Origin of the sequence: Mesorhizobium loti CJ3sym, from assembly GCF_000472785.1 — a bacterium.
GTDB classification, from domain to species: Bacteria; Pseudomonadota; Alphaproteobacteria; order Rhizobiales; family Rhizobiaceae; genus Mesorhizobium; species Mesorhizobium loti_E.
In genome coordinates, this window is sequence record NZ_AXAL01000020.1 from 115,108 (window position 1) to 158,115 (window position 43,008).

General features: G+C 60.1%; 35 protein-coding genes, 3 pseudogenes and 1 riboswitch (1 of these 39 only partly in view). Of the genes and pseudogenes, 30 read left to right on the top strand and 8 right to left on the bottom strand.

Annotated features, from left to right (window positions below; all coding sequences use genetic code 11):
- From A3A9_RS0125500 to A3A9_RS0125590, 17 genes are all read left to right on the top strand, one after another.
- A protein-coding gene (locus A3A9_RS0125500; protein WP_027033161.1) for a dicarboxylate/amino acid:cation symporter crosses the window boundary here: on the top strand, nt 1-813 show its 3' portion. 621 nt of this gene lie to the left of the window's left edge; 813 of the gene's 1,434 nt are visible here — the last part of the coding sequence; its start codon lies off the left edge, out of view; it ends in the stop codon at nt 811-813.
- Nucleotides 814-1,128: 315 nt separating this feature from the next.
- Complete coding sequence (locus A3A9_RS0125505) at nt 1,129-2,160, top strand: LacI family DNA-binding transcriptional regulator (RefSeq protein WP_010913552.1); 1,032 nt, start codon at nt 1,129-1,131, stop codon at nt 2,158-2,160.
- A gap of 654 nt (nt 2,161-2,814) precedes the next feature.
- The gene (gene nifA / locus A3A9_RS0125510; RefSeq protein WP_161634539.1) at nt 2,815-4,530 is read left to right on the top strand and encodes a nif-specific transcriptional activator NifA; all 1,716 of its coding nucleotides are present in this window, start codon (nt 2,815-2,817) and stop codon (nt 4,528-4,530) included.
- 573 nt (nt 4,531-5,103) lie between these two features.
- The gene (locus tag A3A9_RS0125515; RefSeq protein ID WP_027033159.1) at nt 5,104-6,063 is read left to right on the top strand and encodes an NUDIX hydrolase; all 960 of its coding nucleotides are present in this window, start codon (nt 5,104-5,106) and stop codon (nt 6,061-6,063) included.
- A gap of 64 nt (nt 6,064-6,127) precedes the next feature.
- Nucleotides 6,128-7,102, top strand: coding sequence for a quinolinate synthase NadA (nadA, locus tag A3A9_RS0125520; RefSeq protein WP_027033158.1), 975 nt, complete (start codon nt 6,128-6,130; stop codon nt 7,100-7,102).
- Nucleotides 7,099-8,640: an L-aspartate oxidase gene (locus tag A3A9_RS0125525; protein ID WP_027033157.1), complete on the top strand. Its 1,542-nt coding sequence runs from the start codon at nt 7,099-7,101 to the stop codon at nt 8,638-8,640. Before nadA ends, A3A9_RS0125525 begins: the two co-directional genes overlap by 4 nt.
- 1 nt (nt 8,641) lies before the next feature.
- The gene (gene nadC, locus A3A9_RS0125530; RefSeq protein WP_027033156.1) at nt 8,642-9,523 is read left to right on the top strand and encodes a carboxylating nicotinate-nucleotide diphosphorylase; all 882 of its coding nucleotides are present in this window, start codon (nt 8,642-8,644) and stop codon (nt 9,521-9,523) included.
- A 10-nt stretch (nt 9,524-9,533) separates the two neighbouring features.
- Nucleotides 9,534-9,881 carry a hypothetical protein gene (locus tag A3A9_RS0125535; RefSeq protein WP_027033155.1) on the top strand — a complete coding sequence of 116 codons (348 nt, stop codon included), beginning with the start codon at nt 9,534-9,536 and terminating at the stop codon, nt 9,879-9,881.
- 146 nt (nt 9,882-10,027) lie between these two features.
- Nucleotides 10,028-11,023: a biotin synthase BioB gene (gene bioB / locus A3A9_RS0125540; RefSeq protein ID WP_027033154.1), complete on the top strand. Its 996-nt coding sequence runs from the start codon at nt 10,028-10,030 to the stop codon at nt 11,021-11,023.
- Nucleotides 11,020-12,159 (top strand): 8-amino-7-oxononanoate synthase, encoded by a 1,140-nt coding sequence (locus tag A3A9_RS0125545; RefSeq protein WP_027033153.1) that lies wholly within the window; start codon nt 11,020-11,022, stop codon nt 12,157-12,159. The genes bioB and A3A9_RS0125545 overlap by 4 nt, the downstream gene beginning before the upstream one ends.
- The gene (bioD, locus tag A3A9_RS0125550) at nt 12,156-12,791 is read left to right on the top strand and encodes a dethiobiotin synthase (protein WP_027033152.1); all 636 of its coding nucleotides are present in this window, start codon (nt 12,156-12,158) and stop codon (nt 12,789-12,791) included. The genes A3A9_RS0125545 and bioD overlap by 4 nt, the downstream gene beginning before the upstream one ends.
- Nucleotides 12,791-14,056, top strand: a complete 1,266-nt coding sequence (locus A3A9_RS0125555; RefSeq protein ID WP_027033151.1) for an adenosylmethionine--8-amino-7-oxononanoate transaminase — start codon at nt 12,791-12,793, stop codon at nt 14,054-14,056. Before bioD ends, A3A9_RS0125555 begins: the two co-directional genes overlap by 1 nt.
- On the top strand, nt 14,053-15,036 hold the full coding sequence (locus A3A9_RS0125560; protein ID WP_027033150.1) for a beta-ketoacyl-ACP synthase III: 984 nt from the start codon (nt 14,053-14,055) through the stop codon (nt 15,034-15,036). Before A3A9_RS0125555 ends, A3A9_RS0125560 begins: the two co-directional genes overlap by 4 nt.
- Before the next feature lie 58 nt (nt 15,037-15,094).
- Nucleotides 15,095-15,547 (top strand): aspartate 1-decarboxylase, encoded by a 453-nt coding sequence (panD, locus tag A3A9_RS0125565; protein WP_006333949.1) that lies wholly within the window; start codon nt 15,095-15,097, stop codon nt 15,545-15,547.
- Nucleotides 15,548-17,000: 1,453 nt separating this feature from the next.
- Complete coding sequence (gene groES, locus A3A9_RS0125580; protein ID WP_006203049.1) at nt 17,001-17,297, top strand: co-chaperone GroES; 297 nt, start codon at nt 17,001-17,003, stop codon at nt 17,295-17,297.
- Between the two features lie 62 nt (nt 17,298-17,359).
- Nucleotides 17,360-19,018: a chaperonin GroEL gene (gene groL / locus A3A9_RS0125585; protein WP_027061209.1), complete on the top strand. Its 1,659-nt coding sequence runs from the start codon at nt 17,360-17,362 to the stop codon at nt 19,016-19,018.
- Nucleotides 19,019-19,568: 550 nt separating this feature from the next.
- Entirely contained in the window at nt 19,569-21,062 is a 1,494-nt protein-coding gene (locus A3A9_RS0125590; RefSeq protein WP_051371157.1) for an NAD-dependent succinate-semialdehyde dehydrogenase, read from the top strand.
- 307 nt (nt 21,063-21,369) lie between these two features.
- Here the strand turns inward: A3A9_RS0125590 and A3A9_RS0125595 are convergent, their stop codons facing one another.
- Both A3A9_RS0125595 and A3A9_RS0125610 read right to left on the bottom strand, forming a co-directional pair.
- Nucleotides 21,370-22,053, bottom strand: coding sequence for a transposase (locus tag A3A9_RS0125595; RefSeq protein ID WP_080680386.1), 684 nt, complete (start codon nt 22,051-22,053; stop codon nt 21,370-21,372).
- 326 nt (nt 22,054-22,379) lie between these two features.
- A complete protein-coding gene (locus A3A9_RS0125610) occupies nt 22,380-23,465 on the bottom strand; it encodes a cytochrome-c peroxidase (RefSeq protein ID WP_032925888.1) in 1,086 nt (361 codons plus the stop codon).
- A 787-nt stretch (nt 23,466-24,252) separates the two neighbouring features.
- Here A3A9_RS0125610 and A3A9_RS39475 point away from each other — a divergent pair.
- The gene (locus A3A9_RS39475; RefSeq protein ID WP_027033144.1) at nt 24,253-24,513 is read left to right on the top strand and encodes an XRE family transcriptional regulator; all 261 of its coding nucleotides are present in this window, start codon (nt 24,253-24,255) and stop codon (nt 24,511-24,513) included.
- Nucleotides 24,514-25,532: 1,019 nt separating this feature from the next.
- On the opposite strand, the gene A3A9_RS0125625 is transcribed toward A3A9_RS39475, so the two are convergent.
- Both A3A9_RS0125625 and A3A9_RS0125630 read right to left on the bottom strand, forming a co-directional pair.
- Nucleotides 25,533-26,948 carry a mannose-1-phosphate guanylyltransferase/mannose-6-phosphate isomerase gene (locus A3A9_RS0125625; RefSeq protein ID WP_006334012.1) on the bottom strand — a complete coding sequence of 472 codons (1,416 nt, stop codon included), beginning with the start codon at nt 26,946-26,948 and terminating at the stop codon, nt 25,533-25,535.
- Nucleotides 26,948-28,381, bottom strand: a complete 1,434-nt coding sequence (locus A3A9_RS0125630; RefSeq protein WP_027033142.1) for a phosphomannomutase — start codon at nt 28,379-28,381, stop codon at nt 26,948-26,950. The genes A3A9_RS0125625 and A3A9_RS0125630 overlap by 1 nt, the downstream gene beginning before the upstream one ends.
- 507 nt (nt 28,382-28,888) lie before the next feature.
- Between A3A9_RS0125630 and A3A9_RS42980 the strand changes: the two genes are divergently transcribed.
- The 10 genes from A3A9_RS42980 (at nt 28,889) to A3A9_RS0125690 (ending at nt 37,290) form a co-directional block, all read left to right on the top strand.
- A complete protein-coding gene (locus A3A9_RS42980; protein WP_224713127.1) occupies nt 28,889-29,302 on the top strand; it encodes a Fic family protein in 414 nt (137 codons plus the stop codon).
- A 560-nt stretch (nt 29,303-29,862) separates the two neighbouring features.
- Nucleotides 29,863-30,561, top strand: coding sequence for a 7-cyano-7-deazaguanine synthase QueC (queC, locus tag A3A9_RS0125645; protein ID WP_027033139.1), 699 nt, complete (start codon nt 29,863-29,865; stop codon nt 30,559-30,561).
- Complete coding sequence (queD, locus tag A3A9_RS0125650; protein ID WP_027033138.1) at nt 30,561-30,917, top strand: 6-carboxytetrahydropterin synthase QueD; 357 nt, start codon at nt 30,561-30,563, stop codon at nt 30,915-30,917. The genes queC and queD overlap by 1 nt, the downstream gene beginning before the upstream one ends.
- Complete coding sequence (gene queE / locus A3A9_RS0125655) at nt 30,914-31,651, top strand: 7-carboxy-7-deazaguanine synthase QueE (RefSeq protein ID WP_027033137.1); 738 nt, start codon at nt 30,914-30,916, stop codon at nt 31,649-31,651. The genes queD and queE overlap by 4 nt, the downstream gene beginning before the upstream one ends.
- A 280-nt stretch (nt 31,652-31,931) precedes the next feature.
- A riboswitch (TPP riboswitch) is annotated at nt 31,932-32,048 on the top strand.
- Nucleotides 32,049-32,152: 104 nt separating this feature from the next.
- On the top strand, nt 32,153-33,988 hold the full coding sequence (gene thiC / locus A3A9_RS0125665; RefSeq protein WP_032925884.1) for a phosphomethylpyrimidine synthase ThiC: 1,836 nt from the start codon (nt 32,153-32,155) through the stop codon (nt 33,986-33,988).
- A complete protein-coding gene (gene thiO / locus A3A9_RS0125670) occupies nt 33,985-34,986 on the top strand; it encodes a glycine oxidase ThiO (protein ID WP_027033135.1) in 1,002 nt (333 codons plus the stop codon). The genes thiC and thiO overlap by 4 nt, the downstream gene beginning before the upstream one ends.
- Entirely contained in the window at nt 34,955-35,152 is a 198-nt protein-coding gene (gene thiS / locus A3A9_RS0125675; RefSeq protein WP_027033134.1) for a sulfur carrier protein ThiS, read from the top strand. The genes thiO and thiS overlap by 32 nt, the downstream gene beginning before the upstream one ends.
- Before the next feature lies 1 nt (nt 35,153).
- Nucleotides 35,154-35,927 (top strand): thiazole synthase, encoded by a 774-nt coding sequence (locus tag A3A9_RS0125680; RefSeq protein ID WP_006334021.1) that lies wholly within the window; start codon nt 35,154-35,156, stop codon nt 35,925-35,927.
- Nucleotides 35,924-36,529, top strand: coding sequence for a thiamine phosphate synthase (locus A3A9_RS0125685; protein WP_027033133.1), 606 nt, complete (start codon nt 35,924-35,926; stop codon nt 36,527-36,529). The genes A3A9_RS0125680 and A3A9_RS0125685 overlap by 4 nt, the downstream gene beginning before the upstream one ends.
- A complete protein-coding gene (locus tag A3A9_RS0125690; protein WP_027033132.1) occupies nt 36,520-37,290 on the top strand; it encodes a hydroxymethylpyrimidine/phosphomethylpyrimidine kinase in 771 nt (256 codons plus the stop codon). Before A3A9_RS0125685 ends, A3A9_RS0125690 begins: the two co-directional genes overlap by 10 nt.
- Before the next feature lie 261 nt (nt 37,291-37,551).
- Here A3A9_RS0125690 and A3A9_RS0125695 read toward each other — a convergent pair whose 3' ends face one another.
- The 4 genes and pseudogenes from A3A9_RS0125695 to A3A9_RS41320 all read right to left on the bottom strand — a co-directional run.
- Complete coding sequence (locus tag A3A9_RS0125695; RefSeq protein WP_027033131.1) at nt 37,552-38,580, bottom strand: LLM class flavin-dependent oxidoreductase; 1,029 nt, start codon at nt 38,578-38,580, stop codon at nt 37,552-37,554.
- Between the two features lie 126 nt (nt 38,581-38,706).
- Nucleotides 38,707-39,816 (bottom strand): histidinol-phosphate transaminase, encoded by a 1,110-nt coding sequence (hisC, locus tag A3A9_RS0125700; protein ID WP_027033130.1) that lies wholly within the window; start codon nt 39,814-39,816, stop codon nt 38,707-38,709.
- A gap of 254 nt (nt 39,817-40,070) precedes the next feature.
- A pseudogene (locus tag A3A9_RS46335) lies at nt 40,071-40,191 on the bottom strand (helix-turn-helix domain-containing protein); the annotation flags it as partial.
- A 622-nt stretch (nt 40,192-40,813) separates the two neighbouring features.
- Nucleotides 40,814-41,498 (bottom strand): annotated as a pseudogene (locus A3A9_RS41320) (IS110 family transposase); the annotation flags it as partial.
- A gap of 928 nt (nt 41,499-42,426) precedes the next feature.
- Between A3A9_RS41320 and A3A9_RS0125725 the strand changes: the two are divergent.
- Nucleotides 42,427-42,785 (top strand): annotated as a pseudogene (locus tag A3A9_RS0125725) (transposase); the annotation flags it as partial.
- A gap of 66 nt (nt 42,786-42,851) precedes the next feature.
- A partial coding sequence (locus A3A9_RS0125730) for a transposase (protein ID WP_027061210.1) occupies nt 42,852-43,008 on the top strand: 157 nt, incomplete at its 3' end.

Here is a 43,008-nt window from a genome sequence, read left to right on the forward strand (position 1 = left end):
GCGCCGATCGGTGCTTTCGGAGCAATGGCCTTCACGATTGGCAAATATGGCATCGGTTCGGTAGCCAACCTTGCGATGCTGGTCGGGACCTTCTATCTCACGGCCTTCCTCTTCGTATTCGGGGTTCTCGGTGCAGTCTGTCGCTACAACGGCTTCTCGATCTTTTCTCTTATCCGCTACATAAAGGAAGAGCTGCTGCTGGTCCTCGGAACGTCCTCCTCCGAGGCTGCGCTGCCCTCTCTCATGGAGAAAATGGAAAAGGCCGGCGCCAAGCGCTCGGTCGTGGGCCTGGTTATCCCGACCGGATATTCCTTCAATCTGGATGGCACCAATATCTACATGACCCTCGCCGCCCTTTTCATCGCGCAGGCGACGAATACGGATTTGTCAGTTGGCGATCAGGTCCTGCTGCTGCTCGTCGCGATGCTTTCCTCCAAGGGTGCAGCAGGTGTCACGGGTGCCGGCTTCGTCACGTTGGCCGCGACGCTCTCCGTAGTGCCGGCAGTTCCCGTTGCTGGAATGGCGCTGATCCTTGGCGTCGATCGCTTCATGTCGGAATGCCGGGCACTGACGAATTTGGTCGGTAACGCGGTGGCATCGCTCGTCGTCGCCCGCTGGGAAGGCGAACTGGATCAGGCGCAATTGAAAGCTGCATTCTGCGGCCACCAGCCTGCCGAGACATCAACCGGCCAGCCACTGAGAACGCCCGCGCCGAGCAACTCGGCAGCATCGCTGCCGGTTGAATCGCCTGGCTGGTCCCAAACGCCGGACGATCGGGCCGCGGGTTCCAAACAAACTCTCGCGGGCCGATGAAATCAAGAATCCCGAAATGCAGTGGGTGCAAAATCATCTGCGCCTTGCGAAGGTCTTGCACCGGGCACGACACACAAGCCATCGATGATGCGCTTAATGCCTCCGAAGTTTGCGACGGTTCGTGGAACCGGGCGTGGAGCTCGATCGGAGCCGTCGGCACGGCTGAACAATTCGCCCACGCTCTACGTCTCGGCTTCTACCTCGCACCATGCCACGACAAGAATTCGGTAGCGAACAGGATCAATGCAGGAATGACAGATTTTACTGAATCGACCTTTGCCGGGACTCTTGATGTCGTTTAATCAGACTCGAACAATGGCGAAGCGACCCATAATTGCTGATATCGCCCGGGAAGCCGGGGTTAGTGTTGCCACCGTTGACCGAGTTCTGAATGCCCGTCATCCGGTGCGGAAGGAGACTGCGCAGCGGGTCTTAGCGGCGGCACAGGCCATCGGATATCACGCCGCAGGTCTTATCAAGCAGCGCCTGCAGCCGGACCTGCCGCAATATCGGCTTGGCTTCATCTTGAGAAAACCGACTCACCACTTCTACCAGGGCTTCGCGCGTGAGGTCGAAGCGGCGGTCAACGCGGCGAAGTGCTTCCATGGCACTTCGCTCATCGAATTCGCGCCGTCGCACATGCCATGCGACCTTATTCCATTGCTCAAGGAATTCGGAGCGCGCTGCCACGCGATCGCCATGGTGGCGCCGGACCATCCGGCGATCACGGCAGCCGTCCAAGAACTCAAGGCAAAAGGCATCCCCGTTTTCTCGCTGCTTTCCGATTTCGCCGAAGGTGTTCGTGAGGGTTATATCGGCCTCGACAACCGCAAGGTCGGGCGGACGACAGCGTGGATGCTTTCAAAGGTCGCAAGACGGCCGGGCAAGGTGGCGGTTTTTGTCGGCAGCCACCGTTTTCAGGGGCAGGAGCTGCGGGAGGTCGGCTTTCGCTCCTATTTCCGTGAGAATGCACCGGCATTCGAGCTGCTCGATCCGCTCGTGAACCTTGAGGCACGGCAGATCACCTACGAGGCCACGCTGGATCTCATGCAACGGGAACCCGAACTCACCGGCTTCTATGTGGCCGGCGGAGGTATGGAGGGAGCGATCTCCGCGCTCCGTGAAGAAGGCGAAAGCCGGGGTCTCGTCGCGATCGTTAACGAGATCACGCCGGAGTCACGGGCTGCACTCGCAGATGGCATGATCACGATGTCGGTCGCCACGCCCCAGCGCCTGCTTTGCCAGGAACTGATGACGCTGATGGCCCAGGCCATCAAGGTCGGCACTTCGGAGACGCTTGGGCAGACTTTTCTGCCGTTTGAGATCTATCTGCCGGAAAACATCTGAAAAACTGATAAAATACTATCATGAGAGCCTAATTTCCTTTCATTCATGAAAGAAAAGCAGCGGGAGTTTGATTGACTCACCTGCCTCATTCCGGTCTCGTTTAACAACGAATGATTGCTGCGCGGCGGAAGCCAGTCAGCCGAGAACGATGACCCGCACTTCATGAAGAGAGAGGAAAGCCATGCGTCAAGCATCGCTCCGCTTTGCGATCGACCGCATGACGCCGCCCCATCTTGCCAGGGCCGCACTTGCTCGCGGCCCGGGCCTGACTGGCATCGACATTAGCTATCATCTCGATGGCAATTTCATTGCGCGCGAAAAGCCGGCTGCAGACGTCCGTCTTGCTGACGGATCAATCGTCACGACTATCTTCATCAACGCCTTTTCGTGTTTCAATGAATCCCCGCGTGCAAGGGCGAGGCGAGCAAACTCGTCGATTGTGCAGCGGCCTGCGGAGCGAAGACGCCGACGAATGCGATTCGCCAAGGACATCCACGCGCTGGACAATAGGCGCACTTGCCTCGGGCATCGATTTCATGGCGCGAGATGGATGATCACATGCACGATACTCGCAACTGCGAGCAAAGTGCCAGGCAGATCTCGTCACGCTGCATATCGCTTCCAAAAATGAAAAGCCCTAATTCAAAGTCCGAGATGAATAACGTGGTCCCTATTGTGCCGTTGCACCAGAGGGCGCCGGACATCTTTGAAACGTCGACAGCGCTCACCGCTCCCTCTGGGCTGGAAGCCGCGTTGGCCAACGTCGTCGACCTCCTGCCATCGTTGGTGCAGGTGCGGCACGGCATCATCTCGCTCTGCGACGGTGCCGGCATACCGGACATGACCGTCGGCGCCGGCTGGAGCGAAGGCAGCGATGAGCGCTACCGCAAGCATCTGCCACGGGCGGCGATCGACCAGATCATAACGACGGGCATGGCGCTCGTCGCCGAGAACATAGCGTTGGATCCGGCTTTCAACGCCGCCGACAAGGACGTGCTCGGGGCGTCCGACAACATGAAAGTGTCGTTCATCGGCGTACCCATTCGCGTCGATGCGAACGTCGTGGGCACGCTGACCATCGACCGCATCCTGGACAACAAATCAGGCTCCCTCCTCGATTACGACCTGCGCCTCCTTACCACAATCGCTAATCTGGTTGGACAGACAGTGAAGCTGCATCGCCTGTTCGCGTCCGACCGCGAGCGACTGATGGCCGAAAAAATCCGGATGCAAAAGCAATTCGGCGAACTAAAGCAGCCTGGGCATGAGGGCAAAAGGGCTCATGTCAAGGGGATCATTGGCGACAGCCCGGCGCTGCGCGGGCTGCTTGAGAAGGTCGCGTTAGTAGCCAGGTCCAACAGCACCGTTTTGCTGCGCGGGGAATCGGGGACCGGCAAGGAGCTGGTCGCCAAGGCCGTTCACGAGATGTCGGGACGCGCCAAGCGGCCGTTAATCAAGCTCAATTGCGCAGCGCTCCCTGAGACAGTCCTGGAATCCGAACTGTTCGGTCACGAAAAGGGTGCCTTTACCAGTGCATTCAACTCGCGCAAGGGGCGCTTTGAGCTCGCCGACAAGGGAACGTTGTTTCTGGACGAGATCGGTGAGATTTCGGCCTCGTTCCAGGCAAAGCTGCTGCGCGTGCTGCAGGAGCAGGAGTTCGAGCGCGTCGGCAGCAACCAGACGATTAAGGTCGACGTTCGCGTGATTGCCGCCACGAACAGGAACCTGGAAGACGCGGTTGCAAGGAATGAGTTTCGCGCCGACCTTTATTATCGCATCAGCGTTGTTCCCTTGCTGGTGCCGCCATTGCGCGAAAGGCGCGGTGATATTCCGCTCCTTGCCGCTGAGTTTCTCAAGAATTTCAACAGCGAGAACGGCCGTACGATGGTCTTCGATGCGAGTGCGACTGAAGTGCTGATGAACTGTGCTTTTCCCGGAAATGTCCGCGAGCTTGAAAATTGCGTGCAGCGCACAGCGACCCTGGCAGCGGCAGCGTCAATCGGCAGAAACGACTTTGACTGCTGCCACGGCCGATGCCTTTCCGCGATGCTATGGAAGCACGCATCGAAGGAGACTGCGCCGAAATCGGAGCCGATCGCACCATCGTCACTGAACCCGGCCATGCAATCGTCTGGTGCTTTTGCTTCGGCCGCCTTTGGCGGCCCGCCCGTTGACAGCGAGCAGGCACTGCCAGCGCCTGTTCGGCTAGGCCTCGTAAGCGACGCGACGATGACCGATCGCGAGCGTCTCATCGCGGCCATGGAAAGATCCGGCTGGGTACAGGCAAAGGCAGCGCGCCTGCTTGGACTGACGCCGCGCCAGATTGGCTACGCGCTGAGGAAATACGGTATCGAGATCAAGAATCTCTGAACCGGCTCGCGGACCTCAAGCAGGGCCGCGAGATAGCGCGCGAGGAGAATAGCTGGGACAATGAGCGTTGATTGGTACGGCTCGGACCTCCGTCGGTGAGACGTTGCAGCCGTCCTGTTGGCGCCGGCCGCAATCCACGGCCCGCTCGACCGCACGGCGCTTGGTATCCCAATCAAGTTGGCGAGAACGCAGCGCCGTCATGGTCGGTCCGATGGCCATGTCGCTCCGCCGGCCCCGTGCCGGATGTCTCGCGATTGAAACGGAGAACAGTACGCCGTCAACCAGCCTAACCGGAGTGGTGTAGGTCGTCAGGCAGATAAGCGCCGTACTGCCTTTCGCGCACGGATATCCGGCGGCGTGATCGCCTTTCACGAACCAGCGACGCTCAATCGACGTCTCTCCTCACCCAGCGTCACCCACGGCGAGTGTCGCGTTTGGCATATTTTTGTGCAGGCGCGAAGAGGTAAAGTCGCCACAGCGCGTGGTGTTGACGCGACGATTGGTATGATACAGAACAGAACTAAATCGGTTTAGACAGTTCGCGCGGAGGCCTACCCAAGTGGGTCAGGAACCATGGATCAGGCCAAAGGACCAAGGAAAGGCAGAACCATAGGCAAGACCAACGATGTCAACGCCGACCTGATCGCAGTCGTGGTCGCCGTGAACGACGCTGGACCATGTGTTCTGACCATCGAACAGGGGGCCGCTCTTCCCTCGGGCCCGTTTGAGCTCGCTCATCGTTCGCTCCAGTCGGGGCTCAGGGCATGGGTAGAACTGCAGACCGGTCAGCCTCTCGGTTATATCGAGCAGCTCTACACCTTTGCCGATCGCGATCGGGTCGGCGCCAACCAGCGCGTGATCTCGATCAGCTATCTCGCACTCACCCGCGAAGAAGATGCGGGCGCCTCGGGCAGGCGCAGTTGGGCCAGCTGGTACGACTATTTTCCGTGGGAGGATCATCGCTCCGGCAGGCCCCCGATAGTGCTGGAAGAATTGCGGCCGCGCCTTATCGAATGGGCGGACGGCGCGGACGACGGCGCGACGCGCTTCGATCGCCGACGGCGAGCGGCGGTTGCCTTTGCCTTGGACGGCCGGGCATGGAACGAAGAGCTCGCGCTGCAGCGCTACGAGCTGCTCTACGAAGCCGCCCTGGTGGAGGAAGCAAAGCGCGGCGGAGTTTTGGCCATCCTCGCTTCGGTGCCGGGCAGATCGATGATCGCCGATCACCGCCGCATTCTGGCAACGGCTATTGCGCGACTGCGCTCCAAAATCAAATACCGGCCTGTTGTGTTCGAACTGATGCCGCCGCTCTTCACGCTTTTGCAGCTACAGCGAACTGTGGAGGCGCTCTCCGGCAGGCTCATCAACAAGCCGAACTTTCGCCGGCTCATAGAGCAGCAGGAACTGGTTGAGAAGACAGGGGCGACGACCGCCGAGACCGGCGGCCGGCCGGCGCAGCTCTACCGCTTCCACCATACTATTCTCGACGAGAGGCCTGTGGCCGGCACAAAATTGCCGATCGCACGGGCTTGACACCGCTTATAGTCACAACGATTATATACGCCTTATAATCAGGTAGACTATAACTGGAGGCTCGATGAGCGCCGTCCTGCCTTCGAGCGCCTCACTGTACGACCGCGTTCGGCGCGTTATCCCACCGATCGAGTGGCCGGTCTTCGTCGAGGATATCGATGCAATCCTGAAACTGAAGCGACAGCGCAATGCCGTCATCCTGGCGCATAACTACCAGACGCCGGAGATTTTTCACTGCGTGGCTGACATCGTTGGCGACAGCCTGGCGCTGGCCCGCAAGGCCATGACGGTCGATGCGGACGTCATCGTGCTCGCGGGCGTGCATTTTATGGCCGAGACCGTCAAGCTGCTCAATCCGGACAAGACCGTGCTCATCCCGGATCTCGGCGCCGGCTGCTCGCTGGCGGACTCGATCACGGCCGAAGACGTGCGCATGATGCGGCAGCGCTATCCGTCCGTTCCGGTCGTCACCTACGTCAACACCTCCGCCGCGGTGAAAGCCGAGTCAGACATTTGCTGTACCTCAGGCAACGCGCTTGCAGTCGTAAAGTCGCTCGGCGCGCCGCGTGTGATCATGCTGCCCGATGAATATCTGGCGAAGAACATCGCGGCGCAGACCAAGGTCGAGATCATTGCCTGGAAGGGGCGCTGCGAAGTGCATGAGCGTTTCTCGGCGGCCGACATCCGCGAGTTGCGTGAGGCCCATCCCGGCATCAGTGTACTTGCCCATCCCGAATGTCCGCCTGAAGTGGTCGCGGAAGCCGATTTCGCCGGCTCGACGGCGGCGATGTCCGACTATGTCGCTTGGCACAAGCCGGCGCGTGTGGCGCTGATGACGGAATGTTCAATGAGCGACAATGTCGCGGTCGAGCATCCGGACGTGGATTTCGTGCGTCCCTGCAATCTGTGCCCACATATGAAGCGCATCACACTTCGTAACATCCGCACCGCGATCGAGGAGAACCGCCACGTCGTCACGATCGATCCTCATGTCGCTGAACGGGCCCGCTGGGCTGTGGAACGCATGCTCTTTGTATGACGGCGGACATTCATCACATTGGCGGAGCGCCGGTCATCATCGGGGCCGGTATCGCCGGGCTCATGACGGCGCTTCACCTGGCGCCGCAACCAGTCGTTCTGCTCTCCAGAAGCCCACTCGGGACGGAGGCCTCGAGCACCCTCGCGCAGGGCGGCCTCGCAGCGAGTCTTGGGGAGGACGACAGCCCCGACCTGCACCTCGCCGATACGCTTGCTGCCGGCGATGGGCTTTGCGACGAACAAATGGCCAGGCGGGTGGTAGAGGCCGCACCTCAAGCCGTCGAGAACCTTATTCGTCTTGGTGCTCCTTTCGACCGGTCGCTGGACGGGAGGCTGCAGCTGGGCCTGGAAGCGGCGCATTCGCGTCGCCGCATCGTGCACGCCGCCGGCGACGCAACCGGCCGCGAGTTGTTTCGGGCGCTACTCGGCGTGGCGCGGCGAACCCGTTCGATCACGATCATGGAAGGCATGACAGCGCTTCGCTTGGTTGTCGCGGAAGGGAGCATTGTAGGGGTGGTGGCTGCCCTGCACGGCGGCGTGTTCGCATTGCCCACACGCCGCGTGGTGCTGGCCACCGGTGGGATGGGCGGCCTGTTTTGCGACACAACCAATCCGCTCTCCACATTCGGGCATGGCCTGGCGCTGGCCGCCTGCGCGGGCGCGGAACTAGCCGATCTCGAATTCGTGCAATTCCACCCAACGGCCCTCGACATTGCGCGCCGGCCAATGCCGCTTGTCAGCGAAGCAGTGCGTGGCGAAGGCGCGGTGCTGATCGATGAGCACGGCCATCGCTTCCTGGCAGATACGCCCGGGGCAGAACTCGCATCGCGCGATGTGGTCGCGCGCGCGATCTCGGATCAGCTCGCAGCCGGGCATGGCGTCTATCTCGATGCCCGACATTGTCTCGGGCAGAAATTCGCAAGACGCTTTCCGGCAATCGACGCTATTTGCAAGCATGCCGGCATCGATCCGGCGGTGGAACCCATTCCCGTGCGGCCCGCTGCTCACTATCACATGGGCGGCGTGGCCGTTGACGCCGATGGGCGAACTTCCGTTAGCGGCCTGTGGGCCTGTGGCGAAGTCGCATGCACGGGACTGCATGGCGCCAACCGGCTTGCCAGCAACTCGCTGACCGAAGCGGTTGCAACCGCCGCCTGGGTGGCTGAAAGCGTCGCGGCTACCGCTGCGGGTTGGCAGTGGCCTAGGCTTCCCGCAACTGTTCCCATTCGGCCCGACCCTTCACCTATTCGCCCGATTGTGTCCAATGCGCTTGGCATTGTTCGGAATGGGAAATCACTGCGCGACACGGTCGCGACACTGCTGCCGATATCTGTTTGCGAGACGGCCGCGGCCGATCCGGCCCTGGTGGCATTGTTGATGGCGATCGCCGCGCTTCGGCGCGAGGAGAGCCGCGGCTCCCACTATCGATCCGATTTCCCTGGCCGCGATGCCGCCGCCCTCCCCTCACGACTGACGCTCTGCACAGCTTTTGAGAATGCCGTCACGCTCAGATGGCAAGCATCCGAACGGAGCCTTTGACATGACTTCACTTGCACCACTTCCCCAGATCATCATGGAGCCCATCGTGCGTTGTGCCCTACTTGAAGACCTGGGCAGAGCCGGCGACATCACGAGCGATGCGATCATTCCCGCCGATTGCAAAGCGACGCTGGCGTTGAATGCCCGGCAGGGAGGCGTTGTTGCCGGGCTCGACTTGGTCATGTTTGCCTTCCTGCTGGTCGATCCCGGGATCAGCATCCAGCTGCGTTGTCCTGAGGGCGGCAAGGTTTCGGCCGGCCAGACCATCGCGATCGTAAACGGGCCGGCGCGCAGCCTGCTGACGGCGGAGCGGACGGCGCTCAATTTCTTATGCAAACTCAGCGGCATCGCGACGGCAACGGCTACGCTCGTAAACGCGGTGAGGGGCCATCACGCAAAAATCGTGTGCACGCGAAAGACGACGCCGGGCCTGCGCGTCCTGGAAAAATATGCGGTACGAGCGGGCGGCGGTGCCAATCACCGGTTCGCGCTCGACGACGCCGTGCTCATCAAGGACAACCACATCGCCATTGCCGGCGACATTCGCACTGCAATCGAGCGCGCGCGCAGCGCCATAGGTCACATGGTCAAGATCGAGGTCGAGGTGGACAGGCTGGACCAGTTGGAGATCGCGCTTACAGCGGGCGTCGACGCCGTGCTCCTCGACAACATGTCGGTCGAGGACCTTGCGCAGGCTGTGGCTATGGTCGGGGGCCGTGCGATCACCGAGGCTTCAGGCCGGGTGACGCGGGCGAGTGCCGCGGCAATTGCGGCGACCGGCGTCGACCTCATATCGGTCGGCTGGCTTACCCACAGCGCGCCCATTCTAGACATCGGTCTCGACATGCCGGCCGACCGAAATTGCAACAGGCATCTGAACTGATGGAGAGGACATGAGCCGGGATCGCAGGAACTCCTTTGGTCGCAGGCTAACCTGCATCGGCACGTCCCCGGTTCCACCAACAGCCGACGCAAGCCTGCTCGGCGACAAGCGCCACGCTTCAACAACGGAGGCGGGAACGACGGACCAGCAAGGCACAGAAAGCCGCGTCGCAGCCCTTGGCGTCATCATCTGCCGACTCGACGAGATGCGCCAGTTGGCGGCCTCTCACGGCCTGGAACTTCTGGGTTATCTGCTGGACGTCGCCTTCACCGAATCCTGCGACGCGATCAGAAAGGAGCATTCCTGCGCTCAAAGTAAAACAACGGAAACCGAAATCCCCACGGATGACGTGAGTTGAGCCTGCGGGCAGCAGTTGGAGAATCCGCTTCAAGCGCGCCACCGCTCGCGTTTCGATAGAAGACTTCCCGCTGGCATGCGCCTTGTCTTCAACATCCACTGCAACGCTCCAGGTCAAGGACGGAAGATTAGGAGAACAAGACCGTTATGAACGAACTCAGCCCAGACCTGACCTCGGATCCAATCGGTTGGGCGCTTCCCCCCTGGACGCGAGCGGAAGCCCAGGCGGTCTACGACCTGCCTTTCAACGACCTTTTGTTTCAGGCGCAGACCCTTCACCGGCACAATTTCGATCCCAACAAGGTCCAGCTCAGCCGGCTTCTCAGCATCAAAACAGGCGGATGCCCGGAGGATTGCGGCTATTGCAGCCAATCGGCACATCACGAAAGCGGGTTGAAGGCGTCAAAGCTGATGGAGGTCCGGCACGTCATCGCCGAGGCGACCAAGGCCCGTGACGCCGGCGCCACCCGCTATTGCATGGGCGCTGCCTGGCGAAACCCGAAGGCGCGCGACATGGACGCGGTGGTGGCGATGGTCGAGGGTGTCAAGGCACTCGGTATGGAGACCTGCATGACGCTCGGCATGCTCGATCTTGAGCAGGCCGCTCGTCTGAAAGAGGCCGGTCTCGACTACTACAACCACAACATCGACACCTCCGAGCGCTATTACTCAGAGATCATCTCGACGCGCACGTTTGCCGACCGGCTGGATACGCTCGCCAATGTCCGCGACAGCGGCATTAAGGTCTGTTGCGGCGGCATTGTCGGCATGGGCGAAGAGCCGGTGGACCGGATCGACATGCTGGTGACGCTGGCCAACCTGCCGGAGCACCCGGAAAGCGTGCCGATCAACATGCTCATCCCGATCGAGGGCACCCCGCTTGCCGAGGCTAAACCCATCGAGCCGATCGAATTCGTGCGCGTCATCGCGCTGGCGCGCATCATGATGCCGAAATCGCATGTCCGACTCTCCGCCGGCCGCACCGCCATGACCGATGAGATGCAGGCGCTGTGCTTTTTTGCCGGCGCCAACTCGATCTTCGTCGGCGACACACTGCTGACGGCGGACAATCCCGGCGAAGACAAGGATACTCTGCTGTTCCAGCGTCTCGGCATCGAGCCGATGGACCTCGAGACGCAATGAACGAGGCACTTCTTGCCCGGTATGACGCGTCCTTGCGCGGACTGGCGCGCAAGGACCGGCTGCGGACGCTGTCGCCACGTGCCGGGCTCGACTTTTCCTCGAACGACTATCTCGGTCTAGCTGCCTCCAAACGACTTGGCGATGCGGTTGCGGCAGCAATTGCGCGAGGCACGCCGGTCGGCGCCACCGGGTCGCGGTTGTTAAGGGGCAACTCACCGGAGCACGAGGCCCTGGAGGCAGACGCCGCGGCGTTCTTCGGCGCCGAACGCGCGCTGTTCTTCGGCAGCGGCTATATCGCCAACTTCGCTCTGCTGACGACGCTGCCGCAAAAGGGCGACCTCTTGATCCTCGACGAGCTTGCTCATGCCAGCATGCATGAGGGGGCCCGCGCTGGCCGCGCCGAGTTCAAGCTCGCCGCGCATAACGACATCGATGCTGTCGAGGATGCGATCACCCGCTGGCGCGCCGAAGGCGGCATGGCCCGCATCTGGATCGCGGTCGAAAGCCTCTACAGCATGGATGGCGACCGCGCCCCGATGGCGCGCCTTATCGCGCTTGCCGATCGGCACGAGGCATTCCTCGTCGTCGACGAGGCGCATGCCACCGGCATCTGGGGACCGGACGGCCGCGGGCTGGCCGCCGCTTTCGAGGGCCGCGACAACATTGTCGCACTTCACACATGCGGCAAGGCGCTCGGCGCGTCCGGCGCACTCGTCACCGGGCCGGGAACGCTATGCGACTATCTCGTCAACCGCTGCCGGCCATTCATCTACGCCACCGCGCCGTCGCCTCTGATGGCGGTGGCAGTGCGCGAAGCGCTGGCCATGCTATCCGACGAGCCCCAACGCCGTGTCCAGCTTCAGGAGCGCGTAGCCTTCGCGGGCCGCCAATTGGCCGAGCGCTGCGGCGTGAAGCCCAGCGGCTCGCAGATCCAGCCCTTTGTCATCGGCGACAACAGGCGCACCATGGCGGTGGCGGCGGCGCTGCAGACGCGCGGTTTCGACATACGCGGCATTCGTCCGCCGACCGTACCCGAGGGCACATCGCGACTGCGCATTTCGCTGACGCTCAACGTCGACGAAGCCGACATTTCCGCCATGGTCGAGGCGCTCGTCGAGGTGCTGGCCTCGACATGACCAAGCGCATCGTCATCACCGGAACAGATACCGGAATCGGCAAGACGGTGTTTTCGGCGGGATTGGCCGGCTTCCTCAACGGCTTCTACTGGAAGCCGGTGCAGTCGGGCCTCGACGGCGAGACCGACAGCGAGGTTGTTGCGCGGCTTGCCGGCCTTCCGCCGGGGCGCGTGCTGCCGGAAGTGTATCGCCTGAAGGAGCCGCTGTCGCCGCATCGTTCGGCCGAACTCGATGGCGTCGCGATAGACGTGGCAAGGCTCTCGCTTCCGGACTTGCCGGGTCCGATCGTCATCGAAGGTGCCGGGGGACTGATGGTGCCGCTCAACCGGCGGACCAAGTTCATCGACATATTCGCTCAGTGGCGGGTGCCGGTCATCCTGTGCGCCCGTACCAAGCTCGGCACCATCAATCACACCTTGTTGTCGATCGAGGCCCTGCGGGCTCGCTCGATCCCGCTCGTCGGCATCGCCTTCATCGGCGATGAAGTGGCCGATACGCAAAGGACAATCGTGGAATTCAGCGGCATACGCCAGCTTGGCAGGCTGCCGCTGCTCGATCCGCTGACGAGTGAGACGCTGAGGGAAGCGATGGTTGCCGGCTTCGACCTCGCAGCGATCGCAGGAGGCGAGTGATGTCGCAGTCTCAAGTCTGGCATCCGTTCACCCAGCACGCGCTCGAGCCGGCTATCCCTGAAATCGTCAGGACGGAAGGCGCCTATCTCTACAAGGCTGACGGCACACGTATCCTGGACGCCATTTCGTCCTGGTGGGTCGTCACGCATGGCCACCGCCATCCCCGCATCATCAGGGCCATCGAGACGACCGCGTCGAGCCTCGACCAGATCATCTTCGCGGGCTTCACCCACGAGCCAGCCGAACGCTTGGCCAGGGCGCTTGTCGGGCTCGCTCCCACCGGTCTCGACTGGGTGTTTTATTCCGACAGCGGCTCGACCTCAGTCGAAGTCGCGCTGAAGATGGCGCTCGGCTATTTCCGCAACATCGGCGCGCCGCGCTCGCGCATCGTCGTCATGGAGCACAGCTATCATGGCGACACCATCGGCACGATGAGCGTCGGCGCCCGAGGCGTGTTCAACGCCGCCTACGAGCCCTTGCTGTTCGAGGTCGACACAATCCCCTTCCCGGCCTCCGGGCGCGAGCAGGAAACGCTGGATCGTTTCGAGGCCGTCAGCCGTGACCGGCGCGCGGCCGCGCTGATCGTCGAGCCGCTCGTGCTTGGCGCCGGCGGCATGCTGATGTATCCGGCCTCGGTTCTCACCGAATTGAAGAAGATCGCAGAAACCTCCGGAACTCTGCTGATCGCCGACGAGGTGATGACCGGCTGGGGGCGCACCGGGACCATGTTCGCCTGCGAGCAGGCGTCCATATCTCTTGATATCCTGTGCACCTCGAAGGGCTTGACCGGCGGTGCCATCCCGCTGGCCGCCACACTTGCCACCGATGCCATCTTCCAGGCCCATTATTCCGAGGACCGCACGAAGACGTTCTTCCACTCGAGTTCCTACACCGCCAATCCGATTGCCTGCGCGGCAGCACTTGCCAATGTCGAGATCTGGCGCGACGAGCCGGTGGCCGAACGGATCGCGACCTTGAGCGCGAAGCAGGCCGCCGGGCTGCAACGCTTCCGGGACAATCCATATTTCACCGACTGCCGGGCGACCGGCACGATCGCGGCACTCGATCTGCGCACCGGCTCAGCCGGCTATCTGGCCGAGATCGGACCGAAGCTCCGCGCCTTCTTCCTCGAGCGCGGCCTGCTAGTGCGCCCGCTCGGCAATGTCCTCTATCTTCTGCCGCCCTATTGCATCACCGGCGAGGAATTGGACGGGCTCCATGACGCCATCGAGGAGGCCGGCGAACGCTTCGGCACAAAGCCATGAGCCGATCGTCGCGCGTCCTCGGGTTTGGTCATCATGCGCCGTCGCGCAAGGTCGAGAACCCGGAAATCGAAAACCGTCTCGGGCTAGAACCCGGCTGGATCGAGCGGCGCACCGGGATACGTTCGCGCTTCTGGGCAACGGACCAAGACACGCTGTCTGGTCTTGCCACGCAGGCTGGCGACATGGCTTTGGCGAACGCCGGCATCGACCGCAGCGACATCGGTCTTTTGTTGCTTGCCACCTCGACACCCGACCACCTTCTGCCGCCCAGCGCACCCCTGGTCGCGCACAAACTCGGCCTTGGCCGCGCCGGCGCCGTCGATCTGACCGGCGCTTGCGCCGGCTTCATCTATGCGCTGATGTTTGCCGACGGCTTCACTCGTCTGCATGGGAAGGCGAGCCTTGTCATTGCCGCCAACATCCTCAGCCGCCGCATCAATCCGGCCGAGCGCGCAAGTTCGGTCCTTTTCGCCGATGCCGCCGGCGCCCTGGTGATTGGTGCGTGCGAGGACCCTGATCTAGGTATTCTCGGCGCTTCGGTGGATTCGGACGGCTCGCGCTACGGGCTGATCCAGATCCCGGCCGGCGGAAGCAGCATCCCATTCCATGACGATCTGGATCTCGGGCAAACTCGGATGACGATGACCGACGGACGCGAAGTGTTCGCCAAAGCTGTTGAGATGATGACCGATTGCTCTACAAGCGCGCTTGCCGTTGCCGGAGTGCGACCACAGGACATCGATCGGTTTGTGCCGCACCAGGCCAATGCCCGCATTTTCGATGCGGTCGGGCGAAACCTCGGCATCGCCGATGAAGCGATCGTCAAGACGATCGCCGAGTATGGCAACTCTTCCGCCGCGACGATCCCGCTCTCGCTGTCGCTCGCCCATCGGGCGGCGCCGTTCCGGCCAGGGGAGAAGGTTCTTCTGGCGGCCGCGGGTGCGGGTCTTAGCGGCGGTGCGATCGTCGTTGGAATTTAGCCGCGCGAACCGAACTGCCAAGACTGACCTTGAACGATGAATACAGGGACAACGACCAATGCGAAAACTAGTCGCCGGCAAGCTGCACGGCATCCACGTCACCGAAGCGAACCTCAACTACCATGGTTCGATAACGCTCGACCCCGACCACTGCGAGGCAGCCGGGATCCTGCCGATGGAATTCGTGGAGATATGGAACAAGAATTCCGGTGCGCGGATTTCGACCTATGTCATCCTCGGCGAGCGCGGTTCACGGTGCTGCATCCTCAACGGAGCGGCGGCTCGCACCTGTCAGCCCGACGACCCAATTATCGTCTGCAACTCCATCTACCTGGACGAAGCGCATATCACCTCGCTGAAGCCGCGCATCGTCACGTTCGACCAGGATAACTACATACTCGACCGCCTGAGCTACTCCGTCGATCTTGACACAGACGGCCGTTACAGTTTCTCGATCCTTGATGAGGCGAATGAAGCTTTGGCAATTCCAGCCTTGGTTTCCGGGGCGTGAGCCGCGCTCCGCAGATGTGCGAGCCTCGGCACTGAAGAGCGTCTGGTCTAAGACTCGACGAAGTTGCTGAAAAAGGCCGATGCCCACTGCGCCTTGGGCACCGTGGGCCTTCGTGGGATGGCGCAATGTCTCGCAGCTGCTGATCCGCGAACAGCGGTTTGCATGTCTGACCCTTGTCTCAGGTTACTTGCGGTGGCGGCTTGCAAATTCTCTCTGCTTTCTCAAGCGCCGCGGCTGGGTCCTTGACGACCTGGCTTTTCATGATCTTTGCCGCCGTGTCGATCAAGCAGGCCACCGTCTTCCGCATCGGCAGCGGTGCCAACCATCATCGCGAATATGGCTAGCCGAACGGCCGCAAGCAGCATTGAGGTGGGCCTTCGGCAAAGTGTTTCTCGCCGGCGCCAAGGCTCGCCAGCCATCCGACGCCTGATCGCGTTACATATCAGGTTCGTCGATCGGTGGCTTGGCAGCAAGACCGAGCCTGGCTCGTTGGCCATCGGCGTAATTTTCGGCGGGAAACTGTGTCTTGAACCGAAGAACTGTCAGTTTGCCGTCCTCGACAATATGAACAACCCATCCCCCACTACAACGCTTGACCCGCACGTCATTAGGTTCGCCAGCCACCATTGCTGCCCTCATTTTCGTTGCCCTTGGGCTGAGACTGGAAGTCGTTCCCGCACATCGGAAAACATAGGACCTTACGTAACGTCAAGCCCCGATTTTGGGATAGCCGATGCCTTGTCGATTTCAGGGTGACGGCGATTCTGGTCCGCAACGTCCGTGAGTGCTCAAATCGATTTAGATGCGCAGATTCTGCATGTTAATTCAGCCTTGTTATCCACAACTAACGTGAATGGGAACGCGTATTCAGTCCGAGTACCTCTGCAAAAAATCTGCCGCTCTGGTGAGGGGAGCGGGCGATCAGGGCGTGTGAGGTGCTGACGTCAAACGCGAGATTCCGGAAGATTGATAAAATCGTTTGTTTCGATGAGATGCATCCACCCTGTGGATAGAAATACAGTCCCATGAACGGGCAAGCCTCTGGTGCGGGAGATGATGCTAAAGGAGACATCCCGCATGGCCACTCCACGCAAAAGCTCGGCACGTCTCGGCGCTACCAAATGCTCAGCCCCTCACCTCGCTCTCTACGGTGCGACGAAGCGCGCTGGCAGATCGCGGAAGGCACAATGGTTACCGATCCGCAGGGTGGATTCATCCTGTGGGTCGAGCCTCCGAACACCATCGATTGGCTCGACTCTTTCAGGGCTGCATCGTCCGGAAAATCGTGATCGCCCACCCTCTTGTCTTGACTAGCCCCCGCCTGGGGCTTATCTCGTCGCATTGTTAGCGCTCGCCCTTGGTGAGTGCTAACCGCAGGCCGGCATAGCCGAGCTTTGTAAGTTATCCGGCGTCGCCGGACGCTTTTCTCACCGTTCTCATCGAGGAAGAAAAAATGGCAAAGTCGAAGTTCCGCCCGCTTCATGACCGCGTGGTCGTTCGCCGGGTCGAATCCGAATCCAAGACCGCCGGCGGGATCATCATCCCGGATACGGCAAAGGAAAAGCCGCAGGAAGGCGAGATCATTGCTGTCGGCTCCGGCGCTCGTGACGAAGCCGGCAAGCTCGTCCCGCTGGACGTCAAGGCCGGCGACCGCATCCTGTTCGGCAAGTGGTCGGGCACCGAAGTCAAGCTCAATGGCGAAGACCTTCTGATCATGAAGGAATCCGACATCATGGGCATCATCGGCTGATATCAGGCCTTTCCGTCAACTGAATTCCCGGGCTCAATCCAAGCCCTTGCCAGGAGTTAAAAATGGCTGCCAAAGACGTAAAATTCTCCCGTGATGCCCGCGAGCGCATGCTGCGCGGTGTCAACATCCTCGCCGACGCGGTGAAGGTCACGCTCGGCCCCAAGGGCCGCAACGTCGTCATCGACAAGTCGTTCGGCGCCCCGCGCATCACCAAGGACGGCGTCACCGTCGCCAAGGAAATCGAGCTTGAAGACAAGTTCGAAAACATGGGCGCACAGATGGTCCGCGAAGTCGCTTCAAAGACCAACGACATCGCCGGCGACGGCACCACGACCGCGACCGTTCTGGCGCAGTCGATCGTCCAGGAAGGCCACAAGGCGGTTGCCGCCGGCATGAACCCGATGGACCTNAAGCGCGGCATCGATCTNGCCGTNACCGANGTCGTCGCGNCNCTNNNCAAGNNNGCCAAGAAGATCAAGACCTCNGANGANGTTGCCCAGGTCGGCACNATNNCNGNCAATGGCGACGAGTCGGTCGGCAAGATGATCGCGGAAGCGATGCAGAAGGTCGGCAATGAAGGCGTCATCACGGTCGAGGAAGCCAAGACTGCCGAGACGGAACTCGAAGTCGTCGAAGGCATGCAGTTCGACCGCGGCTATCTCTCGCCCTACTTCGTCACCAACGCCGACAAGATGGTTGCCGATCTCGAGGACGTCTACATCCTNCTNCACGAGAAGAAGCTCTCCAACCTNCAGNCCATGCTGCCGGTTCTCGAAGCNGTCGTGCAGACCTCNAAGCCGCTGCTCATCATCTCGGAAGACGTNGAAGGCGAGGCTCTGGCCACGCTGGTNGTCAACAAGCTGCGTGGNGGCCTGAAGATCGCCGCCGTCAAGGCGCCGGGCTTCGGTGATCGCCGCAAGGCCATGCTGGAAGACATCGCCATCCTCACCGGTGGCCAGGTCATCTCCGAAGACCTCGGCATCAAGCTCGAGAACGTCGGCCTCAACATGCTCGGCCGCGCCAAGAAGGTGTCGATCTCCAAGGAGAACACCACCATCGTCGACGGCGCCGGCAAGAAGGAAGAGATCCAGGGCCGCGTTGCCCAGATCAAGCAGCAGATCGAAGAGACCACGTCGGACTACGACAAGGAGAAGCTGCAGGAACGTCTCGCGAAGCTGGCGGGCGGCGTTGCGGTGATCCGCGTCGGCGGTGCGACGGAAGTCGAAGTCAAGGAAAAGAAGGACCGCGTCGATGACGCCCTCAACGCGACACGCGCGGCCGTGGAAGAAGGCATCGTTCCCGGCGGCGGCGTTGCCCTGCTGCGCGCTTCGCTGAGCATCAACGCTGTCGGCGCAAACTCCGACCAGGCCGCCGGCATCAACATCGTGCGTCGCGCGCTGCAGGCTCCGGCCCGCCAGATCGCGGCCAACGCCGGTGCGGAAGCCTCGATCGTTGCCGGCAAGATCCTTGAGAACAAGGGCGCGACCTTCGGCTACAACGCCCAGACCGGCGAATATGGCGACATGATCGCCATGGGCATCGTCGATCCGGTCAAGGTCGTGCGCACGGCTCTCCAGGACGCGGCCTCGGTCGCCGGCCTGCTCGTCACCACCGAAGCCATGATCGCGGAGGCTCCGAAGAAGGAGTCTGCTGGCGGCGGCGGCATGCCTGGCGGCATGGGCGGCGGCGGCATGGGCGGCATGGGCGGCATGGACTTCTAATCTAGCCTCTATCAGCTTTCAAATACCGAGAGGGCGGCAGCGACGCCGCCCCCTTTTTTTGGGACGGAGCCGGTCGGAAAAGGTTTGGGCTCGCGTGATATTGTAGTGCGCGCGCCTACACGGCCACACTACATCGTCGCAGTGGAGCTTTCGGGTGGCGAACTGAACAAACATGGCTTTGTGCGCGACTATCAAGACTTAGCAGCGCTCAAGCCACTACATCGATGGCACGTTCGACCATGGCGGTCGGTTTTCGATATGCCTGATATGAGCGGCCGTGGAAGCCGCTCAAAGAATGATACCGCAGTGCTGTTGCCAACGTCGGCGATTTCGATGATCGACTCCGCCTATGCCAGCTCTTCACGAGCTCTATCCGCGCTTGCCTACTATGGAGCGAAAGCCTTAGCGCGACTCGTGATTGAGGCTGTCATTGCTATGGGCTAATCAGTCGGGAAGCTGCGCTTGCAATGACGGAGGGCCGGAACGATCTCGTCCGATCATCTGGCACAAGGTGTGCTTATTAGTACGTTGCGAAGCTAGTAACTTAACCATGAAGGGGGACGACGGTTTGACCGTGACACAGTCGCTGACGAGACGTCTCAAAAATCCCGAGCTATTTGACGATCTGGCCGGTGTGCCTGGTCGGAAGGCGGAGCAATCCACGAGGCGTTTTTCGGTGTTCAATCCCTCAACGGGCGAGCTGTTGGCTGAGCTTCCAGATATGGATGTCCGGGACGTTTCCAAGGCAATCGATAAGGCTGAAGCTGCGCAGGAACATTGGGCGGCGCTCACCGCGCGCGAGCGCTCCGACATCTTATGGGAATGGCACCAACTGATCCTCGACCACAGCGAGGATCTTGCAGCCATTTTGACGGCTGAAATGGGTAAGCCGCTTGCAGAGGCGAAGTCTGAAATCGCCCATGCCGCAGCCTACCTCCAATGGTATGCCGAGGAGGCCAATCGCATCTATGGCGAGACGATTTCACCGCCTTCTAACGACAGGCGTATGCTGGTAATCAAACAGCCGATCGGTGTTGTCGGCGCCATTACTCCTTGGAATTTTCCCGCCTCGATGGTGGCTCGCAAGATTTCGCCTGCGCTTGCCGCCGGCTGCGCGATTGTTCTGAAACCCGCGGAGCAAACACCGCTTGTCGCGGGTGCTATGTTCACGCTTGCCCGGATGGCAGGTTTTCCCGATGGCGTTCTAAACTTGATCTACGCATCGGAAGGCGATGCGGTTGGGCGTGAACTTTGCTCGAACCCGAAGGTCCGCAAGATCAGCTTCACTGGGTCGACCGAGGTCGGGCGGCTGCTCATGAGGGAGTGTTCGGATCAGATCAAAAGAACTAGCTTCGAACTTGGTGGTAACGCTCCTTTCATTGTTTTTGATGATGCAGACGTCGACGCTGCCGTCGATGGTGCGCTACAGGCAAAGTTTCGGAATGCAGGCCAGACCTGCGTTTCAGCCAATCGGCTTTACGTACAGTCCAGCGTGTATAATGAATTCTGCGACAAATTCACCAAGCGCGTCAGTGCATTGCGCGTCGGTGACGGTTTCGAGCCAGAAGTTGCGATCGGTCCCCTGATCGATAAGTGCGCGCTTGCAAAGATTGAAGATCATATTCGCGATGCTGTGCGGCAGGGTGGGAAGATCCGTTGCGGTGGCAACCGTATCGGCGAATCGGGAACCTTCTTCGAGCCAACGGTGATCACCGACGTCGAAAGGACAATGCGGGTCGCTCAGGAAGAAACCTTCGGACCGCTGGCTCCCATAATCCGCTTCAACGATCCCGACCAGGTGGTGCGCGAGGCGAATGACACGATTTACGGTCTTGCAGCCTACTTCTACGCTTCCAATCTAAAGCGCGTGTGGCGCGTGGCTGAAACCCTCGAATACGGAATGGTCGGCATCAATACGGGACGCATGTCATCCGAGGCCGCACCCTTTGGCGGAATGAAGCAATCAGGGATCGGTCGTGAGGGGTCGCGCCACGGCCTCGAGGATTATCTCGAAATGAAGTACCTGTGCATGGGTGGGCTATAATCCCACAGCATCGGCGTCCCATTGACTTCGCCCTGACAATCCGCCGCGGCCATCGATGGAATGGTGGCCTTCGATCAAGGCCCAGTGTAAAACCTTGATGCTGTCATCCTTGCCTTCGGCCGCATTCACCGATCCCTGATTGACACGTGCTTGCCATGTACCGCTTCAATCCGCCGGGAGTGGTTTTTCCTGTCTCGGCCGCGACAGATCAGGGTGCTGGTGAACAAAATCTCCGTCCATCCGACAGCCGGCGAGCCTTCGATCACAGTTCTACCGTATGGGTCGAATGGCGGCATCTTCTGAAGCCTTATTGCAGCCCTAGCTTCCTCTTCAGTTCCGCGTTCTCTGTGCGCAGGCGTTCCGCGAGCAGGCTCTTCAATCGCTTGTTTTCTTTCTCGAGCGCGACCAGGTCCTTCAGATCGTCACCATCGGATCTAGGCGCCGCGGCCTTCTTCCAGTGATAATAGGTCTGTTCCGATATACCCGCCTGCTTTACGGCGCTCTTGAGAGTGGTGCCGCCGCTGATCGACGTCTCGACCTGAGCGAGCATTTGGGCGCGCTCTTTTCCGGAGTAGACCTTCCGGGCGCTCCGCACGGCCGCTCCTGTTGCTGTTGCTTCCGCCGGGGACGCCGTATTGGCGCCATTCTTGCGACCAGGCTCAGTCTTGGCCTTCCGCGAAGGTGGGGTTTTCTTCTTCGTTTCAGGCGTCCTTCCTTTGGGAGCGTGTTCGGTTGCAGCTTCTACTGATTCAGCGTCTAGGGGATTTGCCATGAGATACTCCGCTCGCGGTTTGTGCGCGTGTTCAGCATCAAGGGCTATGACATTAGAGTCAATCAGCCGACGATTTGGCAGATCCATATCTTTGAGCTCCCTTGTTGTGTCGGCTATAGCCGCGGAGAGATCGACATCGCTCCAGATGGAATGGCCCCGTTTTTGATAATTGCGCTTTTGTTTGACCTCCACAGTGAACGGTCGGGTCTGCCGCCTCATAGTTTCTTCCTTGTTAGAACGAATTGCACAGGAGGTCGCGGCTGACGATGACTGAACAACTGGCGCTTCCTCTGTTGCGCCGAGCTATATGGATGAGATAGCCCGAGAGCAAGCGGCACTTGCGGTGTGCATCGACAAATGCTCGGGCCACGTCGCTGGCTGGCCGCAGCTTTGTTTTCATATCGATGCGTTTGCAGAGCTGGAACAGCGGCTCGCGCGTCATAGCTTTCCAGTTGGATAGGCCTCGCCGGAAGTCATGATCGTCTCGTCCCAGTGAAGGTCGCAATCATTCGTGATTGCGACCTTCACTAGCCAGCTCCGGCCAATCATTGCGGGAGGATATGCAATACAGGTCGAGGCGTTGTCGGCGTTTCGGCGGGTAAGACGGGATAGGCGACCTCCGGTACTTTTCCGGTCAGCGAATTAAGGAAGGCAACGAGCAGGTCGACTTCTTTTTCCGTCAATTCTTGGCCGAGCTGGGTGGTCCCCATAATGGCGACGGCCTGTTTCAGATCCCAAACCTTGCCCGAATGAAAGTATGGCGCGGTGAGTGCTACGTTGCGCAACGGCGCCACGCGGAAAACATAGGAATCGTCGGCTTCATGGGTCACGGCAAATCGGCCTTTGTCGTTTTCCGGCAGGACATCGGTGTTGGGCTTTTCAACGAGGCCGAATGGGGAATAGCCCTCCCCACCCACGTTGATACCGCCGTGGCAGGACGAGCAGCCTTTGTCCATGAAAAGCGTCAGGCCCTGTTTCTGTTCGGAAGTCATAGCGGCGTCATCGCCGTTGAGGAAGGCATCGAAGGGCGCCGGTGTGACCAGTGTCGCCTCAAAGGCTTCGATTGCCTTGGCGACGTTTTCGAAGGTGACGCGATCGGCTTCGCCCGGGAAAGCTGAATTGAACCACTCGACATATTGCGGCATCGACTTGAGCGTGGCGATGAGTTGACCTGGTGTGTTGGCCATTTCGACAGCGGCTTGGATCGGTGCCTTGGCCTGAACCTTCAGGTCTTCAGCACGACCATCCCAGAACTGCGCTATGTTGAAGACAGCGTTCAGTACCGTCGGCGCGTTGCGCGGTCCCTTCTGCCAACCATGGCCGATCGAGCTTTCATGATTGTCGTCGCCCCCGGTGGCCAAGTTGTGGCACGAATTGCACGACAAGACGCCTGACGCCGAGACGCGTGGATCGAAGAACATTGCCTTGCCCAGGGCTATCTTCTCCGGTGTGATCGGGTTGTTGGCGACTGTCGGCGTGATGGATGGTAGAGGCTTGAAGGTGGCCCGTGCTGTTTCTCTGAGGTATACGGGGATCGTTTGCGCAGCAAAAGCGATGGCCGGCAACGCGACAGCCACCGTAGTGAATAGGATTTTCACAAGTGATCTCCCTGCGTTTTGCACGGAAGCCATTGTTGATATGCGGTTCGTGAACGCCTTGCGCTAAAGGCGGCAATCCTCTTTGCATAAAACCGATTCTGACGCGGACCTGACATATTGTCTTCCTTCGTTGCATTGCGCGATATCACCCACGATGAACGCCAGTCGGTATCTCCTGTCGCCTCTCGAGAAGCATCAAAAGTCGTGCCAACTGAGCAGAAGGAACCTCCGGGGGATTTTCTGGTCATCATTCAATAGGTTGAGGGAATTCGCAGCAAAGCGCAGCTCTACTCCGGTGTCGCGGATCTGACAGCCAGCAGTCGGGCTGAAACAGAGAGATGTTGGTCCCTCAGCGTCTTGTCCGATGGGCACCCGGCCTCCTGCATGGGCGGGAGGGGACCACACGGTATTAAAGCTCAAGATGAACGCCGCCGGCAAGCATCGCTAGACAGTCCCCGCAGATACTTTGACGCTGGTCCGCGAGCTGGTGCGCCTAGTGCCCGACCGCCAGATCGCGGCTCCTCAATCGCGCCGCAAGCCGACGGCGCGTTAAAGCGGCCGCGCAATCATCGATGTGAGCGTGATGACGGCGCTGCACTGTGTCGTCGAATTGTGGCCACTGGAGCAATCCTCGTAAAGCGAGCCAAGGTTCTTGATCTAAACGGCGGCGGCCGCCATATTAGCGTAGCGCCTCTCACACGTTCGAGAGTGATCGCATTTTTGGATGCCGCCGGCTCGGGCTGTTTCGGCATCCTATTTCAACATCGGCCGCCGCTTGTTTCGAGTTATCGAATGGCCGTTCTCTGCATTTGGAGGCAAAATGACCGCAACGCCTTTCGCGCTGCCCGAGGCAGTGCTTACCGCAATCTCAAACGGAAAACCCGTAATTCAGGCATGTCGGGAACATCTTGGCTATTCGACCGAGGACGTTGCCGTGACCAGCGGTCTGACAGTCGAGGAGGTCGGGCTGATCGAATCTGGCCATTGTTTCGACAAGGGCTATCGCGATCGGATCGCTCGGGCGCTTGGCTTGGCTGAGAGTATCTTCGATGAAATCTGGGGTATCCCGAACGCTGCCTGACGTCGGCCTCTGAAGATTACCCGCCGCCTGCCAGGTCGGATCAAAATCCCAAGGGTATATCAATACCCTTACGGCGGCGGGGCGGTGGCAGAATTCTTATTTCTACGGAATCGATTCGCTCTGCGGAAGATCGGCCTCATGCTGGGCGACACGGATGTAATCTTGGCCCGCACGAGAGGCCAGATCTGTGGATAGAGAGAACCGGCTAGCCGGTTGATCGTACGAGGGCATGTGGACAAAATATTCCTACCCGATGGTGGCGCCGAACTACGGCACAACGATCAGCGCTTGCGAAGTCGAGCGCTTAGACGAAAGATTTCGGCGAAACCACCCGAGGCCATCAGGAAGGTTCGTCACGATGAAAGCGATCCCTTGCCCGTTCTGCACAAGCTGCGAGGTTAGGCCATATGAGACGGACGAGGCGCGCGTTGTGATGAAATGCGAGGACTGCGGTGCATCGGGGCCGGTCTGCATCGACGAAGTCAACGCCGTCGAAAGCTGGAATTACCGTCCATCTGCCCAGCCCGAATAGGATTGTCCACGTGGCATGGCGATAGCGATGCGCCTACGCCTAATGGCCCCGGTCCGTCACCGGCGCGCAGGAGCGTATTATCTTCGTCAGCCGGTGCCGCGTTTCTCTTCCGAGCCCCGCCAGTCAGGCCCGGCGCATGCTGGCCTACCCCGTCAGAGTGCCAGGCCGCTCATGTCGCGCCTGCCGTACATGGCAACGAACCTTATCGCGCACCTGATCGACTGATATTGCCGATACCTTCCGCAACTCGAGCGGCTGTAGCAGCGCATGCCGTTACATCGGATGCGCAAGTGTCGTCTGACAATCTCGCCGGAAAACTGCCGTCTCAACAATTCGGCCAGCCTGTCGTTGCGACATCGCTCACTAGCCATACTCATAAAACCTGTTCTGGTTTGCCTCGCCTTGCCTAGCCGCCGGTCGCCTGACAGCCCACATGCCGACGCAGGTTCGGTCTGCCAGCCACCGTAGGGCATGTGACGTTGAACTGTCAGGTTCGACCGTATACGTCCTCAAGCCGCACGATGTCATCTTCGCCGAGATACTCGCCGCTTTGGACCTCGATCATCACCAGTCCGATATTGCCGGGGTTTTCGAGCCGGTGTTTGTGGCCGCAAGGGATATAGGTGGATTGATTGGTGGTCAGGAGTAGCTCCTGGTCGCCGTTGACTATTTTCGCAGTGCCGCTGACCACGACCCAGTGCTCGGAGCGGTGATGGTGCATCTGCAGGCTCAAGCGTCCGCCCGGCTTCACCTCGATGCGCTTGATTTTGAAGCGCTCGCTTTCCTCCAGAACCGTGTAGGTGCCCCAGGGCCGGTGCACGGTACTGTGAAGCAAGTGCGCTTCATGTCCCGCAGCCTTGAGGCCCTCGAAGAGTTTCTTGACGTCCTGGACGCGATCGCGGGATGCAACAAGCAATGCATCGGGGGAATCCACGATCACCAGGTCGCTGATGCCGACGGTGCCGATGACGCGTTTGTCCGAGCTTATGTAACTGCCCACGGTGTCGACCACATGGACATCGCCGCGAATCCTGTTGCCGCTCCCGTCAGCGGCGACCAGTTCGGCCATTGCGTTCCAAGATCCAATGTCATTCCACCCCATTTCGCAGGGAACGACAGCGAGATTGTGGGTTTTTTCCATCACCGCATGGTCGAGTGAAATACGCGGCGCCATGGCGAAGTGCTCAGATGAGAGTTCGACGCTGGCAACATGTTCGCCGTGGCTGACGCGAGCGTTATCATAGCTATCGAGAACGGCATCGATCACCTGCGGGCAATGCGCAGCCATTTCGTCGAGCATGACCTGCGCCTTGAAGCAGAAGATGCCGGCGTTCCAGAAGAAACGTTTGGACGCGACATAAGATTTGGCAGTCTCGGCGTTCGGTTTCTCGACGAACCGGACAACTTTCTCACCGTCGGCCTCGATGTAGCCGAATGCGGTGTCTGGCCTATCCGGGGTTATGCCCAAGGTTGCAATACGCCCCTGCTGCGCCTGTTCGATTGCCCGGTTCATGGCGGTTTGAAATGCGGGCAGATCACCAATCATATGGTCGGCGGGAAAAACACACAGAACAGCATCGGGACCCTGTGTTGCCTTGGCATGGACGGTTGCCGCAGCGACGGCGGCGGCGGTATCCCGACCCTCAGGCTCAAGCAGAAAGGTGCGTGGCAAAACAACGGAATCCAGCTCGTCGAAAACGTCTTTCGTAAGGAAGAGGTGCCCCGTGGACGTCACGGTAACAAGCTCCACGACATGCTGCATCGAAGCGGCGCGCAACACGGTGTGCTGGATGAGCGAAAGTCCATCCGCCACCTTGAGGAAAGGTTTGGGGTGCGATTGCCTTGAGGCGGGCCAGAGCCGCGAACCAGCTCCACCGCTGATGATGACCGGAACCACTTTCATCAAAGGTCCTCTATCTCGTCTGTAAGCGCGAACGCATGTGCCCCTTGCAGCGTCGAGGCGACGATCGCCATGGCCCTGCTCTCGGTCGAAGCTTCCGAGTAGCAGCGCAGTTCCGGGGCATTGCCGGAAGGCCGCAGATGTATGATCTCACCTGAAAGCATCCGCGCCCTGAGGCCATCGGTTTTGTCAATTTCGGCGACGGTCCCGAACGAGGCAAGAAAGTGCTGCAGTGCGTTCCGGCTTGCGAGATGATCCATCAATCTGCGCGAACTTTCCGCGGGGAAGTTCTGAAGCCGGTCACTGACGCACACAGGAAGATTCCAAAGCCCGCGCAGTCGCGACAGCTTCTTTTTTGTCGACGCCATGGTACTGAGCACGGCCAAAATCGGGAGGAATGAGTCCCGCGTCGGCAGTGCAGTCAATGTCTTCCCATTCACCACACAATCCGAGCCCAGCAGAACACCACCATTGGCCTCAAAGCCGACGATGACGCCGCCGGCGCCGTGTAATGCTTCCATTGCTTCAATGACAAATGGAGACCCGACTTTCGTCCTCTGGACCGCGAAACCAAAGGCCTTCGAAATTCCCGAATTGGAGGTCACTGGCGTCACGATCGTGTCTGCCTTCAGGAAAAGAGCCGTTGCAAGCCCAACCAGGTCGCCGCGAAGAAGATCGCCATTTTCATCAGCGATGAGTGGCCGATCAGCGTCCGCATCGGTCGACACGATGGCATCGAGACCGAATTCGCGGACCCACTTCTTCAATTTTGCGATTGTTGCTGCGTCCACGGCTTCGGTATCGACAGGTACGAAGGTCCCGGTTTTCCCGACGGCGACCACGCTGGCACCGAGCGATCGAAGAACCTGTACCAACAGTTCCGCCGCGACCGAACTGTGCTGATAGACACCAAGTCTCATGCCGGAAAGTGAGCCCGGCTCCAGCATGTCATGGGCGCGCTCTCGATAAGAGGCGATCGCTTCTTCACGGTGCATAGGCCACGTCGTTCCCAAACAAGCCGTTGGTAAGCAATACGCAATTGATCTTTCGGCTACAAAGCGCGTAATCGCGGCCTCATCCGCCTTGCTGATTTCACCATTCGGGCCATAAAATTTGATGCCATTGCGATCGGCTGGAATGTGCGACCCGGTGACCATAAGAGCCGCCGCGCCGTGTTTGCATGCATATAGTGCCAGGGCAGGCGTGGGTATGGTGCCGCAATCGATCGGCTGGAAACCATTTGCGGCCAACGCCGCCATGCAATTGTTGGCTATCGCCTGACTGCTGTCACGTAGGTCGCGGCCTATGAAGACTGAACTATTCGGCTGAACCCGGCTGGAAATCAAACGCCAAGCGAAAGCTTCGGTATAAAGTCCGCTGGCCTTGCCGACCAATTCCGAAGCCAAACCTCGAACGCCGCTTGACCCGAATTTCATGATTTCGCTTTGCTAGTGGACAGGCAGGGTGGGGTAATGTTGCAACGGGCTAGTACTTTCTACTGCAAGCGCCATCGTTCTCAGGCACCTGCTGTTCAGGTATGCGGTCTCTACAACACGGTGTGGCGTAAGGACCCCTCAGAGTTCCGCCGAACAGCAGGGCATCCACTGGCACAGGGGCATCCACAGTTCTCCTTCTAATGGAATCTTTTGGCGCGCTCATCTAATGATCAAGGAAGTGGAGTGATCGATCGGTGCCTGCCGGTATTTCGCTATGCATCATCATGACAGGTCCGTAAACTTGGTTGTTTGGATGGAACGCATCCATGGCATGGATAGGGCTAGAAAGCCGTCTCGATCAGCGCAATGGACCCTGTGATTCTTGGGTAATGGATTAAGGTCAGCCAGAGCGCTCGCCGACCATGGCGTCGCCTAGGGCGCTGGGCCCAAGCAGGAACCGATGCTTGGATCAGTTGGGGCGACGATCAGCGCCGACAATGTCTTGGCTTGCGACGCCTTCAGAAAGTTGTTTCTGGAATTGCGTTCGATCAAGGCCCAGCGCAAAACCTTGATGCAGTCGTCGCCGCCGCAATCTTCGCCTTCGGCTTTGTCTACATCCATCCGTTCGAGGATGGAAACGGCCGCATTCACCGCTACCTGATCCACCACGTCCTTGCCATGCACCGCTTCAATCGCCGGGAGTGGTGTCCCGTATCGGCCGCGATCCTGGACCAGATCGACGAGTACAGGCGCGTGCTGGAGAGCAATTCGAAGCGCCTTCTGCCATTGGTCGAATGGGAACCGACGCCGCAATTCAACGTGCTGAATGACACCGGGGATTTCTACCGATACTTCGATGCAACCCCGCACGCCGAATTTCTTTATGCCTGCGTTCGGCGGACGATCGAACGGTACCTTTGACGAAACAGCTTTTCTGCAGCGCTACGATCAATTCCGGCAATAGGTGAATGCCTTTATCGACATGCCCGAGCGGCTGATCGATCTGCTCTTCCGTCTCCAACCAGAATGGTGGCCCCTCTCGAGCCGCGCCCTCGGAAAGGAATTCCCACCAATGACGAGGCGCGGCGGCTCGAGGCGATCTATGCGCAGACCAGAAAACGGCAAACCACGAGGCAGAAGCCTTTCACTGGACTGCCGGTCGACCCTTGCGTTGTCGCCGAAACTCGGGACGTCATGTTCTGGGGCAAACCGGACAAGCCGAAGGTGTGTCGGGAATGCTGCTGCGCCACGGCAGTGATTTCTGCATCGTCTATACGCCTATATACGCAGTGCCGGCGTCAGCCCCCCAGCGGTCGAAGATACGCGACAAGTCGCGTGCAAAGTCATCTTGGGGACGCTGACAACAAGGTACGTGGGCTCAATCGCGTCCACCCCATTCACAAAACCGGCTCCGTGGAGTAGTGGGAACGCAGAGAAATCTCCGGTCGCAGCCTTACCCGGTCAAAACAAGGACTCAAACCATGAATGCCCTCGTCATCTGCTCCGGCGGATTGGACTCTGTTTCGCTCGCTCACAAGGTGGCGACCGAGCAGAAACTCATTGGCCTGCTTTCGTTCGATTACGGCCAGAGGCACAAAAAGGAACTCGGCTTTGCCGCTATCTGCGCCAAGCGGCTGGGTGTTCCGCACCAGATCGTCGATATCCGCGATGTTGGCCGGAACCTGAGCGGCTCGGCGCTGACTGATAATGTGGACGTGCCCGACGGGCACTATGCCGAAGACTCCATGAGGATCACGGTGGTGCCGAATAGGAACGCCATCATGCTGGCCATCGCCTTCGGGGTTGCCGCCGCGCAGAAGGCCGATGCGGTGGCCACTGCCGTCCACGGCGGAGATCATTTCATCTATCCCGATTGCCGGCCCGCTTTTATCGACGCCTTTCAGACGATGCAGAACCATGCGCTCGCAGGCTACGCCGATATCCGCCTGTACGCTCCGTATGTGAATATGTCGAAGGCCGACATCGTCAGCGAGGGGGCAAAGTACGCCACGCCGTTCGAGGCGACGTGGTCCTGCTACAAGGGCGGTGCACGTCATTGCGGTCGCTGCGGGACATGCGTCGAACGGCGCGAAGCATTCGATCTGGCCGGCATCACCGACCCGACAGATTATGGGGACGCAGACTTCTGGCTCCACGCTATCCAGACAAGGAGCGCGTAATGTTCCACATTACCAAAGAGTTCCACTTCTCGGCCTCGCATCAGCTCACCTCCTTGCCACCAGGTCATCAGTGCGCACGTCTGCACGGCCACAACTACATCGTCGTAGTGGAGCTTTCAGGTGGCGAACTGGACGAACACGGCTTTGTGCGCGACTACCAAGATCTGGCGGCGTTCAAGCACTACATCGATGGGACCTTCGACCATCGGCATCTTAACGACGTGCTTGGGCATGACCATGCCACAGCGGAATACCTGGCCAGGCACTTCTACGACTGGTGCAAGGTGCGGCTACCCGAAACCTCCGCCGTGCGGGTGAGCGAGACGCCGAAAACCTGGGCGGAATACCGACCATGACTTGCGCGTTGCATCCCGGAATCCGGGTGAGCGAGATTTTTGGGCCGACCATTCAGGGCGAAGGCGTGCTGATCGGCTTGCCGACGGTGTTCGTAAGAACCGGCGGGTGCGATTATCGCTGTTCCTGGTGCGACAGCCTGCATGCGGTGGACCGTCGCTTCCGCCATGATTGGGAGATGATGTCTCCCGACGCGGTTTGGCAAAAGGTCATTGCGCTTTCCGGCGGTCAGCCCGTGATGGTATCGCTGTCGGGCGGCAATCCGGCCATCCAGCCGCTTAGCCAGTTGATCGACCGCGGGCATGGTGAGGGCTACCGTTTTGCATTGGAAACCCAAGGCTCGGTGTCTAAGCAATGGTTCGCGGATCTCGACGTGCTGGTACTAAGCCCTAAGCCGCCCTCAAGCGAAATGACGACAGATTGGGCCGCGTTCGACGCCTGCTTAGAGGCGGCGCAGGATAAGCCGCAGATGGCGCTCAAGCTCGTTGTCTTCGACGATGATGACTATGCCTATGCCAAAGACGCCGCGGCGCGCTACCCGCAATTACCCGTCTATCTGCAGCCCGGCAATCACACGCCGCCGCGTCCCGGCGACGAAGACGCGTTCATCGACATGGCCGGTGTGATGAGGCGCATGGAATGGCTGGTTGAAAAGGTGACTCGTGACAGGTGGTTCGAGGCGCGTGTACTGCCGCAGCTTCATGTTCTGCTCTGGGGAAACAGACGGGGCGTCTAGCCGAAGGGGAAGGATTGCCGACGACGAGCAAGACAGACATCTATAGCAATCTCACCCAACTGGGCGGCAGCAGCGTCGTTCCGGAAAGCCCCGAAAATACCGTGCTGGAAAAGGCACCGAATCCGCATGAGGGCTCGCCTTATTGGGGGCGCTTCACCGCTGCTCTGGGGCGTCACTTGCTCTCGATACTAGCATGCTTTTCCGCTGGGTTTGTTTGGTCGTCGATCACCGCTGCGGGACGAATGCGCTTGACAAAATAGCGCCGGCCCATTCAATTCGACGCATTCACCAGGGGAGTCCCGGCAAGGGGCTGAGATACTGCTGGCTTTCGCGGCGCAGTGACCCGTTGAACCTGATCCAGTTCATACTGGCGTAGGGACGGTGCAAGCGCTTTGCGGGAGTTCACGCCCGAAGACCTGTTTTGAACAGGTCGACAAAAGCGTCTTTTCATCCTTCCGGCACAGAACTGGGTCTCCAATGCATGAGCAAAGGAGCCTCAAGATGAATGCCCTCACCCCAGCCGTGTCGACGGGACCGCTGCCCGCCTCACGGAAGATTCACAAGTCCGGCGTCCTCCATCCGCACATCAAGGTGCCGATGCGCGAAATCTCCGTCCATCCGACGGCCGGCGAACCGCCCGTCATCGTCTACGATCCGTCCGGCCCCTATACCGACCCGATTGTCGAAACCAGCATCGAAAATGGCCTTGCCCGGCTTCGTAACGAATGGATCACAGCGCGCGGCGATGTCGAGGCCTATGACGGCCGCCATGTCCGGCCGGAGGACAACGGATTTGCGACCGGCGAGCGCCTGACGCCGGAATTTCTCACTCGCAACCGGCCACTCAGGGCCAAGCAGGGCAAGGCGGTGACCCAGCTCGCCTATGCGCGCGCCGGCATCATCACGCCCGAGATGGAGTTCGTCGCCATCCGCGAAAACCTCGGCCGCGAGATGCTGCGTGGCAAGCTTGAGCGTGACGGCGAAGCCTTCGGCGCGGCGATCCCAGACTTCGTCACGCCGGAATTCGTGCGCGATGAGGTTGCGCGCGGGCGTGCGATCATTCCCGCCAACATCAATCATCCCGAAAGCGAGCCGATGATCATCGGCCGCAATTTCCTGGTGAAGATCAACGCCAATATAGGCAATTCCGCCGTCACCTCCTCGATGGCCGAAGAGGTCGAAAAGATGGTCTGGGCGATCCGCTGGGGCGCCGACACGGTGATGGACCTGTCGACCGGCCGCAACATCCACAACATCCGTGAATGGATCGTACGCAATGCGCCGGTGCCGATCGGCACGGTGCCGCTCTATCAGGCGCTCGAAAAGGTCAACGGCATTGCCGAGGACCTTACCTGGGAGGTCTACCGCGACACACTGATCGAGCAGGCCGAGCAGGGCGTCGACTATTTCACCATCCACGCCGGCATGCGGCTGCACTACATCCCGCTGACTGTCGACCGGGTCACGGGCATCGTCTCGCGCGGCGGTTCGATCATGGCCAAATGGTGCCTGCAGCATCACCGGGAAAGCTTTCTCTACGAGCACTTCGCGGAAATCTGCGACATCTGCCGCGCCTATGACGTGTCCTTCTCGCTTGGCGACGGTCTTCGTCCCGGCTCGATCGCCGACGCCAACGACGCGGCGCAATTCGCCGAGCTGGAAACGCTTGGCGAGCTGACGCAGATCGCCTGGGCCAAGGATTGCCAGGTGATGATCGAGGGGCCTGGCCACGTGCCGATGCACAAGATCAAGGAGAACATGGACAAGCAGCTCGCCGTTTGCGGCGAGGCGCCGTTCTACACGCTTGGACCGCTGACGACCGACATTGCGCCGGGCTATGACCACATCACCTCCGGCATTGGTGCTGCCATGATCGGGTGGTTCGGCACCGCCATGCTCTGCTACGTCACGCCGAAGGAACATCTCGGCCTTCCCGATCGCAACGACGTCAAGATTGGGGTGATCACCTACAAGATCGCCGCCCATGCCGCCGATCTGGCGAAGGGCCATCCGGCGGCGAAAGTCAGGGATGATGCCCTCTCCCGCGCGCGCTTCGAGTTCCGCTGGGAGGACCAGTTCAACCTGTCGCTCGATCCTGAAACCGCGCGGTCCTTCCACGACCAGACCTTGCCCAAGGAGGCGCACAAGGTGGCGCATTTCTGCTCGATGTGCGGGCCGAAATTCTGCTCGATGCGCATTTCCCACGACATCCGCGCCGAGGCACAGAAGGAAGGCATGGCGGCGATGGCGGCGAAATATCGCGCGGGTGGCGATCTCTATGTGCCGGCTGACAAGACCGGCGTAGCACTCATGACAGGGGCGCCGGAGCCGTCATGAGGGTGCTGGTCAAAGGGGCCGGCATCGCCGGCCTCACCGTCGCCTTCGAACTCGCCACGCGCGGCGCGGCGGTGACCGTTGCGGAGACAAGGCATGGCCTCGGCGGCAATGCGTCGTGGTTCGCCGGCGGCATGCTGGCGCCATGGTGCGAGCTCGAAAGCGCCGAGCAACCGGTGCTGGATCTCGGACGCGATGCCGCCGACTGGTGGGAGGCGGCAACGCCCGGGCAGGTGACGCGGGCCGGAACACTGGTCGTGGCCGCGCCGCGCGACGCGGGCGAACTCGACCGGTTCGCCAGCCGCACGTCGGGTCATCGGCGCGTCGATGAGGATGAAATCGCATTGCTGGAGCCCGACCTCGCCGGCCGCTTCCGCCGCGGACTGCTTTTCTCCGACGAAGCCCATCTCGACCCGCGCCAGGCGATGGCGTTACTTCATGACAGGCTGGCGGCGATGGGAGTCGAATTCCACTTCTGCGCCGATGCCCAGGCTGTTTCCGGGTTCGATCGCCAGATCGACTGCACGGGAATAGCGACGGGCGACGACCGGCTGCGTGGCGTTCGTGGCGAGATGCTGATCCTGCGAACGCCTGAAGTCTCGCTGTCACGCCCGGTCCGTCTGCTGCATCCACGCTTTCCGCTCTATGTGGTGCCGCGTGCCGACCACCATTTCATGGTCGGCGCGACGATGATCGAGAGCCAGTCCAGTGGACCGGTCAGGGCGCGTTCGATGATGGAGCTTCTAGGTGCCGCCTATGCCCTCCATCCGGCCTTTGGCGAGGCCGAGATCGTTGAAACCGGTGTCGGCGTTCGTCCGGCCTTTCCCGACAACCTGCCGCGTATCGAGGCACTCGGAAACACGGTCGCGATCAACGGGCTCTATCGCCATGGCTTTCTGCTCGCCCCAGCCATGGCGCGCCAGGCGGCCGAGCTTGTCTTCAGTCACGACAAACCCGCGGAGTTTGCACATGAATCTGATCGTCAACGGCGAACCGCTTGAGACCGCCGCCACATCGCTGGCGGCGCTGCTTGCCGCGCTCGACTATGAAGGCGATTGGCTAGCAACCGCCGTCAACAGCGACCTCGTACACAAAGCCAACCGCGCGGAGTTCCAGTTGAGCGACGGCGACCGGATCGAAATCCTCTCGCCCATGCAGGGAGGCTAGCATGTTCGAACTTTTCGGAACGTCGCTTCCCTCGCGGCTGCTTCTCGGCACGGCTCAGTATCCTTCACCGGCCATCCTTGCCGATGCGGTCAAGGCGTCGGGCACATCGGTGGTGACCGTCTCGTTGCGGCGTGAGATGGCAGGCGGGAGGGCCGGCGAAAAATTCTGGTCGTTGATCCGCGCGCTCGGCACGAGAATCCTTCCCAACACTGCCGGCTGCCACTCCGTCAAGGAAGCGGTCACGACCGCGAAGATGGCGCGCGAAGTGTTCGGCACGAGCTGGATCAAGCTCGAAGTGATCGGCAACCAGGACACGCTGCAACCGGACGTGTTCGGCCTGGTCGAAGCCGCGCGCATCCTGTGCGAGGACGGTTTTACGGTATTTCCCTATACCACCGACGACCTTGTTGTCGCCGAGCGGCTGCTGGAGGCGGGCTGCAAGGTCCTGATGCCGTGGTGCGCACCGATCGGTTCCGCCCTCGGGCCGGTCAACATCATGGCACTGCGTTCGATGCGCGGACACTTCCCGGATGTCCCGCTCATTGTGGATGCGGGGCTCGGACGGCCGTCGCACGCGGCAACCGTCATGGAACTCGGCTTTGACGCCGTGCTGCTGAACACGGCGGTCGCCAGGGCGGCTGATCCGGTCGGCATGGCGCGTGCGTTCGGCAAGGCTGTCGAAGCCGGCCGTGAAGCTTACAGCTCGGGAATGCTCGAACCGCGCGACGTCGCCGTGCCATCGACGCCGACAATTGGCAGAGCCGTTTTTTCATGAAACTCGATCCCTTCTACCTGATCGTCGACAGCGCTGCCTGGATCGAACGGCTGGTCCCACTCGGCGTCAAGCTGGTTCAGCTTCGCATCAAGACCATGGATGAGGCCGGGTTGCGCGCGGAGATCCGCAAGGCAAAGGCCTTGTGCGCCCAAAACCGTTGCCAGCTCATCGTCAACGACCACTGGCGCCTGGCAATCGAGGAAGGCTGCGACTTCGTCCACCTTGGCCAGGAGGATTTGCAGACCGCCGATCGTTCGCGGATTCGGGTAGCCGGCGTGAGGCTCGGACTGAGCACACATGATGATATCGAACTGGAAACGGCGATGGCCGCCGGGCCGGACTATATCGCGCTTGGGCCGATCTATCCGACCATCCTGAAGACGATGAAATGGGCGCCGCAAGGGCTCGAACGGATCAGCGAGTGGAAGCGCCGGGTCGCGCCAATCCCATTGGTCGCCATTGGCGGTCTCAACCCTGACAGGCTCAACGGTGTTTTCGCGGCGGACGCCGATAGCGCGGCAGTGGTCACCGACATCACGCTGAATGCCGATCCCGAAGCGCGCACACGAGAATGGATCGAAAAGACGGAGCGATGGCGCTGAGGCGAGAACCGCATGTGCTTGTCGTTGGCGGGTCGGACTCCAGCGGTGGAGCTGGAATTGCCCGCGATATAGAAACGGTTTCCGCCTTCGGGCTGCGCAGTTGTCTTGCCATCACCGCCGTGACAGTCCAGACGCACTCGGCTGTCGAGCACGTCAAGCTTGTGCCGTCGGAGCTTGTCGCCGCTCAGATGCGCGCCGCGTTCGCTGCCAACGCTGTCGCGGCCGTCAAGATAGGCATGATTGGGACATCGGCGGCTGTTGAGGCAGTCGGCGCTGTTTTGGTCAACCGCCAAGTGCCTGTGGTACTCGACCCGGTCCTGGCCTCTACCTCGGGACGCAATCTGCTGGCGGACGATGCCATTAATATGCTGCGCCACGATCTGATGCCGATCTGCCGGCTTGTAACGCCTAACCTGGTCGAGCTGGCTGCGTTTACCGGCTCGTCACCGGCCGCGGACGAAGAAGGGGCTTGTCGTCAGGCTGAAGAGCTATCGAGGACGGTGAGGACCGCTGTACTCGTCAAGGGCGGCCATGCACAAGGAACCCGTTGCGTCGACGTGCTTTTGCAGCCGAACCAACGTGCAGTTCGGTTCGAGGCGCCCCGCTTGCCGCGAGGGATGCGCGGAACGGGTTGCATGATGGCCAGCGCAGTCGCCGCCTCGCTTGCTCTTGGAGCGTCGCTGGAAGCGAGCGTGCGCCAAGGCAAGCAATATGTTCTCGATGCGCTTGCCGGATCGAAGGACATCGGGCCGATTAGCTGATCGGGCCGAACGTATCCAACGCTCCGATCAAGTCTGGCAGGCGATCGTGGGTCTACTGCTAGGACATGAAGGCCCTATCCGAGGGGTGAGAATGCGGCATACACGGTCGCTTTCGCCTATGAACAACACGCCGCTTTGAGGAGGAAGCCGCATGCCTCTGTGCCAACCGGTTGATGGGTCATCCGAAACCCGCACCTAGTCGTCGCTAGCGACAGCATGCCGCTTGGCACGTTGTTGGGTGAGCGAACGTTCGAACCGGGGTTAGCCAACTCGAGCCATAATTGCGGATTGAATCGCCGTTGCGGTATATAGGGAAGCATCTAACGACAGATTCCCAAACGCCGGTTGACAAAGGAGGTAGTTTGCACCTGCCGCTTCCAGCTGATCAAGAAGAGCTTGTCCCGCAGATGCTGCCGTTCCTACTACGCACAATTCCTTCTCGATTGCTGCATCGAAGGTCAGCGGCAGGTTTGGTGGAGTCGGCATGCCATTGAGATCATAAAGGAATTTAAAGCTCTTGAGCCACCGTTCGTAAGCAGGTGCGGCGAGTGAACGTGCATCTGTTTCAGAACGCCCAATCACGACCATTCGGAGCAATCCAAGAAATGGCGCTTGGTCGTCCGCCTCACTGGTGTGCTCTCGACCGGCGCGGAAGGCATCAGTGATTCTTCGAACGGAAGAGGAAGGTCCCACGCACGCGATGTTCATGCCATTCGCAGCGGCCCAGCCTGCCGATTCCGGTCGATTGGTGGCGATCCAAGTCGGCGGATGTGGACGCTGATGAGTTCTTAGCGTCAGCGGAACGCTGTTCAACTCAAAATGGCGACCTTGATACGATAGCGTGCCGCCCTTCAGCGCATTGATAAGAATTTCGCTGGCTTCCGCATAGTGGTTTGGCGCCGCGTCCGAGCCAATCCCGAAGTAACCCAATTCGATCGGGAGCGAGCCGCGCCCTATCCCAAGTTCGAGCCTGCCACCGCTCAATTGGTCCAGCATACAGATCTCTTCGAACGCACGTAGCGGATGATAGAGGGCAAGCAGCATTACCAACGGGCCGACACGAAGGCGCCGGGTTCGCTGGGCTACGCTCGACAAGAACAGATTCGGTGAGGGACCTCTCCCATGTGGGGTACAATGGTGCTCTGCGAGATGATATGCATAGAACCCAAGGTGATCGCACGCCTCCGCTAACATCAGGCGATCTTCGTACTGTCGGGCGATATCGGGGCCGTCCTCGTCCAGATGATCGAAGATGCCGACAGCTAAGCCTGAAGGAAAGGCCTTATCCATGATATTGTCTCCATTTTTGACGCAACAAGTCCGGTTGCTTGCGCATTACAAGCAATTTAAAGATTTCTCGCTTGTGTAATCGCTCGGATTATTGCCTGCGAAATGCTAAAGCAGAGCCTTAGCAACCTAATACGGGGGCCTTGACATATTCAATATTCGACTAATACGACTAGCGGCACGAAGAAACGCATCCATTTGCTCTTTTGTACCGATGCTGACGCGGATGTAATTTTCCAAACCTTTATCGGGAAAGACGGCAACAAGTATTTTTTGCCTTGCAAAGGCTGATTGCCACCATAAGCCGTCCTGTCCCGTTGGCACGCGGGCAAGTAAGAAGTTTGCGTGGGAAGGGATTACGGAAAATCCAAGTTGCGAGAGCGCGAGCGTCACTCGCCGTCGTTCATGCCTGATGTGTCTGTGGTTGTCTGCATAGGCGGCGCGGTGCGCAAGGACGCTGATACCAACCGCCTGCCCGATCACATTCATGTTGAAGACGTTCTGGATGTTGCGTAGCCTGCCGATAATTTCAGGGTGACCGAAACCGAAACCGACGCGAACGCCGGCGGCAGCATAGCTTTTCGAAAATGTCCTTAAGACCAGAAGGTTCGAATATCGATTGATGAGGCGTAGACCATTCTCGGGTGCAAAGTCGACGTAGGCCTCATCCAGCACGATCAAGCGGTCCGATTTCGCTACCAGGCGTTCGATATCGGCCACCGGAACGAACGTTCCGGTCGGATTGTTCGGATTGGCTAACAGAATGAACTTGGCGTCCTTTGCAGGACCGAAGAGCAATTGCTCCATCGGCAAGGAATGATCTTCGCTAAATTTGATTTCGACAAATTGAGCACCCTGCAACGTTGCAAGTTTGCGGTTGAACGAAAACCCTGGCGACATCATCGCCACGCTATCCCCCGGGGCAAGGAAAGCTCTGTAGACAAGTCCAAGCAGTTCAGACGATCCGTTGCCGGCGATCACCTGATCCATGGAGACGCTGTAGGCATTTGCGGCTGCTTCCCTCAAGCTGATGTTATCGTCTTCTGGATATAGATACTGCCGTTCGAGAGCTGCAATCGCGCTTTGCATTATGATTGCTGGAAGCGGGAACGGGTTCTCATTCGTGTTTAGTTTTACCCAACTTGAACCAGGCGCTGGTCTATCGGATGGCAGAGCATCTAACTGTCTCGCCACTTGCGAAAGAGACGAAAGCACACTCTGAAGTTTTGCATCGGACATGTTTTTCTCCGTTTCAGTCGCAGAGGGAATCCGGGATGAGCGATGGTCTAGAGCACATGGCCGACCGACGGTTCGTTCACACCGCCGTTGTCAGCACATTGACCCCGTGAGGTCGGGCGGGCTGTCCTCCCGGGTCGGATTGGCCCGACGCTCAGGTCCGCATCCACTCGTCATCGGGCCAAGGCTCCGCCAACCACCAACGCTTGATTTGTCCCTGATATTGCCTCGGTCGGCCTTTCAAGGACGCTTGATCTGATGCCGTATTTCCTCAGCGGGTATCCAATCTGGCGCGGCGTCAGTCCAAGCAGGCGCCGCCTTTGCCTGCACCGAGCCACATCTCTCCACGGCCGCGATGACACGCTCGCGATTTGACATACTCGCACCGCGGATTTTGACCGGTCACGGGCAAGCGCGAAAAATGCCCTGGCCGTAAGTCGCGACGTGTCGAGTGCACAGCGGTGTGATGCCTGGCCATGGGTTTCCTTTCATGAATCGCGACCGTCGACTGACTTCTGCAGGCCGCAACCGCACGTTGATTCACGAGACCGGAATGGGGCGGGCGAGTCAATCGAGCTTTCTTTCATCCGCGAAAGGAAACTCTGCGCTCATGATAGAATTCCATCAGTTTCATATACCTCCGGTAGATGATATCGAACGGCAGAATGTCTGCGCCGGCGTCCCCGCGGTGCCGGTGCTGATGGCCCGGGCCATCAGTCTAATCAGCTCCTGGCAAAGCTGGCGCAGTGGCGTGGCGACCGCCATTGCGACGATGTCATCTACGAGGGCCGACCGCGACTCCGGCGTGATTTCATCACAATCGCGACAAGGTCTTGACCTTTGCCCACCTCGCCGAGCGGCTGATGGCCCCCTGTCCCGCCGACCAGCTGCGCTGCGCCGTTTCCCAAACCTCTAGGTCACATTTTCGAAGTGCGTGTTGGAATCGGTGATTCCGTATCACATTATCGCCACGTTTTAGCCAGACGTGGTCGCAATCTCCCACCGAGAGCGCCGTCACCGGACCGACGCCCGGGATCGCCATGAAGCGCCGGCAGAGCTCGCTCTTCGCGACGATCTTCACGACCAGGTCGTGCAGCCGACAGTACTCTCGCCACAGCGCGGCGCGTGCTGACAGCATGGCGTCCATCAGCTCGGCCGACAGCGGATCGTCTGTCACAGCCGTGCGTACCGCCTGGTCGAAAGCGCCGCGCGATGTGCCGCCAAGCTTGATGCCGAACGCTTTCAGCGAGTGGCGGATGGCGTTTTCGATATCGAGGAACTTGCGCTTCAGGTTACGCCGGTGGGTCAGCAAAAGCCGCATCAGCTAGCAGTCCTGCGTTTTGATATGCGCCTGACGGAACCAGCCCGTGCGCATGATGTGGGCGATGCCGAGCGCGTCGGCAGCGTCCGTCTTGTTGCGCTGCGCCGACATCGCGGCGCGCACGTGCTGGGTCTCCAGGCAAACCACTGGCGTCCGCGTTTCAGAGCTCGGGATGCAGCCATGGCGACAGAGATCCCGCCTTATGGCCGACACGCCGCAGCCGGGCGACGAACGGCTTCAACACCACAAACAACGCATCGGGATCGGTCTCCACCTTGACCGTCAGATGCACCTCACCGTGCTCGTCGACGACGCACACCGCCGTCTCGTCCACTGCAACATCCAGTCCGCAAAAGTATTCCACGAGCCGCCTCCTGCGTGGTTTGACAATTGATTTCTTAGCAGTCGGCGCAGCGGGCGGCAGCGATCCGGCAAATAGAGGAGCGGCTTGCCGATTACGGGCGGCAATCCCTCGCCATCCGATCCGGCTTTTCCTGCAGCGTCTCGTACGCGAGAAGGCGGGTGCTGTGGAAAGCCGCGACGGAGAGATCAAGCGCCTTCAGTCGATCATCAGAAAGCTCCAAGAGTGTAGTTTGGTCGGCGTTCCAAACGTCTCGATCCAGATCAACTGGCACTCGCGCTTGAAGACCTCGACGCCGATATCGCCCCGCATCCGGGTGAGCCGTCGCAGTGTCAAAAGACAGCGGTACGAGCGGCCATCCCACCGCAACCCGCTGCCCGATCATCTGCCGTCAGATCGGGTGCATGATCACCGCCAACTTGCACGACGGCGACACAGGCCTTGCCGTCGCATGAGCCCGGCCCACCTTGGACCTCCACTTGAGGCGCGTCAGCAATTTCGACGCCGCTTCGTAAGTGCGACGTCCCCGTCGCCAAAGATTCGGCTCTGAACGTCGATTCAGCGGACTGATGTAAACATGCAAAAACGTTGTCCACTGCCTGTGCCAAACCTCACGGCAAGGATACCGCCTGCCGGAAATGCCGATGAGCAGGATACTACACGGTTGAGCATCTCATCATGTTGACACACCGACACCCGGGCGGCATGTCGAGCATTGATAAGCTGGCCAACATGTCCTGGGGCGAATGCCTGCGTTGCCAACAAATCTGATTGGCTGCCCGTGGCCCGCTGACATGTGTGGTTACGCGGCCAGGCTCAACTAAGTTCGGCGAGGCACTGTCAAGTGCGACCACCGCGCCAATATCGTGACCTTGCCCCTCAGATCTAATCCGGTTTGAAGTTCGTTCTGGCCCATCGAGAGGACCAGGACATGAAACGTAGCCGCTTCTCTGAAGAGCAGATCATCGGAATTTTGAAGGAACACGAGGCCGGGGTATCGGTTGCCGATCTGTGCCGCAAGCACGGGGTCAGCGACGCCTCGATCTACAACTGGAAGGCCCGCTTCGGCGGGATGGATGTCTCCGAGGCTCGGCGACTGAAGGCGCTGGAGGACGAGAACACGCGGCTGAAGCGGCTTCTGGCCGACGCCATGCTCGACAATGCCGCGTTGAAGGATCTTGTGGGAAAGAAATGGTGACGCCCGCGGCCAAGCGGAAAGCTGTCGCTCGCCTGAAGGAAGGCTTCGGGATGAGCGAACGGCGGGCGTGTAAAGCCATCGGCTGTTGCCGCTGACCTGCCACTGAGAATTTCCTCCATGTGAGATTAGAGTCCGGCCCTTGATCGAAGGACGGACTGATGAAGAGAAAGCGGTTCACGGAAGAGCAGATCATTGCGGTTCTGCGCGAGCACGAGGCGGGAGCGAAGGCGGGCGATCTGGCTCGCAAGCACGGGGTCTCGGAGGCGACGCTGTATAATTGGAAGGCGAAGTATGGCGGGATGGACGTGTCCGACG

Excerpts from the sequence above, each read along its gene's own strand:
- queE (WP_027033137.1), top strand. The coding sequence starts at position 30,914 with ATGACTTGCGCGTTGCATCCCGGAATCCGGGTGAGCGAGATTTTTGGG.
- A3A9_RS0125560 (WP_027033150.1), top strand. The coding sequence starts at position 14,053 with ATGAGCCGATCGTCGCGCGTCCTCGGGTTTGGTCATCATGCGCCGTCG.
- A3A9_RS39475 (WP_027033144.1), top strand. The coding sequence starts at position 24,253 with ATGACCGCAACGCCTTTCGCGCTGCCCGAGGCAGTGCTTACCGCAATC.
- A3A9_RS0125610 (WP_032925888.1), bottom strand. The coding sequence starts at position 23,465 with ATGGCTTCCGTGCAAAACGCAGGGAGATCACTTGTGAAAATCCTATTC.
- nadC (WP_027033156.1), top strand. The coding sequence starts at position 8,642 with ATGACTTCACTTGCACCACTTCCCCAGATCATCATGGAGCCCATCGTG.
- thiC (WP_032925884.1), top strand. The coding sequence starts at position 32,153 with ATGAATGCCCTCACCCCAGCCGTGTCGACGGGACCGCTGCCCGCCTCA.
- hisC (WP_027033130.1), bottom strand. The coding sequence starts at position 39,816 with ATGTCCGATGCAAAACTTCAGAGTGTGCTTTCGTCTCTTTCGCAAGTG.
- nadA (WP_027033158.1), top strand. The coding sequence starts at position 6,128 with ATGAGCGCCGTCCTGCCTTCGAGCGCCTCACTGTACGACCGCGTTCGG.
- panD (WP_006333949.1), top strand. The coding sequence starts at position 15,095 with ATGCGAAAACTAGTCGCCGGCAAGCTGCACGGCATCCACGTCACCGAA.
- A3A9_RS0125525 (WP_027033157.1), top strand. The coding sequence starts at position 7,099 with ATGACGGCGGACATTCATCACATTGGCGGAGCGCCGGTCATCATCGGG.
- A3A9_RS0125505 (WP_010913552.1), top strand. The coding sequence starts at position 1,129 with ATGGCGAAGCGACCCATAATTGCTGATATCGCCCGGGAAGCCGGGGTT.
- A3A9_RS0125625 (WP_006334012.1), bottom strand. The coding sequence starts at position 26,948 with ATGAAAGTGGTTCCGGTCATCATCAGCGGTGGAGCTGGTTCGCGGCTC.
- nifA (WP_161634539.1), top strand. The coding sequence starts at position 2,815 with ATGAATAACGTGGTCCCTATTGTGCCGTTGCACCAGAGGGCGCCGGAC.
- A3A9_RS0125690 (WP_027033132.1), top strand. The coding sequence starts at position 36,520 with ATGGCGCTGAGGCGAGAACCGCATGTGCTTGTCGTTGGCGGGTCGGAC.
- A3A9_RS0125685 (WP_027033133.1), top strand. The coding sequence starts at position 35,924 with ATGAAACTCGATCCCTTCTACCTGATCGTCGACAGCGCTGCCTGGATC.
- thiO (WP_027033135.1), top strand. The coding sequence starts at position 33,985 with ATGAGGGTGCTGGTCAAAGGGGCCGGCATCGCCGGCCTCACCGTCGCC.
- A3A9_RS0125555 (WP_027033151.1), top strand. The coding sequence starts at position 12,791 with ATGTCGCAGTCTCAAGTCTGGCATCCGTTCACCCAGCACGCGCTCGAG.
- A3A9_RS0125595 (WP_080680386.1), bottom strand. The coding sequence starts at position 22,053 with ATGAGGCGGCAGACCCGACCGTTCACTGTGGAGGTCAAACAAAAGCGC.
- A3A9_RS0125535 (WP_027033155.1), top strand. The coding sequence starts at position 9,534 with ATGAGCCGGGATCGCAGGAACTCCTTTGGTCGCAGGCTAACCTGCATC.
- A3A9_RS0125695 (WP_027033131.1), bottom strand. The coding sequence starts at position 38,580 with ATGGATAAGGCCTTTCCTTCAGGCTTAGCTGTCGGCATCTTCGATCAT.
- A3A9_RS0125545 (WP_027033153.1), top strand. The coding sequence starts at position 11,020 with ATGAACGAGGCACTTCTTGCCCGGTATGACGCGTCCTTGCGCGGACTG.
- queC (WP_027033139.1), top strand. The coding sequence starts at position 29,863 with ATGAATGCCCTCGTCATCTGCTCCGGCGGATTGGACTCTGTTTCGCTC.
- groES (WP_006203049.1), top strand. The coding sequence starts at position 17,001 with ATGGCAAAGTCGAAGTTCCGCCCGCTTCATGACCGCGTGGTCGTTCGC.
- thiS (WP_027033134.1), top strand. The coding sequence starts at position 34,955 with ATGAATCTGATCGTCAACGGCGAACCGCTTGAGACCGCCGCCACATCG.
- bioD (WP_027033152.1), top strand. The coding sequence starts at position 12,156 with ATGACCAAGCGCATCGTCATCACCGGAACAGATACCGGAATCGGCAAG.
- bioB (WP_027033154.1), top strand. The coding sequence starts at position 10,028 with ATGAACGAACTCAGCCCAGACCTGACCTCGGATCCAATCGGTTGGGCG.
- A3A9_RS0125630 (WP_027033142.1), bottom strand. The coding sequence starts at position 28,381 with ATGAAATTCGGGTCAAGCGGCGTTCGAGGTTTGGCTTCGGAATTGGTC.
- A3A9_RS0125680 (WP_006334021.1), top strand. The coding sequence starts at position 35,154 with ATGTTCGAACTTTTCGGAACGTCGCTTCCCTCGCGGCTGCTTCTCGGC.
- queD (WP_027033138.1), top strand. The coding sequence starts at position 30,561 with ATGTTCCACATTACCAAAGAGTTCCACTTCTCGGCCTCGCATCAGCTC.
- A3A9_RS0125515 (WP_027033159.1), top strand. The coding sequence starts at position 5,104 with ATGGATCAGGCCAAAGGACCAAGGAAAGGCAGAACCATAGGCAAGACC.
- A3A9_RS0125590 (WP_051371157.1), top strand. The coding sequence starts at position 19,569 with ATGAAGGGGGACGACGGTTTGACCGTGACACAGTCGCTGACGAGACGT.